This window comes from Sulfitobacter sp. HGT1, from assembly GCF_013282155.1.
GTDB lineage: Bacteria > Pseudomonadota > Alphaproteobacteria > Rhodobacterales > Rhodobacteraceae > Sulfitobacter.
This window is the reverse complement of sequence record NZ_BLWI01000008.1, coordinates 685,787-733,469: the sequence shown is the minus strand read 5'-3', so window position 1 is coordinate 733,469 and position 47,683 is coordinate 685,787. Positions and strand designations below refer to the sequence as shown.

49 protein-coding genes and 1 riboswitch (1 of these 50 only partly in view) are annotated in these 47,683 nt (G+C 59.7%); of the genes, 28 read left to right on the top strand and 21 right to left on the bottom strand.

Annotated features, from left to right (window positions below; translation table 11 throughout):
* Positions 1-3: 3 nt before the first annotated feature.
* Complete coding sequence (locus HGT1_RS09750) at positions 4-897, bottom strand: LysR substrate-binding domain-containing protein (protein ID WP_176249712.1); 894 nt, start codon at positions 895-897, stop codon at positions 4-6.
* 99 nt (positions 898-996) lie between these two features.
* On the opposite strand from HGT1_RS09750, the gene HGT1_RS09745 reads away from it, so the two are divergent.
* Together HGT1_RS09745 and HGT1_RS09740 are read left to right on the top strand one after the other, a co-directional pair.
* Complete coding sequence (locus HGT1_RS09745) at positions 997-2,220, top strand: acyl-CoA dehydrogenase (protein WP_176249711.1); 1,224 nt, start codon at positions 997-999, stop codon at positions 2,218-2,220.
* A 154-nt stretch (positions 2,221-2,374) separates the two neighbouring features.
* The gene (locus HGT1_RS09740) at positions 2,375-4,555 is read left to right on the top strand and encodes a thiamine pyrophosphate-dependent enzyme (protein WP_176249710.1); all 2,181 of its coding nucleotides are present in this window, start codon (positions 2,375-2,377) and stop codon (positions 4,553-4,555) included.
* Positions 4,556-4,682: 127 nt separating this feature from the next.
* On the opposite strand, the gene HGT1_RS09735 is transcribed toward HGT1_RS09740, so the two are convergent.
* The 8 genes from HGT1_RS09735 to HGT1_RS09700 form a co-directional block, all read right to left on the bottom strand.
* Complete coding sequence (locus tag HGT1_RS09735) at positions 4,683-5,921, bottom strand: mandelate racemase/muconate lactonizing enzyme family protein (RefSeq protein ID WP_176249709.1); 1,239 nt, start codon at positions 5,919-5,921, stop codon at positions 4,683-4,685.
* 206 nt (positions 5,922-6,127) lie between these two features.
* A complete protein-coding gene (locus tag HGT1_RS09730) occupies positions 6,128-7,342 on the bottom strand; it encodes a TCR/Tet family MFS transporter (RefSeq protein WP_176249757.1) in 1,215 nt (404 codons plus the stop codon).
* A gap of 4 nt (positions 7,343-7,346) precedes the next feature.
* Entirely contained in the window at positions 7,347-8,672 is a 1,326-nt protein-coding gene (locus HGT1_RS09725; RefSeq protein ID WP_176249708.1) for a lyase family protein, read from the bottom strand.
* Between the two features lie 3 nt (positions 8,673-8,675).
* Entirely contained in the window at positions 8,676-9,386 is a 711-nt protein-coding gene (locus HGT1_RS09720) for an alpha/beta fold hydrolase (RefSeq protein WP_176249707.1), read from the bottom strand.
* A complete protein-coding gene (pcaD, locus tag HGT1_RS09715; protein ID WP_176249706.1) occupies positions 9,379-10,167 on the bottom strand; it encodes a 3-oxoadipate enol-lactonase in 789 nt (262 codons plus the stop codon). Before pcaD ends, HGT1_RS09720 begins: the two co-directional genes overlap by 8 nt.
* A gap of 21 nt (positions 10,168-10,188) precedes the next feature.
* Entirely contained in the window at positions 10,189-11,160 is a 972-nt protein-coding gene (locus HGT1_RS09710; RefSeq protein WP_176249705.1) for a threonine/serine dehydratase, read from the bottom strand.
* Positions 11,157-11,981 carry an alpha/beta fold hydrolase gene (locus tag HGT1_RS09705; RefSeq protein ID WP_176249704.1) on the bottom strand — a complete coding sequence of 275 codons (825 nt, stop codon included), beginning with the start codon at positions 11,979-11,981 and terminating at the stop codon, positions 11,157-11,159. Before HGT1_RS09705 ends, HGT1_RS09710 begins: the two co-directional genes overlap by 4 nt.
* Positions 11,981-12,667: a haloacid dehalogenase type II gene (locus HGT1_RS09700; RefSeq protein WP_176249703.1), complete on the bottom strand. Its 687-nt coding sequence runs from the start codon at positions 12,665-12,667 to the stop codon at positions 11,981-11,983. Before HGT1_RS09700 ends, HGT1_RS09705 begins: the two co-directional genes overlap by 1 nt.
* A gap of 186 nt (positions 12,668-12,853) precedes the next feature.
* On the opposite strand from HGT1_RS09700, the gene HGT1_RS09695 reads away from it, so the two are divergent.
* Positions 12,854-13,282 (top strand): peptidylprolyl isomerase, encoded by a 429-nt coding sequence (locus tag HGT1_RS09695; protein WP_176249702.1) that lies wholly within the window; start codon positions 12,854-12,856, stop codon positions 13,280-13,282.
* A 152-nt stretch (positions 13,283-13,434) separates the two neighbouring features.
* The gene (locus tag HGT1_RS09690) at positions 13,435-14,547 is read left to right on the top strand and encodes a class I SAM-dependent RNA methyltransferase (RefSeq protein WP_176249701.1); all 1,113 of its coding nucleotides are present in this window, start codon (positions 13,435-13,437) and stop codon (positions 14,545-14,547) included.
* A 67-nt stretch (positions 14,548-14,614) separates the two neighbouring features.
* Here HGT1_RS09690 and HGT1_RS09685 read toward each other — a convergent pair whose 3' ends face one another.
* The 3 genes from HGT1_RS09685 to fabA form a co-directional block, all read right to left on the bottom strand.
* On the bottom strand, positions 14,615-15,406 hold the full coding sequence (locus HGT1_RS09685) for an enoyl-ACP reductase (protein ID WP_176249700.1): 792 nt from the start codon (positions 15,404-15,406) through the stop codon (positions 14,615-14,617).
* Positions 15,407-15,415: 9 nt separating this feature from the next.
* Positions 15,416-16,645, bottom strand: a complete 1,230-nt coding sequence (gene fabB, locus HGT1_RS09680; protein WP_176249699.1) for a beta-ketoacyl-ACP synthase I — start codon at positions 16,643-16,645, stop codon at positions 15,416-15,418.
* 125 nt (positions 16,646-16,770) lie between these two features.
* Positions 16,771-17,280 (bottom strand): bifunctional 3-hydroxydecanoyl-ACP dehydratase/trans-2-decenoyl-ACP isomerase, encoded by a 510-nt coding sequence (gene fabA / locus HGT1_RS09675; protein WP_176249698.1) that lies wholly within the window; start codon positions 17,278-17,280, stop codon positions 16,771-16,773.
* Positions 17,281-17,441: 161 nt separating this feature from the next.
* Between fabA and irrA the strand changes: the two genes are divergently transcribed.
* The 3 genes from irrA (at position 17,442) to HGT1_RS09660 (ending at position 19,458) form a co-directional block, all read left to right on the top strand.
* A complete protein-coding gene (irrA, locus tag HGT1_RS09670; RefSeq protein WP_176249697.1) occupies positions 17,442-17,861 on the top strand; it encodes an iron response transcriptional regulator IrrA in 420 nt (139 codons plus the stop codon).
* Positions 17,862-17,921: 60 nt separating this feature from the next.
* A complete protein-coding gene (locus tag HGT1_RS09665; RefSeq protein ID WP_176249696.1) occupies positions 17,922-18,710 on the top strand; it encodes a phytanoyl-CoA dioxygenase family protein in 789 nt (262 codons plus the stop codon).
* 184 nt (positions 18,711-18,894) lie between these two features.
* Positions 18,895-19,458: a hypothetical protein gene (locus HGT1_RS09660; RefSeq protein ID WP_176249695.1), complete on the top strand. Its 564-nt coding sequence runs from the start codon at positions 18,895-18,897 to the stop codon at positions 19,456-19,458.
* Between the two features lie 288 nt (positions 19,459-19,746).
* On the opposite strand, the gene HGT1_RS09655 is transcribed toward HGT1_RS09660, so the two are convergent.
* Positions 19,747-20,616, bottom strand: coding sequence for a hypothetical protein (locus HGT1_RS09655; RefSeq protein ID WP_176249694.1), 870 nt, complete (start codon positions 20,614-20,616; stop codon positions 19,747-19,749).
* A gap of 114 nt (positions 20,617-20,730) precedes the next feature.
* Between HGT1_RS09655 and miaB the strand changes: the two genes are divergently transcribed.
* The 8 genes from miaB to metK all read left to right on the top strand — a co-directional run bounded on the left by miaB (position 20,731) and on the right by metK (position 28,608).
* Complete coding sequence (gene miaB, locus HGT1_RS09650) at positions 20,731-22,050, top strand: tRNA (N6-isopentenyl adenosine(37)-C2)-methylthiotransferase MiaB (RefSeq protein ID WP_176249693.1); 1,320 nt, start codon at positions 20,731-20,733, stop codon at positions 22,048-22,050.
* 228 nt (positions 22,051-22,278) lie between these two features.
* A complete protein-coding gene (locus tag HGT1_RS09645; protein ID WP_176249692.1) occupies positions 22,279-22,854 on the top strand; it encodes an OmpA family protein in 576 nt (191 codons plus the stop codon).
* A 12-nt stretch (positions 22,855-22,866) separates the two neighbouring features.
* Positions 22,867-23,187, top strand: coding sequence for a hypothetical protein (locus HGT1_RS09640; RefSeq protein WP_176249691.1), 321 nt, complete (start codon positions 22,867-22,869; stop codon positions 23,185-23,187).
* A gap of 131 nt (positions 23,188-23,318) precedes the next feature.
* Positions 23,319-24,326 carry a PhoH family protein gene (locus tag HGT1_RS09635; protein ID WP_176249690.1) on the top strand — a complete coding sequence of 336 codons (1,008 nt, stop codon included), beginning with the start codon at positions 23,319-23,321 and terminating at the stop codon, positions 24,324-24,326.
* 70 nt (positions 24,327-24,396) lie between these two features.
* A complete protein-coding gene (ybeY, locus tag HGT1_RS09630; protein ID WP_176249689.1) occupies positions 24,397-24,921 on the top strand; it encodes an rRNA maturation RNase YbeY in 525 nt (174 codons plus the stop codon).
* 19 nt (positions 24,922-24,940) lie between these two features.
* Positions 24,941-25,846 carry a CBS domain-containing protein gene (locus HGT1_RS09625; RefSeq protein ID WP_176249688.1) on the top strand — a complete coding sequence of 302 codons (906 nt, stop codon included), beginning with the start codon at positions 24,941-24,943 and terminating at the stop codon, positions 25,844-25,846.
* Positions 25,846-27,363, top strand: a complete 1,518-nt coding sequence (gene lnt, locus HGT1_RS09620) for an apolipoprotein N-acyltransferase (protein ID WP_176249687.1) — start codon at positions 25,846-25,848, stop codon at positions 27,361-27,363. The genes HGT1_RS09625 and lnt overlap by 1 nt, the downstream gene beginning before the upstream one ends.
* Positions 27,364-27,371: 8 nt before the next feature.
* A riboswitch (SAM-SAH riboswitch) is annotated at positions 27,372-27,419 on the top strand.
* 4 nt (positions 27,420-27,423) lie between these two features.
* Positions 27,424-28,608: a methionine adenosyltransferase gene (gene metK, locus HGT1_RS09615; protein WP_176249686.1), complete on the top strand. Its 1,185-nt coding sequence runs from the start codon at positions 27,424-27,426 to the stop codon at positions 28,606-28,608.
* A 135-nt stretch (positions 28,609-28,743) separates the two neighbouring features.
* Here the strand turns inward: metK and HGT1_RS09610 are convergent, their stop codons facing one another.
* Positions 28,744-29,478, bottom strand: a complete 735-nt coding sequence (locus tag HGT1_RS09610) for a response regulator (protein ID WP_176249685.1) — start codon at positions 29,476-29,478, stop codon at positions 28,744-28,746.
* Positions 29,479-29,582: 104 nt separating this feature from the next.
* Between HGT1_RS09610 and trmB the strand changes: the two genes are divergently transcribed.
* From trmB to HGT1_RS09570, 8 genes are all read left to right on the top strand, one after another.
* Positions 29,583-30,284: a tRNA (guanosine(46)-N7)-methyltransferase TrmB gene (gene trmB, locus HGT1_RS09605; RefSeq protein WP_176249684.1), complete on the top strand. Its 702-nt coding sequence runs from the start codon at positions 29,583-29,585 to the stop codon at positions 30,282-30,284.
* Between the two features lie 136 nt (positions 30,285-30,420).
* On the top strand, positions 30,421-31,773 hold the full coding sequence (aroA, locus tag HGT1_RS09600) for a 3-phosphoshikimate 1-carboxyvinyltransferase (RefSeq protein ID WP_176249683.1): 1,353 nt from the start codon (positions 30,421-30,423) through the stop codon (positions 31,771-31,773).
* Positions 31,773-32,387, top strand: a complete 615-nt coding sequence (gene cmk, locus HGT1_RS09595) for a (d)CMP kinase (protein WP_176249682.1) — start codon at positions 31,773-31,775, stop codon at positions 32,385-32,387. Before aroA ends, cmk begins: the two co-directional genes overlap by 1 nt.
* A 137-nt stretch (positions 32,388-32,524) precedes the next feature.
* Positions 32,525-32,902, top strand: coding sequence for a rhodanese-like domain-containing protein (locus tag HGT1_RS09590; RefSeq protein ID WP_176249681.1), 378 nt, complete (start codon positions 32,525-32,527; stop codon positions 32,900-32,902).
* Between the two features lie 387 nt (positions 32,903-33,289).
* Positions 33,290-34,951: a 30S ribosomal protein S1 gene (gene rpsA / locus HGT1_RS09585; protein ID WP_176249756.1), complete on the top strand. Its 1,662-nt coding sequence runs from the start codon at positions 33,290-33,292 to the stop codon at positions 34,949-34,951.
* A gap of 271 nt (positions 34,952-35,222) precedes the next feature.
* Positions 35,223-35,507: an integration host factor subunit beta gene (gene ihfB, locus HGT1_RS09580; RefSeq protein ID WP_176249680.1), complete on the top strand. Its 285-nt coding sequence runs from the start codon at positions 35,223-35,225 to the stop codon at positions 35,505-35,507.
* Entirely contained in the window at positions 35,507-35,857 is a 351-nt protein-coding gene (locus HGT1_RS09575; RefSeq protein WP_176249679.1) for a LapA family protein, read from the top strand. Before ihfB ends, HGT1_RS09575 begins: the two co-directional genes overlap by 1 nt.
* A 31-nt stretch (positions 35,858-35,888) precedes the next feature.
* Positions 35,889-36,545, top strand: coding sequence for a phosphoribosylanthranilate isomerase (locus HGT1_RS09570; protein WP_176249678.1), 657 nt, complete (start codon positions 35,889-35,891; stop codon positions 36,543-36,545).
* Here HGT1_RS09570 and kdsA read toward each other — a convergent pair.
* The 5 genes from kdsA to HGT1_RS09545 form a co-directional block, all read right to left on the bottom strand.
* Positions 36,542-37,375 carry a 3-deoxy-8-phosphooctulonate synthase gene (gene kdsA / locus HGT1_RS09565; protein ID WP_176249677.1) on the bottom strand — a complete coding sequence of 278 codons (834 nt, stop codon included), beginning with the start codon at positions 37,373-37,375 and terminating at the stop codon, positions 36,542-36,544. The genes HGT1_RS09570 and kdsA overlap by 4 nt on opposite strands.
* Positions 37,372-39,138 carry a capsule biosynthesis protein gene (locus HGT1_RS09560; protein ID WP_176249676.1) on the bottom strand — a complete coding sequence of 589 codons (1,767 nt, stop codon included), beginning with the start codon at positions 39,136-39,138 and terminating at the stop codon, positions 37,372-37,374. Before HGT1_RS09560 ends, kdsA begins: the two co-directional genes overlap by 4 nt.
* Positions 39,116-39,775, bottom strand: a complete 660-nt coding sequence (locus HGT1_RS09555; protein ID WP_176249675.1) for an ABC transporter ATP-binding protein — start codon at positions 39,773-39,775, stop codon at positions 39,116-39,118. Before HGT1_RS09555 ends, HGT1_RS09560 begins: the two co-directional genes overlap by 23 nt.
* Positions 39,776-39,983: 208 nt before the next feature.
* Positions 39,984-40,895, bottom strand: a complete 912-nt coding sequence (locus HGT1_RS09550; protein ID WP_176249674.1) for a cation diffusion facilitator family transporter — start codon at positions 40,893-40,895, stop codon at positions 39,984-39,986.
* Between the two features lie 10 nt (positions 40,896-40,905).
* Entirely contained in the window at positions 40,906-41,250 is a 345-nt protein-coding gene (locus HGT1_RS09545; RefSeq protein WP_176249755.1) for a helix-turn-helix transcriptional regulator, read from the bottom strand.
* 112 nt (positions 41,251-41,362) lie between these two features.
* Between HGT1_RS09545 and HGT1_RS09540 the strand changes: the two genes are divergently transcribed.
* The 4 genes from HGT1_RS09540 to HGT1_RS09525 all read left to right on the top strand — a co-directional run bounded on the left by HGT1_RS09540 (position 41,363) and on the right by HGT1_RS09525 (position 45,095).
* A complete protein-coding gene (locus HGT1_RS09540; protein WP_176249673.1) occupies positions 41,363-41,950 on the top strand; it encodes a uracil-DNA glycosylase family protein in 588 nt (195 codons plus the stop codon).
* Complete coding sequence (locus HGT1_RS09535) at positions 41,943-42,728, top strand: SseB family protein (RefSeq protein WP_176249672.1); 786 nt, start codon at positions 41,943-41,945, stop codon at positions 42,726-42,728. The genes HGT1_RS09540 and HGT1_RS09535 overlap by 8 nt, the downstream gene beginning before the upstream one ends.
* An 80-nt stretch (positions 42,729-42,808) precedes the next feature.
* Positions 42,809-43,633, top strand: a complete 825-nt coding sequence (locus tag HGT1_RS09530) for an MBL fold metallo-hydrolase (RefSeq protein ID WP_176249671.1) — start codon at positions 42,809-42,811, stop codon at positions 43,631-43,633.
* 40 nt (positions 43,634-43,673) lie between these two features.
* On the top strand, positions 43,674-45,095 hold the full coding sequence (locus HGT1_RS09525; RefSeq protein WP_176249670.1) for an FAD-binding oxidoreductase: 1,422 nt from the start codon (positions 43,674-43,676) through the stop codon (positions 45,093-45,095).
* A 72-nt stretch (positions 45,096-45,167) separates the two neighbouring features.
* Here HGT1_RS09525 and HGT1_RS09520 read toward each other — a convergent pair whose 3' ends face one another.
* The gene (locus HGT1_RS09520; RefSeq protein WP_176249669.1) at positions 45,168-45,698 is read right to left on the bottom strand and encodes an adenine phosphoribosyltransferase; all 531 of its coding nucleotides are present in this window, start codon (positions 45,696-45,698) and stop codon (positions 45,168-45,170) included.
* Positions 45,699-45,801: 103 nt separating this feature from the next.
* Positions 45,802-46,674: an S-methyl-5'-thioadenosine phosphorylase gene (locus tag HGT1_RS09515; RefSeq protein WP_176249668.1), complete on the bottom strand. Its 873-nt coding sequence runs from the start codon at positions 46,672-46,674 to the stop codon at positions 45,802-45,804.
* Positions 46,675-46,834: 160 nt separating this feature from the next.
* Between HGT1_RS09515 and HGT1_RS09510 the strand changes: the two genes are divergently transcribed.
* A protein-coding gene (locus HGT1_RS09510; protein ID WP_176249667.1) for a SulP family inorganic anion transporter crosses the window boundary here: on the top strand, positions 46,835-47,683 show its 5' portion. It continues 813 nt past the right edge of the window; the window shows 849 of its 1,662 coding nt (coding positions 1-849); its start codon is at positions 46,835-46,837; the stop codon falls past the right edge of the window.

The following is a 47,683-nucleotide window of genomic DNA, read 5'->3' as shown; positions in this document are numbered from 1 at the left end:
CTCTTAGAGGATTTGATCGGTCTGGGTCGCCAGCCATGCCTTGAACGACCGAAGGGCGGCAGTCTCGGCGCGGTCTTCGGGCCACACCAGATAGTAGTTGCCGATGCTTTGCGTGGTCTGGGTCGACGCAAGCACCAATTGGCCGGCCCGCAAATAAGGGTCTGCGGAAAATGTCGGCAGCAGCGCCACCCCAAGCCCGTGCACCGCCGCCTGCGCCATCGTTGAAAACTGATCAAAGATCATGCCGGATGGCGGGGTGCTGCTCACCCCGAGCGCCTCAAGCCAGCGCGCCCAGCCCCGTGGCCGCGTTTCAAGATGCAGCAGCGGAAACCGCAAGATATCGGCCGGGTTGTCCAGCGGGGCCTCCAGCAGGTCGGGGGCACATACGGGGACAACCGTTTCCGGCATCAACCGCAGATAGGCGGCACCGGGCCAGTCTTCCTTGCCAAAATGTATGGCAGCGTCAAAATTGCTGTTCTGGAATGAAAACGGGTTCAGCCGTGTGCTCAGGTTTACTGTCACCTCTGGATGGGCCTGGGCAAAATCACGCAAGCGCGGGGCCAGCCAATGCATGCCAAAGCCGGGCAGAATGGCCAGGTTCAACGCCCCCGCCATCGGGTTTGTCCGCGCCGATATCGAGGCCTGCGCCAAGCGGTTCAATATCTCGCGCACCTGCAAAACATAGCTTTTCCCGGCCTCCGTCAGCACCAGCTGCCGGCCCTGCCGGTCCATTAACGCCACGCCAAGCTGGTCCTCGAGGGTCTTGAGCTGCCGGCTGATCGCGCTTTGGGTCAAGGACAGCTCAAGCGCCGCCTGGGTGGCACTGCCAAGCCGCGCCACGGCCTCGAAAGCGAGCAACGCATTGATGGATGGCAAAAAACGGCGCGGCGCTATCATATGACTTAAACTCATAAGGCTAGGATAAAGCAGCGATAGTATTTCGTGGCTGGCTTTGCAATACTCTGCCCAAATCTAGACCTTTTGGGAGGATATCCAATGAACGCCGAAGCCCCAATTCTCAAGGCCAAAGACGCCCCGAACATGAGCAGCTTTGACTGGACAGACCCGTTCCGTCTGGCAGACCAGCTGACCGAAGACGAACGCATGATTCAGGAAAGTGCGCGCGCCTATGCGCAGGAAAAACTGCAACCGCGCGTGATCGACGCCTTTGCAAACGAAAGCACGGACCCTGCGATTTTCAAGGAAATGGGCGATATGGGCCTGTTGGGCGTCACTGTCCCCGAAGAATACGGCGGGCTGGGCGGCAACTATGTGTCCTACGGCCTGGTCGCGCGCGAAGTCGAACGCGTGGACAGCGGATACCGGTCGATGATGTCCGTGCAATCCAGCCTGGTGATGTACCCGATCTATGCCTACGGCTCTGAGGCACAACGCAAGAAATACCTGCCCAAACTGGCAAGCGGTGAATTCATCGGCTGTTTCGGCCTGACCGAACCTGACGCCGGATCCGACCCTGCTGGCATGAAAACCCGCGCGGTGAAAACGGCAAACGGCTACAAGCTGATCGGGTCCAAGATGTGGATTTCGAACGCGCCCATCGCCGATGTTTTTGTGGTCTGGGCAAAGTCCGAAGAGCACGGCGGCAAAATCCGCGGCTTTATCCTTGAAAAGGGGATGAAGGGCCTCTCCGCACCAAAGATCGGCAACAAACTGTCCCTGCGCGCCTCGATCACCGGCGAGATCGTGATGGACAACGTCGAAGTCGGCGACGATGCGTTGCTGCCCCATGTGGAAGGCCTGAAAGGCCCGTTCGGCTGTCTGAACCGCGCCCGCTATGGCATCAGCTGGGGTGTTCTGGGCTCGGCCGAGTTCTGCTGGCACGCGTCGCGCCAATACGGGCTGGACCGCAAGCAGTTCAACAAGCCACTGGCACAAACCCAGCTGTTCCAGAAAAAGCTGGCCGACATGATGACCGAAATCTCGCTTGGCCTGCAAGCGTCCCTGCAGGTAGGCCGCCTGATGGACCAAGCCAATGCCGCCCCCGAGATGATCTCGATCGTGAAACGCAACAACTGCGGCAAGGCCCTGGACATCGCACGCATGTCGCGTGACATGCATGGCGGGAACGGCATCAGCGGCGAATATCAAGTGATCCGCCACATGATGAACCTCGAGACGGTGAACACCTATGAGGGCACTCATGATGTCCATGCGCTGATTCTGGGCCGTGCGCAAACCGGCCTTCAGGCATTTTTCTAAAGACACAATGAGGGGGCTGTCTGCCCCCTCAAACTCCCCCGAGGATATTTGAGAGCCAGAGAATAAAGGAAGTGGTTCCCTTTTCTCTGGCTCTTAAATATCCCCGCCGGAGGCATCTTTTGGCAGTGCCTTTGGTTTAGTCGGAAAGGTGACTATGGACCGCGTACAGATCGTTCATGAAAATTTTTTGCGGCGCGTTGCGGCGCGGGATTTTCCTGTTGGCAGGGCTGTGACCCCCGGTTTGGACAATGACGCTGCTGTCGGGCTCTACCGTGCGCAGGTTTTGTCACGCGCGCTGGATTTGCAAAGCCGTGTGATGCAGGCCAACAAGCAGGGGTTTTACACCATCGGGTCCAGCGGGCACGAGGGCATGGCCGCCGTTGCCCATGCGTTGCGCCCCGATGATATCGCTTTTCTGCATTACCGTGATGCGGCGTTCCAGATTGCACGGGCCGATCAGGTTGGCGGGCAGGATATGTTGCGCGACATGTTGCTGTCATTCGCGTGTTCCATGGATGATCCAACCAGTGGCGGGCGACACAAGGTGCTGGGCAGCCGTCGCCTGATGATCCCGCCGCAAACCTCGACCATCGCCAGTCATCTACCCAAAGCCGTCGGCGTGGCCCATTCCTTGGGGCTGGCGCGCCGCAATCCGCCCGAGCATCGGTTGCTTGCCCATGACGGGATTGCGATGTGCAGTTTCGGGGATGCCTCGGCCAACCATTCCACTGCCCAAGGTGCCATCAATGCCGCCTGTTGGACTGCCGTGCAGGGTGTGCCCTTGCCCTTGTTGTTTGTCTGCGAGGACAACGGGATTGGCATTTCGACCAAGACCCCGACAGGCTGGATCAAGGCATCTATGTCCGCGCGTCCGGGTCTTGCCTATTTCGAGGCCGATGGATTGGATCTGTTTGCGGCCTATTCGGCTGCCAAAGCGGCGGCGGATTTTGTCCGAAAGCATCGCAAGCCCGCCTTTTTGCACCTGCGCACCGTTCGGCTTTATGGTCATGCCGGTGCGGATATTGCGACAAGTTACCTGCCGAAATCTGAGGTCGAGGCTGACGAGGCCAATGACCCGCTGTTGCACAGTGTCCGGTTGTTGATCGAAGCGGGCGCGTTAAGCGCGGACGAGGCGTTGGCGATCTATACTGACACACTGGACAACGTCGCAGAAGCCGTTGTTGATGTTATCACCCGCCCGCATTTGAAAACAGCTGCTGGCGTGATGGCCAGCATTATCCCGCCAAAGCGGGTCTGTGCCCCGACCAATGGACCGTCTGCCGAAAAACGCGCCGAAATCATGGGCGGTGAACTGACCCAGATGGCAACACCGCAGCCTCTGTCCAAGATCATCAACTGGGCGCTGCATGATCTGATGCTGGCCCATCCAGAAACCCTGCTCATGGGCGAGGACGTCGGCCGCAAGGGCGGTGTTTACGGCGTCACGCAAAAGCTGCAATCGCGTTTTGGCCCTGCACGGGTGATCGATACCTTGCTTGACGAACAGTCCATCCTGGGCTTTGCCATCGGTGCGGCCCATAACGGCTTTGTCCCGATGCCGGAAATCCAGTTTCTGGCCTATCTCCACAATGCCGAAGACCAGTTGCGCGGAGAGGCCGCGACCTTGTCCTTCTTCAGCAATGGCCAGTGGACCAACCCGATGGTGCTGCGCATCGCGGGGCTGGGATATCAAAAGGGGTTCGGCGGGCATTTTCACAACGACAATTCCCTTGCTGTTCTGCGGGACATCCCGGGCATCGTTATTGCCTGTCCGTCAACCGGTGCAGATGCGGCGATGATGCTGCGCGAAGCACATCGTCTTGCGCGCGAAGAACAGCGGGTTGTGGTCTTTGTCGAACCCATTGCGCTTTATCCCATGCGCGATCTGCTGGATGCTGGCGACGGGGGGTGGATGACGTCTTATCCCGATCAAGGTCAGCGGCTTGGGTTGCAAGACATCGGCGTGCACGGCAATGGCAGCGATTTGGCGATCGTGACCTATGGCAATGGCCATTACCTAAGCCGTCAGGCCCAGGCCGATCTTGCCGCACAAGGGCTGGATGTGCGGGTCATCGACATGCGCTGGCTTGCCCCTCTGGCCGAAGATGCGATCATCGACGCCATCGGCGACCGGCCGGCCTTGATCGTGGACGAATGCCGCCGCACGGGCGGGCAGGCCGAAGCGGTCATGGCGTTGATGAAAGAACGCGGCATCGCCCGTTTCGCGCGGCTGACAGCCGAAGACAGCTTTATCGCCACGGGCCCTGCCTATGCCGCGACACTTCCATCACGCGAGGCGATCGTCGCCGCCTCATTGGCGTTGTTGGGAGACTGAGCCTCAGGCGGGCCACAATGCGCACTGTGTCTGGCCCGGCCTTCCCTATCCCCTAGCCATCATTTCGTGGCAAAGGGCGGGCTGCCAGCGGGCCGATCTTGATCGCTAGCGTTGCGCTATCCCAAGCTTATGTCTCGTGCTGAGCCACGGGGGCACCGCCCTGAAACGCATTGCCGTTCTTGTAATCGCAAGGGGCTTCTTGCATCTGTAAATGCAGGTCGCTGCCTTTGTAGGGATGCGCGCGGGCCAGGCTCTCGTCCACCTCGATCCCCAAGCCGGGGGCGGTTGGTGCCTCGATAAACCCGTCATTCACGCGAATGGAGCCTTTGATCAACTGGTCATGGAACGGTGTTTCGATGCATTCGCACATCAGGATGTTGGGGATGGAAACCGCGAGATGTATGTTCGCGGCCCATTCCACCGGACCGGCATAAAGATGTGGCGCGATCTGTGCGTTATAAACCTCAGCCATGGCAGCAATCTTCTTTACCTCCCAGATACCACCGGCGCGGCCCAAAGCGGGCTGCAAAATCGCGGCAGCCCCTGACCGCAAAACAGGCGCGAATTCCGCCTTCGTGGTCAGGCGCTCTCCGGTTGCGATGGGGATGCCAACGCTGCGGGCCACGACGGCCATTTGTTCAACCGCGTCTGGCGGGATCGGCTCTTCGTACCACAGCGGGCTATAGGGCGCGATGGCCTGGCCCAGCCGGATGGCACCGGCGGTCGTGAACTGCCCGTGGGTGCCAAACAGCAGATCGGCCTTGTCGCCCACGGCCTCGCGGATGGCTTTGCAAAAGGCGACCGACTGGCTGATATCGGTCATCGCCGGCATATGCCCGCCGCGCAGGGTATAGGGGCCGGCAGGGTCGAACTTGATCGCGGTATAGCCCCGCGCGACACAATCCAGCGCCGATTCAGCGGCCATTTCGGGCGAATTCCAGAACGCGGCAATGTCATGGTGGGGCAAGGGGTACAGATAGGTATAGGCGCGCACACGGTCGTTCATGCGCCCCCCGATCAGCGCATAGACGGGCCGGTCACGGTCCTTACCCAAAATGTCCCAACAGGCAATCTCAAGCCCTGAAAACGCGCCCATCACCGTCAGGTCAGGCCGCTGGGTAAAGCCTGACGAATAGACGCGCCGGTACATCAATTCGATATCTTCGGGGTTTTGCCCCTGCATGTGCCGCTGGAATACGTCTTCGATCACCGCCCGCATCGCCTCCGGCCCGACCGAGGAGGCATAACATTCCCCCCAACCGGTGATGCCGGTGTCCGTCGTCAGCTTGACCAATATCCAATACCGCCCGCCCCATCCCGGAGCAGGGGGCGCGGTGACGATGACATCCAGGTCCTGAAGCTTCATGGCGCGGCCTTCTTTTCCAAATGGAGTAAAATCCCGGGGGTGTGGGGGCTGGCCCCCACTAGGTATTATATGTGGGGGCTGGCCCCCGCTGTTTGACGTGTGTGGGGGATGGCCCCCGCTAGGTGCTATGTGCGGCGGCTGGCCCCCGCCTTAACCAAGCGTGGCGGGGCTTTGCCCGGGACGCAAGTCTGAACCTGCCCGCGGCCTTATGTTTTCGTCGTGTCGGCAGAGGGGCCGCGCCAGCGGATGAAAACCGACACCGCGATTAAGGTCAGCAGCATCGACAGCAAAAACGGTGCGCCGGGAAAATACACCGCCACGCCGGGCGCTGTGAAGGCCGCAAATGTGCTGGTCATCACCAAGGGCGCAATCACCATCGCAAGCGCGGATGCCGAGGTCAGCACCCCCTGAAGCTCGCCTTGGGCATTCTGGGCCACGGAGTGCGACATGATCGCTTGCAGCGCGACAGGGATCACGCCGGCAAGGGCGGCCATTGGTGTCAGGATCAAAATCACCGGGCCGGATGTCACCGTGGCGATCAGGAAAAACGTCACCACGCTAAAGACATAGCCGAACAGCACGGTGCCCCGTTCTCCGAACCGTTTCAGCACAGGGCGGATCAGCCCGGCCTGAACCACAGCCATGGCACAGCCGAACAGCGCAAGTGATCCGCCGATCATCGACGGGGACCAGTCAAATTGCGCCTTGCCGAAATAGCTCCAGACCGACGGGTAGACGGCAAAGGCAAGGTGGTACAGGAAATACACCAACAGCAGCCGCTTGATGCCGGGCAATTCACCCAGATGTTTGACGGCCCCCAACGGGTTGGCGCGTCGCCATGAAAACGGGCGTGCTGCCTTGCGGTCGACGGTTTCCTTCAGCACGAACCAGCCGAAAGCGACGTTGCTTGCGGCCAGTATGGCGGCGGCCCAAAACGGCGCGCGTGTGCCGAATTCGGCCAGAAATCCGCCCGCGACAGGGCCCAGCACAAAGCCTGCGCCAAAGCCCGCGCCGATCAGGCCAAACCGTGCCGCGCGGTCCTTGGGCGCGGATATATCGGCCATATAGGCGCTGGCGGTGGCCCCTGTGGCGGCTGAAATGCCGCCCACCACGCGGCCCACCAACAGCAGCCAGATCGACCCTGCCAGTGCCATGACAACGTAATCCAATGTCATCACAGTCAGCGAAACCAGCAGGATCGGGCGGCGTCCGAACCGGTCGGACAGGCTGCCGATCAAGGGGCTGAACAGAAATTGCATCACCGCGAATGTGGTGGCCAACACCCCGCCCCAAAGGGCGGCTTGCGACAGATTGGCAGACCGGACTTCCTCGATCAGGTCGGGCATGACGGGGATGATCAGGCCGATCCCTATGGCATCGATCATGACCGTCGCGACGATGAAAAGTACCGCCGGTCGCACCGCGTCAGAGCGCCTGCGCGCGCGCAACAAATGCCTTTGCATCGGCGATTGCGTGGCCCATTTGATGGGTGGGGTCGAACAGGTCGGCTGAAAGCTGCGGATAATCCGCGCGGGCCAGATCGCCCAAGGGCACCTGTTTGTCCTGCGCTTCGCGGCACAGTTTCTTGGTGATGGCCTGGGCTTCGGGGCGCGACATGGTTTGCGCCAGTGCAAAGCTTAACGCTTCGGCGTGGATCAGATCCAACCCACCGGTCAAGGCGCTGTGCATGCGCACCGGATGCGGGGCCACGCCATCCACCAAAATTTTGGCATGGCGCAGGGCCGATGCAAGGCACAGGGACAGTTGCGGCACGGCCATCCATTCGGCAAACCACGCGCCGCCATCGCGCTGGTGCTGATGGGCTGCGGCGGCTTGCAATGTGGCGCGTTGGCCGGTGAACTGATGGCCAAGCGCGATGATCGCGGACGGGCCGACGGGGTTTTGTTTCTGGGGCATGGTGGATGATGCACCCGACGCGCCAAGGGCGATTTCCTCGATCCCGGTCATGGTCAGCCCGACCATGGACTGCGCTATATGCGACAGCGCGGCCATCACCCGGCCCTGCCAGTCGGCGATGCGCAAGATCGGGGCGCGGTCCACGTGCCAGCTGCGTTTGGGGTCATGCAGGCCAAGGGCTTTGGCCAGTTCCGCCCGCGTTTCGGCTGCTTTGGGGCCAAAGGCAGACCCGGTCCCGGCAGCACCTGACAGGGACACAAACAGCGATGTGGCACGCAGGGCTTCAAGCTCCTCAAGTGCGTCGATCAACGGCATGCCCCATTCGGCCAGTACCGCGCCCCAACTGGTCGGCGTGGCGTGTTGCCCATAGGTGCGCGCGGGCAGGGGAAGGGTCGAATTGGCCTCGGCCGCTGCTGCAAGGGACGCGACGATGGCGCGCAAATCGGCCTCTGCCAGCCCAAGCGCCTGACGCAGGCGCAGCATTAGCGCGGTGTCGATGATATCCTGACTTGTTGCCCCCCAATGCACGTGCTGGGCAAATTCGGGCGCTTGCATTTCAGCGCGAAACTGCGCCAGCAGCCCCGGTACGCTGACCCCGTTTTCGCCCGTCGCCTTGGCAATCGCGCCGGGGTCGACCTGAATTTCCAGCGATGCGCGGTGGATCGCAGCCGCGCTCAGTTCAGGGATCACCCCAAGCGCGCCTTGCACCTTGGCCAGCGCCCCTTCGACCAGCAGCATCGCGCGGATTGCGGCGGTGTCGGAAAACAGGCGTCCGGCATCCCCCGTCGGGAAAAGCTGCGCATAAAGGGGGCTGTCGAAGACGCTGGCGGCCATGGGTTACCTCTTGAGAATCGTATCAATAATCTGCGCCAGACCCTTGGGGTCGGCAAAGAATGGCGAATGTCCGGTGGACATCTCATAGACATCCGCGCTTGGCCAGTCCTTGGTCATGGTCACCTGATAGGCGGGCGGGATGGTCCGGTCGTCCATGCAGCGGATATAGCTGCGCCGCTTGGCGTCGGCGCGGGCCGTATCGGGCAAGGCGGCGGTGGTGGGGGCCACGGCCTGCGCGCAAAGCTGCGGATTGGCGAAAGCGGCGACACCCTCGGGGCAGTCGTTGTAGAACAACGCTTCGGTCATCGCCGGATCAAGGGTAAAGCTTTTGCCATCCTCGCGCAGGCGCACCGCTGGCATCAACGGCTGGCTGGGGGCCTGTTTGCGCATGTCGGCCAGCGTCATACCGGGGGCGGGCACATAGGCGCATAGATAGATAAGCTGCGCCATGGCATCGGGGTCTTTTTGCGCGGCAGCACTGATGGCAAAGCCGCCCATGGAATGACCCAGCACAACGGTTTCAGGCGTTGACGCAGCCAGCACCGCATCGGCGTAGCTGTCCAGCGTGACGTCGTTGACCGGCGTTTGATCCGCCCCGTGGCTGGGCAGATCAATGGCGCGGGGGCTGTGACCAAGCGCGGTAAGCGCCGGGATCAGATCGCGCCAGCACCAAGCGCCGTGGCACGACCCGTGAACCAAAAGGATATCAGACATGTCCGACGCTTTTCAGGAAATCGGTCAGAACTTGCGCGTATTCTTCGGGGTTCTCGACGCAGGGCAGGTGGCCGGTCTTGCGGATGATGTGGAACTTGGACCCCGGGATCAGGTCAACGGTTTCACGCACCAGATCGGGCGGGGTTGATCCGTCTTCCGCCCCTGCGATGCCCAGACATGGCAGGCGCAGGCCCGCAGTCGGCGTGTAGAAATCCGTGCCCGAAATCGCGGCCGAACATCCGGCATAGCCATCGCGTTCCTGACGGGTGACCATGTTGCGCCACAGCTCAAGCTCCGGCTTGGCGCGGAAATCGGCGGCGAACCAGCGCTCCATGATGGCATCGGCAAGGCTTTCGATGCCGTTTTCCTGCACGTCCTTGATCCGGCTGGCCCACATTTCGGGCGTGCCGATCTTGGCGGCGGTGTTGGACAGCACCATGGCGCGGATCAGGTCCAGACGCTTGGTTGCCAGCCCTTGGGCGATCATGCCGCCAATCGACAGGCCGACAAAGACGCAATCCTTAACGCCCAGAAAGTCCATCAGTTTTTCGGTGTCCGTGATCAGCGACCCCATCGAATAGGGGGCAGGCGGACAGGTGGACAGGCCATGCCCGCGCTTGTCGAAACGAATGATCCGCAAGCCTTGGGGCAGCAGCGGCAGGATCGGGTCCCACAGGCGCATGTCGGTGCCCAGCGAATTGGCGAACACCACGGGCGCGCCATCATCGGGGCCATCGACGCGGTAATGCAGGCGAACATCGCCGGTATCAAAAAGCTTCATGGGGCAGGCTCCTTTTCGGGGTCAATTGAGGGTGGCAAGGGCGCGGATGAACATATCGGCATCCACATTCCCGCCGGAAATCGTAACGATCACATCATCGCCTTGGATCTGGTCGCGCCGGAACAAGGCGGCAGCAAGGGCAACCGCACCACCGGGTTCAGCGACCAATTTCAGGCGGTTAAAGGCTTGCGCCATGGCGCTTAGCGCTTCGTCATCGGTCGCAACAAGACCGGGGCCGCACAACCGTTTCATGATCGGAAAGGTCAGGTCACCGGGTTGCGGCGTGACGATTGCATCGCAGATCGACCCGGCCAGCGCGGGGTTGCGCGCGATGCTGCCTTGGGCCAGCGACCGCGCAACATCGTCAAATCCGGCCGGTTCGGCAGGGCGCGCCCGCAGGCCGGGGGCGTCCGCCTCGAGTGCCAGCGCGATCCCCGATGTCAGCCCGCCGCCACCGCAACACACGATCACATCGGCAGAGGTGATCCCCAGTTCGGCGGCCTGCTGGGCGATCTCGAGCCCTGTGGTGCCTTGGCCCGCAATCACTTGCGCATCGTCGTAGGGTTTGATCAGGGTTAGCCCGCGTTCACCTGCAAGCCGCGCACCGATGGCATCACGGTCTTCATTTGCACGATCATACAGAACCACCTCGGCCCCAAGGGCGCGGGTGTTTTCGATCTTCAAACGCGGCGCGTCAGACGGCATGATGATGACAGACGGCACGCCATGCAGCTTGGCGGCATAGGCCACGCCTTGGGCATGGTTGCCGCTGGAAAAGGCGATCACGCCCTTGGCGCGGGTGTCGGGATCAAGCGCGGACAGCGCCGACCAGCCGCCGCGAAACTTGAAGCTGCCGGTGTGTTGCAGGCATTCGGGTTTCACCCAGATGCGGCGGCCCGCGATCTCGTCCAGAAACGGTGAGTTCAACAGCGGCGTGCGGCGCACATGCCCTTCAAGCCGTGCGGCAGCGGCGCGTATCATTTCGATGTTCATGACATTTCCTCGATCCAGGTGTGCAGGGCGGCGACGGCTTCGGGTTCATCCAGAAACGGGATATGCCCGCGACCGGGCACGCGGCCCACAATCATATCGGGGCGACGCTTTTCCATTTCGGCCAGGGTTTCTTCGCTCAACAGGTTGGAATTCATCCCGCGAATACACGCCACCGGCAGCCCGGCCAGCGCATCAAAGAACGGCCATAAATCGGGCGACGGGCCGTCGAACGCCTTGGCCACCGCATCGCGCAGATGCTTGTCATAGGTGATTTGCAGGCCGCTGTCGGTCTGGGTGTAATGCTTGACGGCTTCCTCCATCCAGCGGCTGTCGGGCACACCGTCAAATTCGGGAAACACGCGGGGCATGGCGGCGGCGGCTTCGGCATGGGTTTTGGCGGCGGGATTGCGGCCAATGTATTGCATGATGAAATCCAACCCCTGCGGGTCGATATACGGCCCCACATCGTTAAAGGCGACGCCCAGCAGGCGGTCTTTGGCCCCCATCGCCAGCCCCATCGCGTTCAGTCCGCCGCGCGAAGTGCCAAGGATCGCGACCTTGTCCAGCCCCAGATGCGCCAGCAGTTCCAGCGCATCGCGGCATTCAACGGGCGGCGAATACTGCGACCAGTTCGGGTCGAAATCCGATTGCCCGCGCCCGCGGTAATCCATCTTGATCAGCCGGGTGCCCGCCAGATGCGGTGTGACATAGTCAAAGTCGGCGGTGGTCCGCGTCAGGCCCGCCAGACACAGGATCGGCAGACCCGCGCCTTCGTCGGTGTAATACAGGTTCAGTCCGTCGGAAGTGGTGAAATGGGGCATCAGATACCTGCCAGTGCTGGAATTTCGGTAAGCTCGTTAAGCGTGTGCGCAGGTGTCCAGGGCAGACGGTCCGTGGGCTCGCCGCTGCGATTGACCCAAGCGGTGGTAAAGCCGTATCCCGTTGCTGCGGCAGCATCCCACCCGTTTGACGACACGAACAGGACCTCGTCCTTGGCGCAGCCGAAATGCTGGCCGACCAGATCATAGACCCGCGCATCGGGTTTGAAGATGCCGACGCTTTCCACAGACAACAACGCATCCAGCACATCGTCGATGCCGGCAGAATTTACCGCACCTTTCAGCATTTCCGGTGATCCGTTCGACAAGATCGCCGTGTTCAGCCCCGCGTCTTTCAGGCGGCGCAACATGGCGGGCACCTCGGGAAAGGCTTGCAGTTCCCAATACAGCGCCAGCAGGCGGGCGCGCAGGGCCGGGTCGCCGTTATGGCCGGTTTTCTCAAGCGCCCAGTCCAGCGCATTCTGGGTGACTTCCCAAAAATCGGCATGTGCGCCCGTAACAGCGCGCAGCCACGAATATCCCAACTGCTTTTGACGCCAATGTTCGGCCACCTGCGGCCAACTGTCCTTGAGGGCGATGAAATCCGGCTCACTTGCGGCTTGGCGCGCAGCGGCGGCGACGTCGAATAAAGTTCCGTATGCGTCAAAGACGCAGGTGGTGATTGGCATGATGGCCTCCCCCTGAGGTGCTGGAGGCGAGATTGCCACGGGCAGCAGCCACAGAAAAGGCCGAAAACTGGTCTATTAGGGGGTTTACGCCGCCGCACAGTCTTGAAAGACTGCGCGCCGAACCCCAGAGCACCCGCGCAGACACGCGGCCTCTTGTATTTATACCCATCCAGATCGGAGATTTTTATGACGCAGGTTAAATCCGGCGATACCGTTGCTATTCACTATACCGGCACCTTGCTGGACGGCAGCACCTTTGACAGTTCTGAAGGTCGCGAACCGTTGGAATTCGTTGTTGGGTCGGGCCAGATCATCCCCGGCCTTGATGTGGCACTGCCCGGCATGGCGGTTGGCGACAAGAAAACCGTCAAGATCGGCAGCGCAGACGCCTATGGCCCGCTGAACCCCGAAATGCGTCAGGCCGTGCCACGCGAAGGCATTCCCGCGGATATCCCGCTTGAGGTCGGCACGCAGTTGCAGATGCAAACACCGGACGGTCAGGCGATGCCCGTCATGGTCGTCGAAGTCGACGAAGCAACCGTAACGCTGGATGCCAACCATCCGCTGGCGGGCAAAGACCTACAATTCGACATCGAGCTGATGAAAATCGCCTGATTTCGTATGCCAGCGCGGGGCACCCTGCGCTGGCACCGGAAAATCCAGAATTTTCCGGACCGGCGTTTTCGAAAACTCCGGCCCCAGCCGATAAGGCCGCTCTCCGAAAGAATCCGCTCGAATAGCGCGACGCAGCACAGTAAGCAGCGTCTATGAACACAGATAACAGCTTTGAGATATTCCTTGTCGCCACGCCCGGCCTAGAAGACATGCTTCTGGCCGAAGTCGTCGAAAAAGGCTTTGCGAACCCGACGATGTCACCCGGTGGCATCACGGTGCAGGGCGGCTGGCCCGAGGTCTGGCGCGCCAATCTGGAACTGCGCGGCGCGTCTCGGGTATTGGCGCGGATCGGATCGTTCATGGCATTCCATCTGGCGCAACTGGACAAACGCGCGCGCAAATTCCCTTGGGGGGACGTGCTGCGCGCCGATGTGCCCCTGCGCGTTCAGGTCACCACCAAAGCGTCGAAAATTTACCACGCCGGTGCTGCCACCCAGCGGATCGAAACAGCCCTGCGCGAAAGCCTCGGTGCTGCGATATCGCCCGAGGCAGCGCTGGTCCTCAAGGTGCGCATCGACGACAATGTGGTGACGATGAGCCTCGATACATCGGGCGAATCCCTGCACAAGCGCGGCCACAAAGAAGCCGTGGGCAAAGCCCCGATGCGCGAAACGCTGGCGTCCTTGCTGCTGCGGCAGGCAGGCTATACCGGCACCGAAACGGTCGTGGACCCCATGTGCGGTTCGGGTACCTTCGTGATCGAGGCCGCCGAAATCGCCATGGGCCTGAACCCCGGCCGCTCGCGCAGCTTTGCCTTTGAAAGCCTTGCCAGCTTTGATCCGCAGCTGTGGGACGAAATGCGTGCCAAACCGCCACAGGCAACCGACCTTCGTTTCTACGGCTCAGACCGCGATGCCGGTGCCATCAGGATGAGCACGGCCAACGCCGGACGGGCAGGGGTCGCAAACGCCGTGCATTTCGAAAACCACGCCGCAGGCGAATTGACCCCGCCCGAAGGTCCCCCCGGCCTTGTCATGGTGAACCCACCCTACGGCGGTCGCATCGGCAATAAAAAACTTCTCTATCCGCTCTACGGCACTTTGGGCCAAACACTGCTGACCCGTTTCAAGGGCTGGCGCGTCGGTCTGGTCACCTCAGAACCGCCCCTGGCCAAAGCAACGGGCCTGCCCTGGAAACCCCAAGGCCCCGCAATCGCCCATGGCGGCATGAAAGTCTGGTTCTACCAAACCCCACCGCTGCGCTAACGGACCCTTATTCTCCGGCTCTGAAATATCCCGGGGTCCGGGGCAGCGCCCCGGTCCGCCGGAAAAGTCAAAGATGCTCGGCTTGCGGCATCCCCAACACGTGAAACCCGCCATCGACGCGAATGATCTCGCCGGTGGTGCAGGCCCCCGCATCCGACGCCAGATACACGGCCGTGCCGCCCACCGCTTCCAAGGTCGCATTGGCCCGCAACGGCGCGTTCTGGTCTGTGTGTTTGTAGGTCTTGCGCGCCCCGCCGATGGCAGCACCGGCAAGGGTTTTCATCGGGCCGGGGCTGATCGCGTTGACGCGGATGCCGTCGGGGCCCAGATCATTGGCCAGATAGCGTGTGGCAGATTCCAGCGCCGCCTTGGCCACGCCCATGACGTTGTAATTGGGCACAACGCGGTTCGACCCCTGATAGGTCAGGGTCATCAGCGTGCCCCCATTATCAACCATCAACGGATGCGCACGGCGGGCGATCTCGATAAAGGAATAGGCCGAGATATCCAGCGAGTGTTTGAAATTCGCGCGGCTGGTGTTCAGGAAACGACCCGTCAGCTCGGATTTATCCGAAAACGCAATGGCGTGGACAACGAAATCAATCGTGGGCCAGCGTGCTGCAAGCTTTTCGAATGCGGCATCAAGGGATGCATCATCAGTCACATCGACATCGACCATGAAATCCGACCCGACACTTTCGGCCAGCGGTTTCAGGCGCGAGCCAAAGGCCTCGCCCTGATAGGTGAACGCCAGTTCGGCACCGGCTTCGGCCATCGCTTTTGCAATACCCCAAGCGATGGACCGTTCGTTCGCGACACCCATGATCAGGCCGCGTTTTCCCTTAAGTAGATCTGACATGTGCTGTCCTTACTCTATGAACTTGGAAAGGATCATCGACCCGTTGGTGCCGCCAAATCCGAATGAATTGGTCATGACGGAATCAAGCCCTGCGTTATCGACACGCTCCAGCGCGATTTCAGCCGGGTCCAGCTTGGGGTCCAGATCGACCACATTGATGGATTTGGCGATAAAGTCATGCTTGAGCATCAGCAAACAGAACACGGCCTCAAGGGCACCAGCGGCACCTTGGGCGTGGCCCGTCATGGATTTGGTTGAGCTGACCGGCGGCGTGCTGCCCTGGCCAAAGACGCGGCGGACGGCTTCGATTTCGCCGACGTCGCCCACGGGGGTCGAGGTGCCGTGCGCGTTGATATAGCCGACCTTGCGGCCCTCGGGCAGCGATTGCAGCGCCAGACGCATGGCCCGTTCGCCGCCTTCGCCCGACGGGGCGACCATGTCGTGACCGTCGGATGTCGCGGCATATCCGGTGACTTCGGCATAAATCGTGGCACCGCGCGCCTTGGCGTGTTCCAGTTCCTCAAGCACCAGCATGCCGCCGCCGCCCGAGATGACGAACCCGTCGCGGTTCGCGTCAAAGGCGCGGCTCGCGGTTTCGGGGGCGTCGTTATATTTGCTGCTCATCGCGCCCATGGCGTCGAACAGGCAGGACAATGTCCAATCCAGTTCTTCGCCGCCACCGGCAAACATCACGTCCTGTTTGCCCATCATGATCTGTTCGGCTGCGTTGCCGATGCAGTGCAGGGATGTGGAACAGGCAGAGGTGATGGAATAGTTGATGCCCTTGATCTTGAACGCCGTGCTCAGGTTGGCACTGACGGTCGAGGACATGCATTTCGGCACGGCGAACGGCCCGATCCGCTTGGTCGCGCCGGTGTCACGCACCACGTTATGCGCGGTAAACAGGGCCGAGGTCGACGGCCCGCCGGACCCTGCGACAAGGCCGGTGCGCGGATTGCTGATCTGCTCTTCGGTCAGGCCGGCATCGGCAATGGCTTGGGCCATCGCGATATAGGCATAGGCGGCACCGCCCCCCATGAAGCGCAATGCGCGTTTGTCGATGTGGTCTGCCACGTCGATCTTGAGCGTACCCGCGACGCGGCTGCGGAACCCGTGCTCGGTCATTTCGGGGCTGGCGACGATGCCGCTGGTCCCTGCCTTGAGCGATGCAAGCACTTCTTCAGCGTTGTTTCCGATAGATGAGACGATACCCAACCCTGTGACGACGACGCGGCGCATGGCGCACTCCCTTGATCTTACTGGGCCTATTGCCCTGTTTCGGCACCCCCTGCCAAGACTGCGGCAAGGGGGCTTTGCTCCTCCGTTTGCCGCCAACGGGGCGACAAATCAAGTCATCTCTCGGTTCAGCTTTCGCTGAGCGCGACCTTCATGTCCTTGACCATATAGATCACTTCGCCGTCTGCCTCGACGATACCGTCCGCCACACCCATGGTCAGGCGGCGGGTCTGGATCGCCTTGGTAAAGTCGATCTTGTAGGTCAGCATCTTGCGGTCGGGGCGGACCATGCCGGTCAGCTTGACCTCGCCCACGCCCAAGGCATAGCCGCGTCCCTGCCAGCCGCGCCAGCCAAGGTTAAAGCCGGTCAGCTGCCACAAGCCGTCAAGGCCAAGGCAACCGGGCATGATCGGGTTGCCGGGAAAGTGGCAGTCAAAGAACCAAAGGTCCGGTGTGATGTCGAATTCGGCGGTAATGTGACCTTTGCCATGGGCACCGCCATCGGCGGAAACATCCGTGATCCGGTCCATCATCAGCATCGGCGGGGCAGGAAGCTGCGCATTGCCGGGGCCAAAAAGTTCGCCGCGGGCGCATTTTAGGAGATCCTCTTTGTCGAAACTGGTGGGGTAATCGGCCATAGTTTTGCGGCTCCTGCTCGCTATTGTCAAAGTCCGTTCCGGTCTAGCATTGTGCCCGCTATGGCTGCAAGGGTTCTGGCACCCGCACCATTTTGGGTTTTTGTTTGAAAAGAGAGCGGTTTGCGCTGTATATACATCCAAGAGCAGTCAATGAGTATGGTATGACCCAAGTGATGCAACACACCAGTTCCAAGTGGCTTTCCAAGGCGGGCCTGCGTCCGACGCGGCAACGCATGACGCTGGCACAGTTGCTGGTGGGCGACGGTCAGCACCGCCATGTCACCGCAGAAAGCCTGTTTGACGCGGCCAAAGGGCAGGGCGAAGCCGTATCGCTGGCCACGGTCTACAACACGTTGCGCGCGTTTTGTGATGCGGGTTTGCTGCAAGAAGTCACCGTTGACGGATCGAAAAGCTATTTCGATACCAACACCCACGACCATCCCCATTTCTATTGGGAGGACGAAGCGCGGCTGACCGATGCCCCGTCCGACCAGTTGGTGATCGCACAATTGCCCGACGCGCCCGACGGGGCCGAAATCGCATCCGTTGATGTTGTGATCCGGTTGCGCCGCAAAAGCTAAACCGCTGGACGGGTGCTGGCGCGTTGCATAGGCTCGGGCCAAACAGCAGCGAGCGCCCCTATGCACCCCCTTATTACCCAAGACCAGATTGACACGTACCAGCGCGACGGCGTGGTGCTGGTGAAAGGTTTGTTTGCAGATCATGTGGATGCCTTGCGTGCAGGCATCGCGCGCAACATGGAAAACCCCGGCCCTTATGCGTCGAACAACGACAAGCCAGGCGAGACGGGGCGCTTTTTCGACGATTACTGCAATTGGGACCGTATCCCCGAATTTGCGCAGGTCATTCGTGGGTCTGCTGCCGCACAGGTGGCGGCTGATCTGATGCAAAGCCGGTCGGTACAACTGTTTCACGACCACGTGCTGGTCAAGGAACCGGGCACATCGATGGCCACCCCTTGGCATCAGGACGGCCCCTATTATTTCGTCGAAGGGCAGCAGAACGTCAGCTTTTGGTCGCCGCTTGATCCGGTGACCGATGCCACGCTGCGCTGTGTGGCCGGATCGCATTTGTGGGAAAAACCGGTGCTGCCGACACGCTGGGTCAAGGGCGATGCGTTTTTCGACCCCGCGCCTTACATGCCGGTGCCCGATCCCGATGCCGAAGGGATGGATATCCGCGAATGGCAGATGGAGCCGGGGGATGCGGTGGCATTCAACTATGGCATCCTGCACGGCGCGCGCGGCAACCGGTCGACGGCGCGCAGACGTGCCTTTTCGCTGCGGCTGCTGGGCGATGACGCTACCTATACCCAACGGCCCGGTCCGACTTCGCCGCCCTTTCCGGGGCATGAAATGGTGCAGGGGCAAAAACTGAGGGAAGATTGGTTTCCGATGTTGATCGGGTGAAGGGGGGGGGCGGACAGAGTGAGCTTTCGCCGCCCGTCCATCAATATCCGGTTTGGCGAAGCGTTCAAAAGATAATGTCTTTTTGCAAGGTGTGTGCAAAAAGACCGATTGCGTTGCCTGCGTGCAGGAGATCCAATTTGGGAAAACGGCATAACTTTTCAGATTACCAATTTAGGAGTTGTTCGTGACGGATAACATCGATCTTTTCATTTATTATTTGCGGAGGCATCTGGAAGTTCTTGATGCGGAGATCGCGGCTATATCCGCAAAAATAGCAGAATCGAAAGATCCCGAAGGGGATGGCTATTTTGACTCTGGCGAGTACTTCATGGGTGCTGGCCTTGCCGCTGTCCAAAAATACATGACAGAGACGTTTTGTTTTTTTAAAGTTGAGCAAGCGAAAGCACTTGATGCGGGGCCGAAATTGGCCGGAAATGTGTCCTTCGCATGGGTTGTTTGGTGTGCTGCAAATTATTGGAAACATGACGCTGAATGGTGGAAAGGGGCCGTCGCGATTGACGCTCCAGATTCTGATGGGATGAGCCGAGTCAATATTTCATGGCCTGAAGGTTGTAAATCCAAGAGTAACGTCGCGCGTCTGAAAAATTTTGGTAGGTTTGGGGATGATTACATTTGCTCGGTTGTTTTGGCCGCGCTTGTCGAAAAAACAGAAAACATAAGACTGCAATCAGTCCTGCCCCATTTAAAAGCTTGGCGAGATGAGGTCGAAAAATTGAGCCAACTTTAAGCTTCGCTACCGAGCGCCTGCAAAAATGTGTCTGAGTTCGTTGACCAAATTACTCAAAAACGAGCAAGGCTCGAACAGCTACCGATCAAATGCTTTCCAAAAGTCATCCTTTTGGGAACAGGCATAAACAGCTCCAACCAAAATCTGCGTAGTTGCTGAAGGTTTTCAACTCGCTCTTGATAGCGGACCTTTGTGCACCACACAGCATCAATCACGTTGGGCTCAAACCGGACATTGAGCACTCTCACCTTTAGCCCACATAATCTCTCACCCACCAAAAATCACCGCCTAAAACCATTGCCCCGGTTCAATCAGTCCCAAATCCAGCAACTGGCGTGAATGCCATTCAAACGGGGCGGAGTTGTGCCATTTGAATGTTTTGATCTCGAATTTGCTGCCAGGGTTCTTTTTGAGCGCCTTGGCGGTGCGAAAGGAACAAACGGCTGATGTGATATTGTGGTGCCACGGGCAGGAATAGGTGTTGTATTCCTCGTCGTTGAACGTGTGGTCGTCGCGGATTTTCAGGCCGGGTTTGGCGCGGAAGATCGAAATGCGGTCGATCTTGCGGCGCGCGGCGGGCACGTGTTCTTCGAAGCGCCAGCGCAACCCGCCAAAGAAATCCAGCTGGCGTTCTTTGGGGTGGTTTGCCGGTGTGCCGTCGGGGCGGGCCAGCGCGTAATAGCCTGACCGGTCCAGATGCGCGGTTTCCAGCGACACGGCGTCAGGGACTTCGGTCAGGTCGTCGGCATAGAGATCAACCACATAAGACAACATGGAATCGCGGCGTTCTTCGGTATGAAAGGCGAGCATTTCGACAACATTGCGGGTCTCGCAGAACGGATAGAACAGGTATTCCGCGTTGTAGCAGAAATAGAGCCACTGCCCCTCGGCGGCCTCGATCACGCGGTTGATGACCGTCTCCATCGCGTTTGGTTCGAACAAGTTGTAGTCGACACGGATCAGCAATTCATCGACATCGCGCGGAAGATCGAATTCTTTGGGCATGAACGCGATCACCTTGGTAAAACCCAGTTGATGGTGATGGCGCAATGTCGTGTCGATTTCGACATCGTCTTCGACCAGAATCATGGCGATGGGCCCTTTGGCCAGCGCGTCGTTCCCGTCGGTCAGAAAATGATCAAGGCTGCGATAGTGCATTGGGGCCTGTGTGTTTGTGCGACAGTATCTAAATCCGCCAAATCGCCACGCATTGCAAGAGAACGCTGGCGCTGCTAGACCGCGTTTTTGCATATTACAACAACGGACCACGCCATGACCGCGCCAAAAAAGCTGTTCATCAAGACCTATGGTTGCCAGATGAACGTCTATGACAGTGAACGCATGGCCGAGGCCCTGGGTGATACCTATATCGAGACAAAGTCGGCGGATGACGCCGATATGATCTTGCTCAATACCTGCCACATCCGCGAAAAAGCCGCGGAAAAAGTGTATTCCGAACTTGGGCGTCTAAAGCCGCTCAAGGCGTTGAACCCTGATCTGAAAATCGGTGTGACGGGCTGTGTCGCGCAGGCCGAAGGGGCCGAAATCATGCGCCGCCAGCCTGCGGTCGATCTGGTGGTGGGGCCGCAATCCTATCACCGTCTGCCCGCGATGGAGGCCCGCGTGCGCGAAGGCAAGACCGCGCTGGACACAGATTTCCCCGAAGAAGACAAATTCGAAAAGATGAAAGGCCGGGGCAAAGCGGCCCGTGCGCCATCGGCGTTTCTGACCGTTCAGGAAGGCTGCGACAAATTCTGCGCCTTCTGCGTGGTGCCCTATACCCGTGGTGCCGAAGTATCCCGCCCCGCCAGCCGCGTGCTGACCGAGGCGCGCGAACTGGTCGAAAACGGCGTGCGCGAAGTGACCTTGCTGGGCCAGAACGTAAACGCCTATCACGGTGCCGGCTCCGAGGGGGCGGATTACACGCTGGCCCGCCTGATCCGCGAGTTGGCCAAGATCGACGGGCTGGAACGCATCCGCTATACCACCAGCCACCCCAATGACATGGACGATGCGTTGATCGCCGCCCATGGCGAGGTCGACAAGCTGATGCCCTATCTGCACTTGCCAGTGCAGTCGGGGTCGGACCGCATTCTAAAACGGATGAACCGCAGCCACACCGCCGACAGCTATCTGCGTCTGATTGAACGCATCCGTGATGCCCGCCCCGATATCGTGATGTCGGGTGATTTTATCGTGGGCTTCCCCGAAGAAACGGACGCCGATTTCGAGGCCACGATGGATTTGGTCCGCGAGGTCAAATACGGCTACGCCTATTCGTTCAAATACTCGACCCGTCCGGGCACGCCGGCCGCAGAACGTGAACTGGTTGATACGGCCGTGGCGGACGCGCGTCTGCAACGGTTGCAGGCGCTGATCACCGACCAGCAACGCAGCATTCAAAACGCAATGGTCGGGCGCGACCTGTCGGTTCTGGTCGAAAAGGCCGGGCGCGAGGCGGGGCAGATGGTCGGCAAATCGGAATATCTGCATTCGGTCCATATTGACAACGCCACCGCGAAAGTCGGCGAAGTGGCCCGCGTTAGAATCGTTGGTGCCAAAACCAACTCTTTGACAGCGGTGGAGCTTTAAATCCCTTTGATTGTTGCCGCAGCAGCGTTTAATCTGATTCACAAAGCCTAGATTGTAAAGCAATCGCCCCATAATTGCCTAAGTATGGCCACAATATAGTAAATACCGCGGTTTTCGTGCTTCACAGACCCTCGTTTACCTCCTAATCTGACTATATATTGCGGGGGACCCTGCTGCGCTGCGCAGTTCTGGTTTCTTTTGCGGGGGATTAAAAAAAGGACGAGGGCTGTGTTGAACAGAATTTCCAAAGGTCTGCGCCTGTTTGCGGGGATAATTATTGCCGCAACATTCGTTTTCCAAGCATCTGCTGCTGATGCACAAACAAAATCACAAGGTGGACGCGACAAGGGTCAGTATATTCCGACGATCTGGGTTGACCCCGACGGGTGCGAACACTGGGTCATGGATGATGGTGCCGAAGGGTATATGACACCTAACGTAAGCCGTCAGGGCATTCCGGTGTGCCGCCGTGGCAACGTCTGCGGTGTGATGAACACCGACCAGTTCTTTGCAACAGACAGCTACCGCATCCACGCGCAGGGCAAACAACGTCTGGCGCAGTTCTTTAAATCAACGGGTGCGATTTCCTATATCATCAGCGGCCACACAGACAGCCGCGCATCTGATGAATACAACATGCGCCTGTCGATCAACCGTGCGAATGCCGTTGCTGCTGTTGCCGCACAAACCGGCGCGCGGATCGCAGATGTACGCGGATATGGCGAACGTATGCCCGCTGCACCAAACGGGTCGGCCGCCGGCATGGCCCAGAACCGCCGTGTCGAAATCATCTGCATTCGCTAAGGGGACAGAACAGTGTTTAAAACAAAAATCTTATTGGTCACAACCTGCGCCTTTGGCTTGACCGCATGTGCCGATTTCGAAGGTATCGGTGGTGGCTATACTGCTGATAAGACGATGGACCGCGGCTTTGACAAAAAGCACCTCAGCCAGTTGCAGGCCGGGATCTGGGTTGATCCGAACGGATGCGACCACTGGATCATCGACGACGGCGTCGAAGGCTACCTGAGCCAGCGTCTGGATAAATATGGCAAGCCAGTTTGCTCCGGCGTGGCCGAACCGACCCATACTGCGGGCGACTTCAAAGGCGGGTCAAACGTTCGGGATCCGAACTGATAGTGGCTTGCAGATAAACCATCTCGGGCCGGGGCGTTTTACGCTCCGGCCTTTTTTGTCTCGCGGCGGGGTACTCAAGCCGTCTTGGAACCCCATATAGTAAAACAGACAGTTCGAAATAGGATCAGGCATTGACGCTCAGCGATACCAACACCCTTCCTTCCAACAGCGCGCGCCTGCTGGAATTCCAAGACAACCGGCTGCTCATTGATCTTTGCGGTGCCTATGACGTGCATCTTGCATCGATCGAAAAGGTGCTCGGCGTGCAGATCGTGCGCCGTGGCAACCAGCTTTCGATCATCGGTGACGATGATGCGGCAGCGCGCGCCGAAACCGTCCTGAATGCGCTCTATGCCCGCCTCGAAGGGGGGCGCACGGTTGAACCGGCGGATGTGGACAGCTTGCTGCGCATGGGGGATTCCGCCGCCGGAACCGGTGTGCGCGCGGGCGATCAGATCGAAATGCCAATCCTGGGCGGTATCGAAATCAAGACCCGCAAGAAACGCGTCGAACCCCGCACCGCCGCGCAAAAGGCCTATGTTCAATCCCTTTTCGACAATGAACTGGCCTTTGGTATCGGGCCGGCAGGCACCGGCAAAACCTATCTGGCCGTTGCGGTGGGCGTGTCGATGTTCATCGGCGGCCATGTCGACAAGATCATCCTGTCGCGGCCTGCGGTCGAAGCCGGTGAAAAACTGGGCTACCTTCCCGGCGACATGAAGGACAAGGTCGATCCCTATATGCAGCCGCTCTATGACGCGCTGAACGACTTCCTTCCGGGCAAACAGCTGGCCAAACTGCTCGAGGATAAAAAGATCGAAATCGCCCCGCTTGCTTTCATGCGCGGACGTACCCTGTCGAATGCCTTTGTCGTGCTGGACGAAGCCCAGAACGCGACCTCCATGCAGATGAAGATGTTCCTCACCCGCCTGGGCGAAGGCTCGCGGATGGTGATCACCGGGGACCGCACACAGATCGACTTGCCGCGCGGCGTGCCCTCGGGCTTGCAAGATGCGGAACGTCTGCTCAAAACGATCCCCAAAATCAGCTTCAACTATTTCACCTCCAAAGACGTGGTCCGCCACCCCTTGGTTGCTGCGATTATCGAAGCTTACGAAGCAGATACCGGTCACAGCTGATGCCCGTCCTGTATTTCATTTTGCCAATTAAACTCCGGGGGTCCGGGGGCTGGCCCCCGGTCCTTTGCTCATGAACGCGCTCGACATCGCCATGGAAGATCCACGCTGGCAGGATCTGGGTCTCGAAGCCCTCGCCACGCGCGCGATCACGGCCAGCCTGACGCATCTCTCCCTTGATCCGGACCTGGCCGAGGTATCCATTCTGGCCTGTGATGACACACGCATTGCCGATTTGAACGCGGATTTCCGCGGCAAGCCGCAGCCGACAAATGTGCTCAGCTGGCCTTCCGAGGAACGCGGTGCCGAAGCCGACGGCGGCATGCCGCTGCCGGTCGAGCCTGAGTTTGACGGCGTATTGGAATTGGGCGATATCGCTATTTCCTTTGACACCTGCGCAGCAGAAGCCGAGACCGCAGGCAAATCAATGGCAGATCATGTTTCGCATTTGATGGTGCACGGATTGCTGCATCTTTTGGGCTACGACCACGAGCGTGACGCGGATGCAACGCTTATGGAACGTATCGAAGTCGAAATACTTGGCAAATTGGGCATAGATGACCCATATAAGGAAAACGCAAGCGGTTCGCTTGCCTAACCAACAAAGACGGGACCCGATGGGCGATACAGACGGATCATCTGAGGCGGCGCAGAGCGCGCGGCTTGCGGACGAATTTGACAGCATGGAAATCGTTGAAGAAGACACCCCTAAATCAGGCGGTTTCTTTTCCCGCGTGATGGGGGCGCTCAGCGCATCAGAGGTCACCGAGGAGAACGAGACAGTATCCCCGCAGGCCGACCCGTTGTCGACGCGGGGCATGATGAACCTGCGTCGTATGCGGGTTGACGATGTTGCGATCCCCAAGGCGGAAATCACGGCGGTGCCTGTCACCTCGACCATGGATGAACTGGTCGCGGTCTTCAAGGAAAGCGGCCTGACCCGTTTGCCTGTCTATGACGGCACCCTTGATACCCCGGTCGGTATGGCGCATCTCAAAGACCTTGCTTTGACCTATGGGTTCAACGCCAAGACGGAGGATTTCGATCTTGTGTCGATGTTGCGTCCGCTGGTGTTTGTACCGCCCTCGATGACGATCGGTGTTTTGCTGACCAAGATGCAGGCTGAACGGCGTCACATGGCGCTGGTCATTGATGAATATGGCGGCGTTGACGGGCTGGTCACCATCGAAGACCTGATCGAACAGGTCATCGGCGAGATCGAAGACGAACATGACGTCGACGAGGGCAAATACTGGACCCTCGAAAAACCGGGCTGCTATATCGCCCTTGCCAAGACCCCGCTGGTGGATTTCGAAGCCGAGATCGGCCATTCGCTTACCGATCACGATGATGTCGACGAGGAAGAAATCGATACGCTGGGCGGGCTTGTGTTCATGCTCTCGGGGCGTGTTCCGGCGCGTGGCGAAATCGTCGTGCATCCCGATGGCCACGAATTCGAAGTCATTGATGCCGACCCGCGCAGCATCAAGCGCCTGAGGGTGCGCGTGGCCGGATCGGTGTAATGTCTCCAAAATCGGCGGCTTGGCTGCGCTTTGCACTGGCCATATTGGCGGGGGCTGTGGCGGCATTCGGACAGGCCCCCTATGACATCCCTGTTCTTTTGTTCCTCGGGTTCGTTGTCTCGCTTGAATTGTTCGACCGCAGCCAGCACCCGTGGCAGGCCGCTGCAATTGGCTGGGGGTTCGCGTCGGGCTATTTCCTGCATGGCTGGTTGTGGTTGCTGTCGCCGTTCATGGTCGATCCTGAGCGTTATGCCTGGATGGCCCCTTTTGCGCTGGTGGCGATGTGTTGCGGGCTGGCGCTGTTTTGGGGGCTGGCTTTCGGGGTGGCGCGTTGGCTGTCGCCCCGGTCCTGGCCGTTGATCTTTTGCCTGCCCGCTGCCGAAATGGTGCGGGGCTATCTGTTCACGGGCTTTCCCTGGGGCATGTTCAGTCAGGGTCTGGTGGACATCTGGCCCGGTCAAGGTCTGGCCTTTGTCGGCCCTTACGGCATGACCCTTGCGCTGGTTGCCGCTGCGGTTCTTTTCACCCGCGCGGCGCAGGGTGTTTTGAAAAACCGGATCGTGCTTTGGGGCGGCAGGCTGGTGGTCTTGGCCGCACTTGTGGTGCCATTCAGCGCAGGCCCGTCGCCGCTCAGCGACACGACCGTCAGGTTGGTCCAGCCCAACGCTGCCCAAAAAGACAAATGGGACATCGCCAAAATGCCGCTGTTCTTTGAGCGGCAACTGGCCCAGACCAGCGCAGCCCCTGCGGCGGGAAACCCCAAACCCGATTTGATCTTATGGGCCGAAACCGCGATCCCGTGGACGCTGGATCTGGCCGATGGCGCGCTGAGCCAGATCAGCTTTGCCGCGGGCGATACCCCTGTTGTCCTGGGGGTCCAGCGGCGCGAGGGATTGCAATATTACAACTCGGCGGTGTTGCTGGACCCGCAGGGCGAGGTCACGCAGACCTATGACAAGCACCATCTGGTGCCTTTTGGCGAATATATTCCCTTTGGGGATGTGCTGGCGAAAATCGGCATCCGCAGCTTTGCCGCGCAATTGGGCAACGGGTATTCTTCGGGCCCCGGCGCGACCGTCATGGATCTGGGCCGCCTTGGGTTGGCGCTGCCACTGATTTGTTACGAGGCGGTCTTTGCCCGCGACGTGAACGCCAGCCCGCAGCGCCCGGCATTCTTGATGCAACTGACAAACGACGCATGGTTCGGGGCAGGGCAGGGGCCGTTGCAGCATCTGGCCCAGGCCCGTATGCGCGCCATCGAACAGGGGCTTCCGATGGCGCGTGTGGCAAACACCGGCGTGTCGGCGATGATCGACCCTTTGGGGCGGATAAATGCCAGTCTTGCGTTGAATACGGCGGGGTTTCTGGATGCGCGTCTGCCGGAACCCAACAGCCCGACCCTGTACAGCCGCTTTGGCGAATGGCCGTTCTTGCTGGTGCTGCTGATCGGATTGGCGGGATCACTTAGAAGGCATTTTCGCAAGTTACCATTTGACGCACAGTATCGTCAAAGTTAAGCCCTATTCACCGGCCACAACGGCTTCCTGACGTGGCTAAGAAATCTATTGGAGCACTACATGTCCCGGAAAAACTATATCTTTACTTCGGAATCCGTTTCCGAAGGCCATCCTGACAAAGTTTGCGACCGTATTTCGGACGCCGTTTTGGACGCATTTCTGACTGAAGAACCCGAAGCGCGCGTTGCCGCTGAAACCTTCGCAACAACCAACCGGGTTGTCATTGGCGGTGAGGTCGGCCTGTCTGATCAGGAAAAACTTAGCGAATATATGGGCAAGATCGAAGACATTGCCCGCGCCTGCATCAAGGACATCGGTTACGAGCAGGAAAAATTTCACCACGCGACATGTGAAATCACCAACCTGCTGCACGAACAATCCGCGCATATCGCGCAGGGTGTTGACGCGTCCAGCAACAAAGAAGAAGGCGCTGGCGATCAGGGTATCATGTTCGGTTTCGCCACAAACGAAACGCCCGAGCTGATGCCGGCCCCGGTCCATTATGCCCACGCGATCCTGCGCCGTCTGGCCGAAGTGCGCAAAGACGGCACGGAGCCGACGCTGCGCCCTGACGCAAAAAGCCAGCTGTCCGTGCGCTATGAAGACGGCAAACCGGTTGGCGTGTCGTCGATCGTGCTGTCGACGCAGCACGCATACGAGAGCCAGACAAGCGCCGATATCCGCGATATCGTCGAGCCCTACATCACCGAAGTCCTGCCCGAAGGCTGGATCACGGCCGACACCGAATGGTGGGTGAACCCCACAGGCACATTCGTCATCGGCGGCCCTGATGGCGACGCGGGCCTGACCGGGCGCAAGATCATCGTCGACACCTACGGCGGTGCGGCCCCTCATGGCGGCGGCGCGTTTTCGGGCAAAGATCCGACAAAGGTTGACCGTTCGGCGGCCTATGTTGCGCGCTATCTGGCAAAGAACGTGGTTGCTGCGGGTCTGGCTGAAAAATGCACGATCCAGCTGAGCTATGCGATCGGTGTGTCCAAGCCGTTGTCGATCTATTGCGACACCTTTGGCGGTGATGCGGATGTGGCGGATTCAGCGATTGAACGCGCCATCGGCAAGATCATCGACCTGACCCCACGCGGCATCCGCGAGCATCTGCAACTGAACAAGCCGATCTACGAGCGCACGGCGGCCTATGGCCACTTTGGTCGGGCACCTGAAGCTGATGGTGGGTTCAGCTGGGAAAAAACCGATCTGGTTGATGCATTGAAAGCGGCGCTTTAATCTTTCTAGCGCGTCGGCGGCATTCGATCTGCTGCTGAATTGAAAACAATTTGACGGACCTTCGGCAGTGCCGGGGGTCCGTTTTTCGTTTGAATTACAGGTAACGGGCCGTTCACCGCCCGCCCGCTTGGCGGCCTAGGAAAGAGGCCGGAAAGGCGAGGGCGGTTTTGCGATTTTGTCTGTCTGGAGCGAGGCGGCCTTGAATTCGGCAGCGCGCAGGGTCGGGTGCCCTTCCTGTTCTTGCAAGGCAACAAGGTAATCCCAGATCTGATTGCAGGTCATTTCCAGCGGTTCGGTGTGGGCGGCAGGTTGGGGGGTGCGACCATCACGAAGGTCCCTGATCTGGCGCATCATCCTGCTGACCATCGGTTTTAGATCCATCGCGCAGTCACGGGCAAAATGGCGCAAGGCGTCGTGCTGCGCGCCATCGGCAACAGGCAAGGCCCCGCCGGACTGGTACAAAGCGTTCGAGACTGCCCGTTTGAACGCTTCCTTGGTCAGGGCTTCTTTGGGGATATAGTCGCTGCATCCGGCATCCATTGCGGCAATTGCGATATCTTCGCGCGCGATGCCGGTGATCAGGATCGTCGCGGCGGTGCAGTTGCGCGGCGAAAGGCGGATCAGTTCCAACGCCTCAAGCCCGGTGCCGTCAGGCAGGCTGTAATCGACAAAGATCAGATCGAAGCTGTCGGTCTCGAGTATCTCTGACAATTCGCTCAAGGAGGTGACATCGGACACATCAAAGCGGGTCTTGAGCCCGGAACACAGTCGGGCAATGCGGTGGCGGTCAAAACGTTCGTCGTCCAGCACCAACGCACGGGACTTGGTCGGTAGCGTTCCGGTATTTGTCTTGTTTTGCAGCATGGTCATCTGGCCTGAATTGCGTCTGATCGCCCAACCCTTACATCTTCGGCTTAATGTCTGATTAAAGCGACCCGTTGCGCTGGCGCAGGTGTCAGGCTAAAGGCATCCGCATGACAGATCCTATACGCCCCCGCCGAAATTTTTATGGTCGCCTCAAAGGCAAATCCCTCAAGCAAAGCCAGAAGGGCTATATTGAGGAAGACCTTGATGCGCTCTCCCCCGGTCCTGTTGATTGGGAGGCCAACCCGTCGCGCACACCGCTGGATCTGCCGGGGCTGTTCGGCGGCAAACCCGTCTGGCTGGAAATCGGCTTTGGTGGCGGTGAGCATATGGTGCATCAGGCCGCGCAAAACCCCGATGTGGGCATCATCGGTTGCGAGCCGTATATCAACGGCGTTGCGATGCTGTTGGGCAAGATCCGCCGTGCCGGTGTCGACAACGTGGCGATCCATCCGGGCGATGCGCGCGATATTTTTGATGTCCTGCCCGAAGCGTCGATCGACCGCGCATTTCTGCTGTATCCCGACCCCTGGCCCAAGACCCGCCATCACCGGCGCCGCTTTGTCACACCAGAGCATCTGGAGCCCTTGGTGCGGGTGCTGAAACCCGGCGCAATCTTTCGCGTGGCGACAGATATCGAGGATTATGTGCGCCAGACGCTGGAGCAGGTGCCGCGCCACGGTTTTGAATGGCTGGCCGAGCGCCCTGGCGATTGGAAAGAGCCGTGGGATGACTGGATTTCCACCCGATACGAGCAAAAGGCCCTGCGCGAAGGCCGCGTGCCCCATTATCTGACGTTTCGCAAACGTTGACGGCGTGTGACGGGGGCTGATTGCCCCCGGACCCCCATGGATATTTAAGAGCCAGAGAAGATAGGGCGCTCGGTTATGGACGGCACTTGCGTGCTGGTTTATGACGGCGGTCAGAATTCAGATTGAGGGTTGTCCCATGTCCAGTCACGCCACGCCTATTCCCATGACTTCGTCTGCTTGCGGACCCTTGAGCGGTGTGGCCGAGGTGCCGGGGGATAAATCCATCTCGCACCGGTCTTTGATATTGGGCGCGATGTGTGTCGGCGAGACCACGATCAGTGGTCTGTTGGAAGGCGATGATGTGTTGGACACGGCCCGCGCGATGCGGGCGTTCGGGGCGGACGTCACGGATTTGGGCGGCGGCAACTGGTCTGTGCACGGGGTCGGGGTTGGCGGTTTTGCCGAACCTGACGGCGTGATTGATTGCGGCAACTCCGGCACCGGTGTGCGGTTGATCATGGGCGCGATGGCGACATCGCCGATCACCGCGACCTTTACCGGTGATGCCAGCCTGAACGGCCGGCCCATGGCGCGGGTAACGGACCCGTTGGCGTTATTTGGCACGCAGGCTGTCGGGCGCAAGGGCGGGCGGTTGCCAATGACCATCGTCGGTGCGGCAGAACCTGTGCCGGTGCGCTATGTGGTGCCGGTGCCGTCGGCGCAGGTGAAATCGGCAGTATTGCTGGCGGGGTTGAATGCGCCGGGCAAGACTGTGGTGATCGAGGCCGAAGCCACGCGCGACCATACAGAGCGTATGCTGGCAGGTTTCGGGGCCGAGATTGCGGTCGAGGATACCGATGAGGGCCGCGTTATCACCTTGACGGGCCAGCCCGAGTTGCAGGCCCAGCATGTGGACGTGCCGCGTGATCCGTCTTCGGCGGCGTTTCCGGTCTGTGCAGCGTTGATCGTGCCCGGGTCGGATGTCTTGGTGCCCGGTATCGGTTTGAACCCGACGCGGGCGGGGTTGTTTACCACGCTGCGCGAGATGGGGGCCGATCTGACCTATGAGAACGAGCGCACCGAGGGGGGCGAGCCTGTCGCCGATCTGCGTGCCAGATTTTCGCCCGATATGAAGGGGATCGAGGTGCCGCCCGCGCGGGCCGCGTCGATGATCGACGAATATCCGGTGCTGTCTGTGGTGGCGTCTTTTGCGCAAGGCCAGACCATGATGCGCGGCGTCAAGGAGTTGCGGGTCAAGGAAAGCGACCGGATTGATGCGATGGCCAAGGGGCTGCGCGCCAACGGGGTCGAGGTGGAAGAAGGCCCCGACTGGTGGGCCGTCACCGGGTTGGGGCATGGCAATGTGCCCGGCGGGGCCACCTGTGCCAGCCAGTTGGACCACCGCATTGCGATGTCCTTTATGATCATGGGCATGGCGGCAAATGCTCCGGTCAGCGTCGATGACGGTGCGCCGATCACCACATCCTTCCCGATATTCGAGCCGCTGATGGCGCAGCTGGGTGCCAAGGTGACGCGGGGCACGGCGTGATGGACGGCTTTACAGTCGCCATTGACGGGCCAGCCGCTGCGGGCAAGGGCACGGTGTCGCGCGCTGTGGCAGAGCATTTCGGCTTTGCGCATCTGGATACGGGGCTTTTGTACCGTGCCGTTGGTGCAAAGGTGCTTGAAGGGATGTCGCCGGAAGAGGCGGCATTGACCTTGGTTGCGGGCGATCTGGAGAATGACCAGCTGCGCACCAATGCGGTGGCCGAGGCGGCCAGCCGCGCGGCTGCGATCCCGGAAGTGCGGGCCGCTTTGGTGGATTTCCAGCGCAGTTTCGCCATGCGGGCTGGCGGGGCGGTGCTGGACGGGCGCGATATCGGAACGGTGATTTGCCCCGATGCGCAGGTAAAGCTGTTCGTGACAGCCACACCCGAGGTCCGTGCGCAGCGCCGGTTCGCGGAACTGGCTGCAAAGGGGTTTGACGGAACCTTTGAACAGGTGTTGGCCGATGTGGAGGCGCGTGACGAACGCGACAGCAGCCGTGCCGAGGCCCCGCTGAAGCCCGCCGCAGATGCTGTCGAGATGGACACCTCGACCATGGATATCGCCACGGCGGTGGCCCGCGCGATTGAGCTGATCAGCCTGCGTTTGGCGCGCTAGGGCCTTTTGCCGTCCTGTTGCGGGGCTGCAAGATATTTCGCCACCATGGAACTGTCCTTTGATCCGGTGCGTTGATGTGTCGAATGCTGCGCGATGACAGCGCGCGGTCTGGCGCAATGATCACAAGGATACCCATTATGAAAACCGCACAAGACTATCTGGAAGCCGCCAATACCGTCGTTCCGACAATGGACGCCAAAGACGCGATCGCCAAGCACGCGCAGGGCCAAGGCCTGTTTATCGATGTGCGCGATTCATCCGATATTGCCAGCAGCGGCACGATCAAGGGCGCGCACCGTGTACCGCGCGGCATGATCGAATTTCGCGCCGACCCAAAGGTCGAGGCACTATATAACCCGATCTTTCAAAAAGACGCCGAGATCTATTTGATCTGTGGGGCAGGCGGCCAGGCTGCGTTGTCCGGCAAAACCCTGCACGACATGGGCTATACCAATGTGACCAACATTGGCGGTTTCCCCGGCTGGGAAGACGCGGGCGGCCCGACCGAGGCTTAATCAACCGAGGCTTGAGGTGACAATCCCTGCTCCCTTTCCGGGGGCGGGGTTTTTCATATCCGCCAAGCGTGCCGCCGCCTTCTTGTTAACACCGGAAGACTGATTACGGCACAGCAGGCGATCTTTCGCGAGCGGTGGATCAGGCAGCCAGAAGCCGCCTGACCGCCCTTGCCATTTCCATGAAACAGGCCTATACGCGCGACTGTCTAAGGGGCGGATACACGTTTCGGGCGCGATATATCAGGCAGGGTCGGATTCATCCGGCCCTCTTTGTTTTGCAAACGGACCCGGCCACGAAAGACATTTTTAATCACAGACCGGCGGAGACAACCGCGCGGCCAGAAACCAAATGCTAAAGGATACTCAAGCTACATGGCTATGAACTCAATGGAAGACTTCGAAGCACTTTTGGAAGAAAGCTTTGAAATGGACACGCCCGAAGAGGGCTCAGTTGTCAAAGGTAAGGTCATCGCGATCGAAGCGGGCCAAGCCATCATCGACGTAGGCTACAAGATGGAAGGTCGCGTCGATCTTAAAGAATTCGCCGAGCCAGGCGAAGCTCCCAACGTTGCAGTCGGCGACGAAGTCGAAGTTTTCCTTCGTCAGGTCGAAAACTCCCGTGGCGAAGCTGTTATCTCTCGCGAGATGGCGCGCCGTGAGGAAGCCTGGGACCGTCTGGAAAAAGCCTATGCCGCAGAAGAGCGCGTTGATGGCGCAATCTTTGGCCGCGTTAAAGGTGGCTTTACAGTTGATCTGGGCGGCGCGGTTGCGTTCCTTCCCGGTTCGCAAGTTGACGTGCGCCCCGTGCGCGATGCCGGCCCGTTGATGGGTCTGAAGCAGCCGTTCCAGGTTCTGAAGATGGACCGTCGTCGTGGCAACATCGTTGTTTCGCGTCGTGCGATCCTTGAAGAATCCCGTGCCGAACAGCGTGCCGAAGTTATCGGCAACCTGACCGAAGGTCAGGAAGTTGACGGTGTGGTCAAGAACATCACCGAATACGGTGCGTTCGTTGATCTGGGCGGCGTTGACGGCTTGCTGCACGTCACAGACATGGCATGGCGCCGTGTAAACCACCCATCCGAGATCCTGACAATTGGCGAGACCATCAAGGTTCAAGTCATCAAGATCAACAAAGAGACGCACCGCATCTCCTTGGGCATGAAGCAATTGCAAGAAGATCCATGGGATCTGGTGCAAGCCAAGTACCCACTGGAATCCACGCATACAGGTCGCGTGACCAACATCACCGATTACGGTGCATTTGTTGAGCTCGAGCCTGGCGTTGAAGGTCTGGTACACGTGTCCGAGATGTCGTGGACAAAGAAAAACGTACACCCCGGCAAGATCGTGTCCACCAGCCAAGAAGTCGAAGTCATGGTTCTGGAAATCGATGGTGCCAAGCGCCGCGTTTCCCTTGGTCTCAAGCAGACCATGCGCAACCCATGGGAAGTGTTTGCAGAAACACACCCTGAAGGCACCGAAGTCGAAGGCGAAGTCAAAAACATCACCGAATTCGGTCTGTTTGTTGGCCTGCCAGGCGACATCGACGGCATGGTTCACCTGTCCGACCTGTCCTGGGACGAACGTGGCGAAGACGCCATCCAGAACTACCGCAAGGGCGATATGGTTCAGGCCGTTGTCTCCGAAGTCGACGTTGAGAAAGAGCGCATCAGCCTCTCGATCAAAGGTGTTGGCGGCGACAAGTTCGCAGAAGCAGTGGGCGGCGTTAAGCGCGGTTCCGTTGTGACTGTGACTGTGACCTCCATCGAAGACGGTGGCATCGAAGTCGAATATGAAGGCATGAAAGCCTTCATCCGTCGCTCCGATCTGTCGCGTGACCGTGCCGAACAGCGCCCAGAGCGTTTCTCGGTTGGTGACAAGGTTGATGTTCGCATCACCAACGTCGATGCCAAAGCGCACCGTTTGGGCGTTTCGATCAAGGCACGTGAAATCGCAGAAGAGAAAGAAGCAGTCGAGCAGTATGGCTCCTCTGACTCCGGCGCATCCTTGGGTGATATCCTTGGGGCCGCTCTGAAGGGCGACGACTGAACCTTAGGCGTTTAGCAAGTTAGATAACGGGCCTCGCAATGCAGATTGCGGGGCCCTTTTTTTATGCGAATCGGGGCAGGCTGCGGGGGGCGGTACAGCGTCCGCCCGCAAGACGGGCGCGTGCTGTTAAGCATTTCGGCCAAAAAACGACCTTAAATCAGCAGGTTCGCGCCGCGAAATGTCTCAATGGGCGATATGGATGTCTTCACGAACGCGTGGGAGTTGTTATAGTCGGGGACATAATAAAATAAATCTCGGGGGAGACTTTCAGATGATCCGGTCGGAATTGATTCAAAAGATCGCAGACGACAATCCACATCTTTACCAGCGTGATGTCGAAAGAATCGTGAATACCATCTTTGAAGAAATCACAGGTGCCATGGCGCAGGGTGATCGTGTTGAACTGCGCGGATTTGGCGCGTTTTCCGTGAAAAAACGTGATGCCCGCGTGGGTCGAAACCCTCGCACAGGGGAAACTGTTCATGTAGAAGACAAACACGTGCCGTTCTTCAAGACCGGCAAATTGCTTCGTGATCGTCTGAACGGGAATTCCTGATGCGCTATGTCCGCTACCTTTGTATCGCTATTTTTGCAGTGGCATTGATCGCCGTCGCTTTGGCCAACCGGTCTATGGTGTCGCTCAAGCTGCTGCCAACTGAGGTGTCGGGCTTTTTCGCTGTGAACCCTGAAATGCAGGTGCCGTTGTTCATCGTCATTCTGGGCAGCATCATCGCAGGCCTTTTGGTTGGTTTCGTCTGGGAATGGATTCGCGAATTCAATCAACGTGCCGAAGCCGCGCGTCAGGCCCGTGAAATGCGTCGCCTTCAGCGTGAAATCGCGCGCCTCAAGGGCGAAAAATACGAAGGGCAGGACGAAGTTCTGGCCTTGCTGGACCAAGCAGGCTGATCTGACGGTCGCTGCGACCCGAGGGAAACCCATGTCGATGAATGTACATGTAAAGGTCTGCGGTTTGCGCAGCGCCGCTGATATTGCAGCGGCAGTGGCTGCGAATGCCCGCTATGTCGGGTTCGTCTTTTTCAAAAAATCCCCCCGCAACGTCAGCTTTGACGAAGCCGCAGCGCTGGCGCTTGAGGTGCCGGGCGGCATTTGCAAGGTCGCCCTGACGGTGGATGCGGATGATGCGTTTCTGGATGCGCTGCTGGCCGCTGTGCCGATCGACATGTTGCAACTGCATGGCCATGAAACCCCCGAGCGGGTGCGCGAGGTCAAGGCGCGCTATGGGCTGCCGGTGATGAAGGCCGTGGGCGTTGCAGATGCGGATGATCTGGCGCAGCTTGACGCCTATATGCAGGTGGCGGACCAGATCTTGGTTGATGCAAAGCCCCCCAAAGGGGCCGATCTGCCCGGTGGCAACGGGCTGGCCTTTGACTGGCGTCTGATTGCCGGGCGCAGCTGGTCCAAACCGTGGATGCTGGCCGGTGGGCTGACCCCCGCAAACGTGGCCGAGGCGGTGCGCATGACCGGCGCGCGTCAGGTTGATGTGTCATCGGGGGTGGAATCAGCGCCGGGCATCAAGGACGCAGAGTTGATCGCGGGCTTTGGCCAGGCGGCACAAAAGCCCGCGAAAACCTAGATTTCGATAGGGTCTGATTTGGCCAAGGCGTCAAACCGCATCAGCGATGCAATGAGCGCCGGCATTTTATCCAGATAGATCATGTTGGGACCATCTGACGGTGCGTTGTCGGGGTCTTCGTGGGTTTCAATAAACACCGCACCCACACCAATCGCAACCGCTGCGCGGGCCATAACGGGGGCGAATTGACGTTGCCCGCCGCTGGAACCGCCCATGCCGCCGGGCTGTTGCACCGAATGGGTCGCGTCCATCACCACAGGGTATCCTGTCGCTGCCATCTGTGGCAGGCTGCGCATGTCGGCCACCAAAGTGTTATAGCCAAAGGACGTACCGCGTTCGGTCAGCAGGATGCGTTTGTTGCCGGTGGATTCGATCTTGGACACCACATTGGGCATGTCCCACGGGGCCAGAAACTGGCCTTTCTTGACGTTCACCACTTTGCCGGTGTTGCCAGCGGCCAGCAGCATATCGGTCTGGCGGCACAGGAAAGCCGGGATTTGCAGGATATCGACGGCTTCGGCTGCGACGGCACATTGGGCTTCGGTGTGGACATCGGTCAGAACCGGCACGCCAATGGCCTTGCCCACCGATTGCAGCACGCGCAAACCTTCGTCGATGCCCAAACCACGTTTGCCGCCTAGCGAGGTGCGGTTGGCCTTGTCATAGCTTGCCTTGAATACAAACTGCGCCCCCACGGCATCACAGGCTTCTTTCATCTGGCCTGCGATCATCTGCGCATGGGTTTCGCTTTCCAGCTGGCAGGGGCCGGCGATTACGGTCAACGGGCGATCATTCCCGATGACGACATTGCCCACAGTGACTTGGATCATTTTGTTACCTGTTCCTTAAGGATCGACGCGGTCAGCGACAGCATCAGGTAGATGCCCGCAAAGATCAGGAATGTCAAAATCGTGTTCTCGAACTTGCGCGGATAGGAGGCGGATTGCGAGGCAACGGGCTGCACGGCGATGGTCAGGTACCGGACCTGCCGTTGTGCTTCGGTGCGGGCCTGTTCCATCTGGGTCTGTGACGATTGCAGCGCCATGTCAGCCGCCGCAAGGTCGGCCTGTGCCAGTTGCAGGCTGACCGCTTGTTGCGCCAGTGAATTGGTGCCTTCGGTGGCGCTGTTCATGCGTTCGTTCAGGCGATCAAGCTGCACGCCGATCCGGCGCACGTCGCCCTGAACACCGTCCACCTTGGCACGGTTCGGGCGCGGGTTGTCCAAAAGCGCCGCCAGCTCGAGCTCTTTTTCCAGCAGCAGGGTTTCGTAATTGCTGATCTGGGCACGGATCGACGCGATCACGGCTTCGGGGTCGACACCGTTTTCGACCTGCAGCTTGATCAGCGCCTCTTGGGCGTCGCGGCGCTGTTTTACGGTTTGCTCATAGGCCGTGCGCGCATCGCGCATCCCGTCTTCGCGTTTTTGCTGGGACAGACCGTTCACCCGCTCTTCGGCGTAGTCCAGCAGATGTTCGGAAAATACAGCGGCGACTTTGGGGTCGGCGGCGATCACTTCCATACGGATCATGCCTTCGGTCGGATCATAGCCGATTTTGACGTTCTTTTTATAGAACTTATACGCCTCTTCGTTCGAGGCATCGGGGTCCATGCGCTGGATCGGGTCAATACCGGGCTGTGAGAAATGCGACACAAACCCGACATCCTTGTCGAGGCGCAGCATCGCATCCTTGGACTGCAAATAGCTTTGCGTGGCGATACTGTCGGCCGAGTTTGCAAATTGCGTGGGCAGCAAGCCGCCCAAGGGACCAAGCCCGCCGCTGCCTTCGTTCTGGATGATCAGAAACTGGCTGTCGGTGGCATACATCGGCGTTGCGATGTTGTAGAAATAATAGCCCCCCATGATGGTGGGCAAGCCGACAAAAAACAACAGACGCACCATAAGCAGCGCCATCTTGCGGCGGCGGCGGCGGGTGATGTCGGCCTGAATAACCGAGATTTCGCGCATCCGGCGTTCCATCGGATTAATGTCGGTCGAGGGCATGTTCCTGCCGCCTGCGGGCACGGTTTGCGGCAATTGTACGCGGCCTTGCGGGGCATCATTGGGGGCTGCGCCACTGCCGCCCTGGGGAACCACCAGTTCAAGCATGTTGGAGCGTTGAAACGGGTCGATCCCTTCGGCGCGCAACAGGCGCACGGCATCAAAGTCGGATGTCGGGGCAAGCCCGTGTTTCTGGGCCACACGGCGGGCCATGCGCAATTGGCGACCCGTCAGACCTTCGCGGCGGATCGCATCCATATCCTGTTCACCGCTGACTTCGCTCGCGGATGCAACCTCGCCGTCCCGCGGCGGGGGTGCCGGTGCCGGACCGGCTGCGGGTGCGCGTGATGGTGCTGCGGGGGCGCGTGATGGTGCTGTGGGTGCAACCGGGCGTGCCGGTGCCGCGGCTGGTGGGGGTGTTTCTTGCGTTCTTACCGCTTGCGGGCGGGCAGGGGGGTGCACAGGCTCAGGCCCCGAAGGCCTGCGCGGTTCGACAGGTGCCTCGGCTGTCACCGGCTGCTTTGCTTCTACGGGCGCTGCAACTGGCGTATTACGCTTGATGCGAAATTTTCTAGCTTTTGGTTTCGTAGTCATAAACCTGCTTAGCCTCTTCCAGCGTGTCGAATAAATGCAGCTTCCCGCCCAGCAAGACACCTGCGGAACGGGCATATTGCTCAAGCGTCTCGGCTTGGTGCGATACGATAATGATCGTGGTGGTGCGCAACCGTTCTTTCAGGATTTCGCCTGCTTTGCGGTTGAATTCAACATCCGTTGTGGTCGGCATGCCTTCGTCGATCAGATAGATGTCGAAATCCAGTGCCAGCAACAGCGCAAATGAAAAACGCCCGCGCATACCGGCTGAATATGTGCCCAGGGGTTGATCGAAATATTCGCCCAACCCGCACAGCCAGCGGCAAAAGCTTTCGACATAGTCGGGGTCCAGCCCATAGAGCCGCGCAATATAGCGCGCGTTTTCCATCGCCGAGACCTTGCTGACCACGCCGCCCATGAACCCCAGCGGAAAGCTGATGTTGCAGTTGCGCCGGATCTCGCCTTCGTCGGGCAGTTCCAGCCCGGCCATCATATTGATCAGCGTCGATTTGCCGGTGCCGTTTGGTGCCATGATGCCCAATGAATTCCCCAGCTCCACACGAAAGGACACATGGTCAAGAATGACCTTGTGTTGCGTGCCCGTCCAAAAGGACTTGGATACATTGTCGAATTCCAGCATGACTGCTCCGGTTGCGCTGTTCTATGTCGGTTCCTCCTTTTTTATTGGAGGTATAGCTACCAACTATCTGGCGAATTAGACCATATTATGTCCGATCCTGAAACAGAAGTACAACACCGACTAGGGGTGCCGCCCAACAGAATTGCGTCTGTCTTGGCCGCTATGGCAAGGGCGGGGGGGTATTTTGCGTCGAAATGATTGTTTCCAATCAGTGCCCAATAACCACGGGTTGTATGCATTGATTGGCCTTTGTCTCAAGCTCGAGGGTGATGTGATGCAGATCAAAGGCCTCTTTCAGCTGTGATTTAAGGGCGCTTCGCAGGGCGCTGGCATCGGTGTCAGCGGTTGCAACCACATGTGCATCCAGCGCGTTGCCATGTTCTTGCAGCATCCAGAGGTGAACGTGATGCACATCCGCGACGCCGGGAATTGACCGCATCGCCGCAATTACATCCTCGGTTTTGATCCCCAAGGGGCGGCCCAACATCAAAATGCGCGCCACATGAGGCAGCTCGGTTGCCGATTGCCACAGAATATAGCCCGCGATCATCAGCGTCACCAACGGGTCGACCCATGTCCAGCCGAACAGCAAGACCAGCGTGCCCGCGATGATCACGGCGACAGACCCAAGGGCATCGGCCACATTGTGCAAGAACGCGGCGCGGATGTTGATGCTGGTTTTTGACGCCCGATAGGTCAGTGCGGCAGTCCCCAGATCAACCAGCAGGGCAAATCCGGCCACCGCAACAATGATCCAGCCCGCAACCGGTTCAGGCGTGGCAAAGCGCATCACGGCCTCATAGACCAGATACAGCCCGATCACGATCAAGGTGGTATAGTTGATCAGGGCGGCCACGGGCTCGATCCGGCCATAGCCAAAGGTCATGTCGGCATTGGCCGGAAGGCGGGCGATTTTGCGGGCCCCAAAGGCAATGATCAACGCGATGGCATCGCTGAAGTTATGCAACGCATCCGCAATCAGGGACAGGCTGCCCGAGATCACGCCGCCGATAATTTGCGCCACGGTCAGGCCAAGGTTGATCGCAACAGCCGCTGCGATCTTGCCATCGCCTGCGGCAGGGTCAACGTGATGATGATGATGATGATGCGCGTGGGGCATGCGGTGCTTTCTATGGGTGGGGATGGTCAGGGCAGGGGGCATCCGCGTCGGCGCAGCATTCGGTCAACAAAAACTGCGACATGTCATGGACAGCTTGGTGTGCAACGGCGGCACAGATGATGTTGCGCCCTTGTTTTTGCTGCTGCACCAAATCGGCGGCGACCAATAGTTTCACATGGTGGGTCAGGGTCGATCCGGTGATGGCCGATCTTTCGCCCAAGCTGCCGATCGTCAGACCCTGTGGCCCTGCACGCACAAGGATGCGCAGAACGTGCAGACGTTGTTCGGACCCCAACGCAGCAAAGCGCGCGGCAGCAAGGGGCAGGTCTGCGGGCAGTGGTGAAATCATTTCCATGTTTCTAGAAATATCGAAACGAATGGCAGCGTCAAGTTTCATTTCGATAAGTTTCGAAATGATTGCGCCCCGGCCTGATTGAAACCTGTGCCTGCGCTGCTATCTCGGGATCATGACAGACATCCGACCAGATTTGCGCGCCTGCACGCTTTGCGCCGACCGCTTTGCCCGAACGGCAACGGCCCATCGCCCCAATCCGGTGGTCTGGTTCCAGCCCGGTGCCCGCCTGTTGATCGCGTCACAGGCACCGGGGTTGCGGGTGCACGAGGCAAATACGCCGTTCTGGGATGCGTCGGGCAAACGTCTGCGCGCCTGGCTGGGTCTGGACGAAGACGCGTTTTATGACCGCACCCGCGTTGCGATTGTGCCGATGGCGTTCTGCTTTCCGGGCTATGACGCCAAGGGCAGCGATCTGCCGCCCCCGCCGGTTTGCGCCAAGACATGGCGGGCAGGGGCCTTGGCAGCCGTGCCCGATATTCGTCTGACCGTGTTGATCGGCGGCCATGCGATGCGCTATCACTTGCCGGATTTCACCACCGTGACCCGCGCCGTTGCCGATTGGCGCGACCATCCGCCGGGCGTCTTTGCCTTGCCACATCCGTCGTGGCGCAATACCGCTTGGCTCAGGAAAAATCCGTGGTTCGAGGAAGACGTGCTTCCCCGGCTGCGCGCCGCCGTAAAGGATGTGATGCATGACTGACCAGACGCCCCTTGATGTGGCCCACGCCGCGATGATGGCCGACGAAACCAACGACACGGCGCGGTTGCGGTTCTATGAACGCATGGCCGATGTGGAACTGTTCCTGCTGCTCGAGGATGAGCCCGACGCCGATCAGGTCAGCCCGGTTTTGCTGGACGAGGGCTATGTCTTGGTGTTCGACCGTATCGAACGTCTGGCCGCCTATGTGGGCCGCGCTGCCCCCTATGTGGCGCTGTCGGGCCGCGCGATTGCGGGCATGCTTGAAGGTCAACCCCTTGGCATGGCGGTGAACATGAATGTCGCGGCCTCGGCGATTTTGCTGCCGGACAGTGCCGTGGCGTGGCTGCGCGACACGCTGGCCCACGCCCCCGGTCAGGTCGAAGCGCGGATCGACCGTGTTCTCCCGCCCAAAGGTCTGCCCGAAACCCTGATCGCGGCGATTGATGCCAAGCTGGCCACCGCAACCGGCATGGCGGCGGGGGCCTGGCTGGTCGGCGTTGAATATCAGGGCGGCGGGCGCGGGCACTTGCTGGGCTTTGTCGGCGCAATCCCGCGTGCCCAAGACGCGCTGGTGCGCGCCGCATCCGAGGCGTTGACGTTTTCGGGAATCGAAGCGGGTGCAATGGATGTCGGCTTCTTTGCGCCCTCTGACCCAACGGTCGAGAAACTGTCAAAGGTCGGGCTGCGGTTTGATCTGCCCCAGATGGAGCCGTTGCAAAACACACCCCGGATGGAGGCACCGGGATCGGACCCCAGCAAGCCGCCGATCTTGCGGTGACACCCGTCGCCCTGCGGCATAAATTCTAACGACAGACAGCGATTTTGCGGTATCCTTTTGCGATCAAAGGAGGTTTGCCGATGTTGTTTCGTTTGATATTTGCCCTGTCTTTGCTGGCCCCGATGGCCCATGCGCAAACGCCAACGCGCACCCCAAGCCATTGCATCGCCCTGGCGGATGCGACCCCGGGGTTGGAATATCTGACCCTTGTCCGCCTGCCTGATGTCGCGCCGGAAACCGTGCACCTGCATTACATCGCCCACGCCAGTTTTCTGCTCCGCAGCCACGGCGGGCTGAACATGGTCACGGATTTTACCGGCTTCACCGGCACGCTGCCGATGATCCCCGATCTGGTCACCATGAACCGCGCCCATGAAAGCCATTTCACCCAATTCCCCGACCCAGCAATCACGCATATCCTGCCCGGATGGGGTGAATTCGGGCAGGGGATCGACCATTCCCTTGATCTGGGCGAGGTGCTGGTGCGCAATGTGTCCACCGACATCCGGTCGCAATTCGCAGGGGTCGAGGAAAAGGGCAATTCGATTTTCATCTTCGAGATGGCAGGCCTGTGCATTGGCCATCTGGGGCATCTGCACCACGAACCCGACGCCGCACAATATGCAGCCATCGGGCGGCTGGATGTTGTGATGGCCCCGGTCGATGGCGGCTATACCCTTGATCTGCCGACCATGATCCGCATCCTCAAACGGCTCAAATCGTCGATTGTGATCCCCATGCACTGGTTCTCCGATTTCGGGTTGGGCGATTTCCTGACCGCCATGTCGGATGACTTCACCGTGATCCATGTCGAAGGGCCGTCATTGCAATTGTCGCGCGACCGGCTGCCGTCACGCCCCACGATCATGGTGCTGCGCCCGCAATATCTGCGCAGCGACGATTAAGCGGCTTGCAAGTTTTCCGCAGCGGCGCGATCAATGCACCATGAAATTGAACCCCGCCGATCCCGCCTTCGAGGCCGCATTGCGTGCCGATCTTCCTTCCGATGTGTTTCGCCCTGTCGAACCGCGCTATCTGGAAGAACCGCGCGGGCTTTATGCCGGAACATCTGCGATCCTCGCGCTGCCGCGCACGGTGCAAGAGGTCTCGACGCTGATCCGCCATGCCAATGCGGCGCGGGTCGGTGTGATCCCTTATGGCGGCGGCACCGGGCTGGTGGGCGGTCAAATCGCCGAAAACGGCCCGACCCCGCTGATCCTGTCGCTGGAGCGGATGAACAAGCTGCGCGCGGTCTATCCGGATGAAAACGTGCTGGTGGCCGAGGCGGGGGTGATCCTGTCTGATGTTCAGGATGCAGCGGAAAAGGTGAACCGTCTGTTCCCGCTGTCACTGGCGGCCCAAGGATCGGCGCGCATTGGCGGCAACCTTGCCACGAATGCAGGCGGCACAGGGGTCTTGCGCTATGGCAATGCCCGCGATCTGTGTCTGGGCCTCGAGGCCGTCTTGCCGGACGGTCAAATCTGGAACGGCCTGACCCGGCTGCGCAAAAACAACACCGGCTATGACCTGCGCCATCTGCTGATCGGTGCCGAAGGCACGCTGGGCGTGATCACGGCTGCCGCGCTCAAGCTGTTTGCGCGTCCGGCCAGATCAGGCACGGCGCTGCTGGTGGTGCATTCGCCCGCTGCGGCCCTGAAACTGCTGTCGCTGGCCCGCGATCAGCTGGGCGAAATGATCAGCGCCTTTGAGATCATGAACAAGATGGGCTTTGATTTCCTTGCCCATACCATGCCCGACCTGCGCCAGCCGTTCGATACGCCACCCGAATGGTGCGTGTTGATCGAACTGGGCCTCAGCGGTGATCTTGACCCGGCCACCTCGCTTGAAACCCTGTTTGAACGCGCGCTAGAGGCAGATCTGGTCACAGACGGGCTTATCGCACAAAGCCAGCAACAGTCGGATGATTTCTGGGCGATCCGTGAAATGATCCCCCACGCCAACCGCAAGGTGGGCGCGATCTCAAGCCACGACATCTCGGTGCCGCTGGGGGCCATCCCCGAGTTCATCACAAAAGCCGGTGAAAAAATCGCAGCCTTGGGTGATTTCCGCATCAATTGCTTCGGCCATGTCGGTGATGGCAACCTGCACTTCAATATCTTCCCCGTGATCGGCAAATCCCGACAGGATCATCTGAACGAACGTGACCTGATCAAAACGGCGATTCACGATCTGACCCATGAATTGGGCGGGTCTGTCAGCGCTGAACACGGCATTGGCCGTCTCAAGGTCAAGGACCTCGAACGCTACAGCGATCCGGCCAAACTCTCGGCCATCCACGCGATCAAGTCCGCACTTGATCCCAACGGTATCATGAACCCCGGTGTGATTGTCCCCGCACCAAACTAACCCGTATTCTCTGGCTCTGAAATATCCCGGGGGGACGGCCCGCAGGGACGGGGGGCAGCGCCCCCCAATCCGCTACATCCCCTCAAAAGCACAAAGCACATGAACATCCATGCCCATCGCTTCCAACCGCTTGCGCCCGCCAAGCTCGGGCAGGTCAATGATAAACGCACAAGACACGACCTCGCCGCCCAGTTGTTCGATCAGCTTGATCCCGGCCTCGGCGGTGCCGCCTGTGGCCAGCAGATCATCCACCACCAAAATCCGCTCTCCGGGCTGGATTGCATCATCATGGATCTCGACCGTGGCTTGCCCGTATTCCAGAACATAATCCTGCGAGATGGTCTTGCCGGGCAATTTGCCCGCCTTGCGGATAGGCACAAACCCGACCGACAATTGATGCGCAATCGCCCCGCCAAGGATAAAGCCGCGCGCCTCAAGGCCCACAACCTTGTCAATCGCAACGCCCGCATAGGGGTGCAACATCTGGTCAATCGCCATCCGGAACCCGCGCGGGTCGGCAAAAAGCGTTGTCACATCGCGAAACATGATCCCCTCATGGGGAAAGTTTTCGATGGTGCGGATATAATCCTGAACCTGTTTCATCTGGTTCTCCCAAAAACCAGGCGCAGACAAAGGACAGCCCCCTCATCTTCACCCTTTTACAAATACTCATGACCCGGCCCGCCGGGCTCGGCCCGTTTACTGCTTAAATCACCCGACCTGCAACCGCATCCAGTTTCGCCATCAACGTGGGGTCACGCATTTCGGGCTGGGTCAATATCGCGTATTCCAGCGCGCGGTCGCAGCCTTGCGGGCAGGGCGCGCGCGCGGCCCCCAGCAATGCTGGCAAACGCGCGACCATCTGGCGGCCCTTGTCGGCATTGCCCATCAGGGTCTCGATGATCTTGGTGACATCGACCTCGCCGTGCTCAGGGTGCCAGCTGTCATAATCGGTGATCATCGCAACGGATGCGTAACAAAGCTCCGCCTCGCGGGCGAGCTTGGCTTCGGGCATGTTGGTCATCCCGATCACATCGGCACCCCAGCTGTTGCGGTACATGTTGGATTCGGCCAGCGTTGAAAACTGCGGGCCTTCCATCGCCAGATAGGTGCCGCCGCGGTGCACGTTGATGCCGGCGTCCCTCGCGGCGGTCTCGCAGGCATCGCCAAGGCGCGGACAGGTCGGGTGGGCCACGCTGACATGGGCGACGCAGCCGGTCCCGAAGAACGATTTTTCCCGCGCAAAGGTCCGGTCAATGAACTGGTCCACGATCACGAAATCACCCGGTGCCATGGCCTCGCGGAACGACCCGCAGGCCGAAACACTGATCACATCCGTGCAGCCCAGCCGTTTCAACGCATCGATATTGGCGCGGTAGGGGACGGTGCTGGGCGAATGCACATGCCCGCGCCCGTGACGCGGCAGAAACGCCATCTCGACCCCATCGAGCGTGCCGGTCAGGATCGCGTCCGATGTGGGCCCCCAAGGGGTTTGCACGGTCAGCCATTCGGCCCCTTGCAGCCCGTCGATGTCATAGATGCCCGATCCGCCAATCACGGCGATTTTTGTTTTGGTCATGGGAAAGCCTTTGGACTGATTTTCAGGCAGAGTATCAAGCTTCGCAGTGATGGAAACCCCGAAACCCGACGCTTGGGCGGGGCTTGCCTTTCCATCTATGCCGCTTTGGTCTAATGAGCGGAAAACTTCTCCAAGACCGATTAATACGAAGGATGCCCCAATGGCGCGTACCACTTTCCGCAGCTTCACCAAGAACCTTGATGTGACCGATCTGCGCTGGATGCCGGGCGAAGGTCTCTCGGTCTCGCGTTTGCGCATTGAATTGCTGTCCGGGCTGACTGTCGCGCTGGCGTTGGTGCCCGAAGCGGTGGCTTTTGCCTTTGTGGCCGGGGTGCATCCGCTGGTCGGGCTTTATGCGGCGTTTCTGGTGGGGTTGATTACTGCGTTGATCGGTGGCCGCCCCGGCATGATCTCTGGGGCGACAGGGGCTTTGGCGGTTGTGATGGTGGCCTTGGTGTCGCAGCACGGGGTTGAATATCTGTTTGCCACGGTGGTGTTGATGGGCCTGATCCAGATTTTTGCTGGTGTGATGCGATGGGGCAAATTCATCCGGCTGGTGCCGCATCCGGTTATGCTGGGCTTTGTGAACGGGCTTGCGATCGTCATCTTTCTTGCCCAGCTTAGCCAGTTCAAGGTGCCCGGCACCATGGTGGATACAGGCCACGGCATGGGGGGCGGCGAATGGCTGTCCGGCCAGCCCTTGATGCTGATGCTGGCGCTGGTGGCGGCGACCATGGCGATCATCTGGGTCATGCCGCGCATTACCAAACTGGTTCCTGCACCGCTTGCAGGCATTGGCATCGTCGCGGCCGTGGTGATTGCCTTTGGCATGGACGTGCCGCGCGTCGGTGATCTGGCCTCGATCGAGGGTGGATTTCCAATGTTCCACATGCCCTTTGGCGAAGGCATCGGGCTGTATGGCACCGCATTGGCCCCCTTCACCCTTGAGACGTTTTACATCATCCTGCCCTATGCCGTTATTCTGGCGGCCATCGGCCTGATTGAATCG

What these genes read in the sequence shown, in the direction of transcription:
- rpsA (WP_176249756.1), top strand. Translation starts at nt 33,290, where the DNA reads ATGGAAGACTTCGAAGCACTTTTGGAAGAAAGCTTTGAAATGGACACG.
- aroA (WP_176249683.1), top strand. Translation starts at nt 30,421, where the DNA reads ATGTCCAGTCACGCCACGCCTATTCCCATGACTTCGTCTGCTTGCGGA.
- HGT1_RS09690 (WP_176249701.1), top strand. Translation starts at nt 13,435, where the DNA reads ATGAACACAGATAACAGCTTTGAGATATTCCTTGTCGCCACGCCCGGC.
- HGT1_RS09520 (WP_176249669.1), bottom strand. Translation starts at nt 45,698, where the DNA reads ATGAAACAGGTTCAGGATTATATCCGCACCATCGAAAACTTTCCCCAT.
- HGT1_RS09560 (WP_176249676.1), bottom strand. Translation starts at nt 39,138, where the DNA reads ATGACTACGAAACCAAAAGCTAGAAAATTTCGCATCAAGCGTAATACG.
- HGT1_RS09575 (WP_176249679.1), top strand. Translation starts at nt 35,507, where the DNA reads ATGCGCTATGTCCGCTACCTTTGTATCGCTATTTTTGCAGTGGCATTG.
- HGT1_RS09550 (WP_176249674.1), bottom strand. Translation starts at nt 40,895, where the DNA reads ATGCCCCACGCGCATCATCATCATCATCATCACGTTGACCCTGCCGCA.
- HGT1_RS09555 (WP_176249675.1), bottom strand. Translation starts at nt 39,775, where the DNA reads ATGCTGGAATTCGACAATGTATCCAAGTCCTTTTGGACGGGCACGCAA.
- HGT1_RS09570 (WP_176249678.1), top strand. Translation starts at nt 35,889, where the DNA reads ATGTCGATGAATGTACATGTAAAGGTCTGCGGTTTGCGCAGCGCCGCT.
- HGT1_RS09655 (WP_176249694.1), bottom strand. Translation starts at nt 20,616, where the DNA reads ATGCACTATCGCAGCCTTGATCATTTTCTGACCGACGGGAACGACGCG.
- HGT1_RS09740 (WP_176249710.1), top strand. Translation starts at nt 2,375, where the DNA reads ATGGACCGCGTACAGATCGTTCATGAAAATTTTTTGCGGCGCGTTGCG.
- irrA (WP_176249697.1), top strand. Translation starts at nt 17,442, where the DNA reads ATGACCCAAGTGATGCAACACACCAGTTCCAAGTGGCTTTCCAAGGCG.
- HGT1_RS09720 (WP_176249707.1), bottom strand. Translation starts at nt 9,386, where the DNA reads ATGTCTGATATCCTTTTGGTTCACGGGTCGTGCCACGGCGCTTGGTGC.
- HGT1_RS09685 (WP_176249700.1), bottom strand. Translation starts at nt 15,406, where the DNA reads ATGTCAGATCTACTTAAGGGAAAACGCGGCCTGATCATGGGTGTCGCG.
- HGT1_RS09710 (WP_176249705.1), bottom strand. Translation starts at nt 11,160, where the DNA reads ATGAACATCGAAATGATACGCGCCGCTGCCGCACGGCTTGAAGGGCAT.
- HGT1_RS09545 (WP_176249755.1), bottom strand. Translation starts at nt 41,250, where the DNA reads ATGGAAATGATTTCACCACTGCCCGCAGACCTGCCCCTTGCTGCCGCG.
- pcaD (WP_176249706.1), bottom strand. Translation starts at nt 10,167, where the DNA reads ATGAAGCTTTTTGATACCGGCGATGTTCGCCTGCATTACCGCGTCGAT.
- HGT1_RS09695 (WP_176249702.1), top strand. Translation starts at nt 12,854, where the DNA reads ATGACGCAGGTTAAATCCGGCGATACCGTTGCTATTCACTATACCGGC.
- HGT1_RS09530 (WP_176249671.1), top strand. Translation starts at nt 42,809, where the DNA reads ATGTTGTTTCGTTTGATATTTGCCCTGTCTTTGCTGGCCCCGATGGCC.
- HGT1_RS09745 (WP_176249711.1), top strand. Translation starts at nt 997, where the DNA reads ATGAACGCCGAAGCCCCAATTCTCAAGGCCAAAGACGCCCCGAACATG.
- HGT1_RS09665 (WP_176249696.1), top strand. Translation starts at nt 17,922, where the DNA reads ATGCACCCCCTTATTACCCAAGACCAGATTGACACGTACCAGCGCGAC.
- HGT1_RS09625 (WP_176249688.1), top strand. Translation starts at nt 24,941, where the DNA reads ATGGGCGATACAGACGGATCATCTGAGGCGGCGCAGAGCGCGCGGCTT.
- cmk (WP_176249682.1), top strand. Translation starts at nt 31,773, where the DNA reads ATGGACGGCTTTACAGTCGCCATTGACGGGCCAGCCGCTGCGGGCAAG.
- HGT1_RS09750 (WP_176249712.1), bottom strand. Translation starts at nt 897, where the DNA reads ATGATAGCGCCGCGCCGTTTTTTGCCATCCATCAATGCGTTGCTCGCT.
- trmB (WP_176249684.1), top strand. Translation starts at nt 29,583, where the DNA reads ATGACAGATCCTATACGCCCCCGCCGAAATTTTTATGGTCGCCTCAAA.
- fabA (WP_176249698.1), bottom strand. Translation starts at nt 17,280, where the DNA reads ATGGCCGATTACCCCACCAGTTTCGACAAAGAGGATCTCCTAAAATGC.
- metK (WP_176249686.1), top strand. Translation starts at nt 27,424, where the DNA reads ATGTCCCGGAAAAACTATATCTTTACTTCGGAATCCGTTTCCGAAGGC.
- HGT1_RS09735 (WP_176249709.1), bottom strand. Translation starts at nt 5,921, where the DNA reads ATGAAGCTTCAGGACCTGGATGTCATCGTCACCGCGCCCCCTGCTCCG.
- HGT1_RS09725 (WP_176249708.1), bottom strand. Translation starts at nt 8,672, where the DNA reads ATGGCCGCCAGCGTCTTCGACAGCCCCCTTTATGCGCAGCTTTTCCCG.
- fabB (WP_176249699.1), bottom strand. Translation starts at nt 16,645, where the DNA reads ATGCGCCGCGTCGTCGTCACAGGGTTGGGTATCGTCTCATCTATCGGA.
- HGT1_RS09515 (WP_176249668.1), bottom strand. Translation starts at nt 46,674, where the DNA reads ATGACCAAAACAAAAATCGCCGTGATTGGCGGATCGGGCATCTATGAC.
- HGT1_RS09525 (WP_176249670.1), top strand. Translation starts at nt 43,674, where the DNA reads ATGAAATTGAACCCCGCCGATCCCGCCTTCGAGGCCGCATTGCGTGCC.
- HGT1_RS09590 (WP_176249681.1), top strand. Translation starts at nt 32,525, where the DNA reads ATGAAAACCGCACAAGACTATCTGGAAGCCGCCAATACCGTCGTTCCG.
- miaB (WP_176249693.1), top strand. Translation starts at nt 20,731, where the DNA reads ATGACCGCGCCAAAAAAGCTGTTCATCAAGACCTATGGTTGCCAGATG.
- HGT1_RS09535 (WP_176249672.1), top strand. Translation starts at nt 41,943, where the DNA reads ATGACTGACCAGACGCCCCTTGATGTGGCCCACGCCGCGATGATGGCC.
- HGT1_RS09700 (WP_176249703.1), bottom strand. Translation starts at nt 12,667, where the DNA reads ATGCCAATCACCACCTGCGTCTTTGACGCATACGGAACTTTATTCGAC.
- HGT1_RS09705 (WP_176249704.1), bottom strand. Translation starts at nt 11,981, where the DNA reads ATGCCCCATTTCACCACTTCCGACGGACTGAACCTGTATTACACCGAC.
- kdsA (WP_176249677.1), bottom strand. Translation starts at nt 37,375, where the DNA reads ATGATCCAAGTCACTGTGGGCAATGTCGTCATCGGGAATGATCGCCCG.
- ybeY (WP_176249689.1), top strand. Translation starts at nt 24,397, where the DNA reads ATGAACGCGCTCGACATCGCCATGGAAGATCCACGCTGGCAGGATCTG.
- ihfB (WP_176249680.1), top strand. Translation starts at nt 35,223, where the DNA reads ATGATCCGGTCGGAATTGATTCAAAAGATCGCAGACGACAATCCACAT.
- HGT1_RS09540 (WP_176249673.1), top strand. Translation starts at nt 41,363, where the DNA reads ATGACAGACATCCGACCAGATTTGCGCGCCTGCACGCTTTGCGCCGAC.
- HGT1_RS09610 (WP_176249685.1), bottom strand. Translation starts at nt 29,478, where the DNA reads ATGACCATGCTGCAAAACAAGACAAATACCGGAACGCTACCGACCAAG.
- lnt (WP_176249687.1), top strand. Translation starts at nt 25,846, where the DNA reads ATGTCTCCAAAATCGGCGGCTTGGCTGCGCTTTGCACTGGCCATATTG.